This is a genomic window from Parasphingomonas halimpatiens (genome assembly GCF_036663795.1).
Classification (GTDB): Bacteria; Pseudomonadota; Alphaproteobacteria; order Sphingomonadales; family Sphingomonadaceae; genus Sphingomonas.
The window spans coordinates 1-57282 of sequence record NZ_JAXOJP010000014.1 but is presented as its reverse complement, the minus strand read 5'-3'; the positions used below and the strand labels follow the sequence as shown (position 1 = coordinate 57282).

Annotated in this window: 52 protein-coding genes and 1 pseudogene (1 of these 53 only partly in view); 27 read left to right on the top strand and 26 right to left on the bottom strand. The window is 67.2% G+C overall.

Annotated features, from left to right (window positions below; genetic code table 11):
- The 4 genes in view from U1839_RS14960 to U1839_RS14945 are tightly spaced (at most 30 nt apart) and all read right to left on the bottom strand, a layout consistent with a single transcriptional unit that may run on beyond the window.
- Positions 1 to 1624: the beginning of a chromosome segregation SMC family protein gene (locus U1839_RS14960; RefSeq protein ID WP_332804407.1), read on the bottom strand. 1775 nt of this gene lie to the left of the window's left edge; the window shows 1624 of its 3399 coding nt (coding positions 1-1624); its start codon is at positions 1622 to 1624; the stop codon falls past the left edge of the window.
- A 30-nt stretch (positions 1625 to 1654) separates the two neighbouring features.
- Positions 1655 to 2404 carry a DsbA family protein gene (locus U1839_RS14955; protein ID WP_332804406.1) on the bottom strand — a complete coding sequence of 250 codons (750 nt, stop codon included), beginning with the start codon at positions 2402 to 2404 and terminating at the stop codon, positions 1655 to 1657.
- Positions 2405 to 2433: 29 nt separating this feature from the next.
- On the bottom strand, positions 2434 to 3183 hold the full coding sequence (locus U1839_RS14950; protein ID WP_332804405.1) for a thioredoxin domain-containing protein: 750 nt from the start codon (positions 3181 to 3183) through the stop codon (positions 2434 to 2436).
- Entirely contained in the window at positions 3183 to 3722 is a 540-nt protein-coding gene (locus tag U1839_RS14945; RefSeq protein WP_332804468.1) for a DUF721 domain-containing protein, read from the bottom strand. Before U1839_RS14945 ends, U1839_RS14950 begins: the two co-directional genes overlap by 1 nt.
- Positions 3723 to 3736: 14 nt before the next feature.
- Between U1839_RS14945 and U1839_RS14940 the strand changes: the two genes are divergently transcribed.
- From U1839_RS14940 to nudC, 3 genes are read left to right on the top strand one after another with little or no spacing between them, the layout of a single operon-like run.
- Positions 3737 to 4774 carry an A/G-specific adenine glycosylase gene (locus U1839_RS14940; protein WP_332804404.1) on the top strand — a complete coding sequence of 346 codons (1038 nt, stop codon included), beginning with the start codon at positions 3737 to 3739 and terminating at the stop codon, positions 4772 to 4774.
- Positions 4774 to 6165 (top strand): serine hydrolase domain-containing protein, encoded by a 1392-nt coding sequence (locus U1839_RS14935; RefSeq protein ID WP_332804467.1) that lies wholly within the window; start codon positions 4774 to 4776, stop codon positions 6163 to 6165. Before U1839_RS14940 ends, U1839_RS14935 begins: the two co-directional genes overlap by 1 nt.
- Before the next feature lie 11 nt (positions 6166 to 6176).
- On the top strand, positions 6177 to 7061 hold the full coding sequence (gene nudC / locus U1839_RS14930) for an NAD(+) diphosphatase (protein ID WP_332804466.1): 885 nt from the start codon (positions 6177 to 6179) through the stop codon (positions 7059 to 7061).
- 51 nt (positions 7062 to 7112) lie between these two features.
- Here the strand turns inward: nudC and U1839_RS14925 are convergent, their stop codons facing one another.
- The 3 genes from U1839_RS14925 to U1839_RS14915 are packed head-to-tail and all read right to left on the bottom strand — an operon-like array spanning position 7113 to position 9695.
- Positions 7113 to 7376, bottom strand: a complete 264-nt coding sequence (locus U1839_RS14925) for a hypothetical protein (RefSeq protein WP_332804403.1) — start codon at positions 7374 to 7376, stop codon at positions 7113 to 7115.
- Positions 7376 to 8761 (bottom strand): RNB domain-containing ribonuclease, encoded by a 1386-nt coding sequence (locus U1839_RS14920; protein ID WP_332804402.1) that lies wholly within the window; start codon positions 8759 to 8761, stop codon positions 7376 to 7378. Before U1839_RS14920 ends, U1839_RS14925 begins: the two co-directional genes overlap by 1 nt.
- A 43-nt stretch (positions 8762 to 8804) precedes the next feature.
- A complete protein-coding gene (locus U1839_RS14915; RefSeq protein WP_332804401.1) occupies positions 8805 to 9695 on the bottom strand; it encodes a prephenate dehydratase in 891 nt (296 codons plus the stop codon).
- Positions 9696 to 9853: 158 nt separating this feature from the next.
- Here U1839_RS14915 and U1839_RS14910 point away from each other — a divergent pair, with 158 nt between their 5' ends.
- Positions 9854 to 10510 (top strand): c-type cytochrome, encoded by a 657-nt coding sequence (locus U1839_RS14910; protein WP_332804400.1) that lies wholly within the window; start codon positions 9854 to 9856, stop codon positions 10508 to 10510.
- A 338-nt stretch (positions 10511 to 10848) separates the two neighbouring features.
- On the opposite strand, the gene U1839_RS14905 is transcribed toward U1839_RS14910, so the two are convergent.
- The gene (locus tag U1839_RS14905; protein ID WP_332804399.1) at positions 10849 to 12081 is read right to left on the bottom strand and encodes a methyl-accepting chemotaxis protein; all 1233 of its coding nucleotides are present in this window, start codon (positions 12079 to 12081) and stop codon (positions 10849 to 10851) included.
- A gap of 273 nt (positions 12082 to 12354) precedes the next feature.
- Between U1839_RS14905 and U1839_RS14900 the strand changes: the two genes are divergently transcribed.
- Positions 12355 to 13254: an IS1595 family transposase gene (locus tag U1839_RS14900; protein WP_332804398.1), complete on the top strand. Its 900-nt coding sequence runs from the start codon at positions 12355 to 12357 to the stop codon at positions 13252 to 13254.
- A 694-nt stretch (positions 13255 to 13948) separates the two neighbouring features.
- Here the strand turns inward: U1839_RS14900 and U1839_RS14895 are convergent.
- The 3 genes from U1839_RS14895 to U1839_RS14885 all read right to left on the bottom strand — a co-directional run bounded on the left by U1839_RS14895 (position 13949) and on the right by U1839_RS14885 (position 16794).
- Positions 13949 to 14497, bottom strand: coding sequence for a hypothetical protein (locus tag U1839_RS14895; protein ID WP_332804397.1), 549 nt, complete (start codon positions 14495 to 14497; stop codon positions 13949 to 13951).
- A 649-nt stretch (positions 14498 to 15146) separates the two neighbouring features.
- Complete coding sequence (locus U1839_RS14890) at positions 15147 to 16031, bottom strand: LOG family protein (protein WP_332804396.1); 885 nt, start codon at positions 16029 to 16031, stop codon at positions 15147 to 15149.
- A 106-nt stretch (positions 16032 to 16137) separates the two neighbouring features.
- Positions 16138 to 16794: an extensin-like domain-containing protein gene (locus U1839_RS14885; RefSeq protein ID WP_332804395.1), complete on the bottom strand. Its 657-nt coding sequence runs from the start codon at positions 16792 to 16794 to the stop codon at positions 16138 to 16140.
- A gap of 129 nt (positions 16795 to 16923) precedes the next feature.
- Between U1839_RS14885 and U1839_RS14880 the strand changes: the two genes are divergently transcribed.
- Positions 16924 to 17445, top strand: a complete 522-nt coding sequence (locus U1839_RS14880) for a TetR/AcrR family transcriptional regulator (protein ID WP_332804394.1) — start codon at positions 16924 to 16926, stop codon at positions 17443 to 17445.
- A 275-nt stretch (positions 17446 to 17720) separates the two neighbouring features.
- Here the strand turns inward: U1839_RS14880 and U1839_RS14875 are convergent, their stop codons facing one another.
- A complete protein-coding gene (locus U1839_RS14875; RefSeq protein ID WP_332804393.1) occupies positions 17721 to 18137 on the bottom strand; it encodes a hypothetical protein in 417 nt (138 codons plus the stop codon).
- Positions 18138 to 18306: 169 nt separating this feature from the next.
- Here U1839_RS14875 and U1839_RS14870 point away from each other — a divergent pair, with 169 nt between their 5' ends.
- The 5 genes and pseudogenes from U1839_RS14870 (at position 18307) to U1839_RS14850 (ending at position 23979) form a co-directional block, all read left to right on the top strand.
- A complete protein-coding gene (locus tag U1839_RS14870) occupies positions 18307 to 19440 on the top strand; it encodes a phosphoserine transaminase (RefSeq protein WP_332804392.1) in 1134 nt (377 codons plus the stop codon).
- Between the two features lie 109 nt (positions 19441 to 19549).
- Positions 19550 to 21127: a phosphoglycerate dehydrogenase gene (gene serA / locus U1839_RS14865; protein ID WP_332804391.1), complete on the top strand. Its 1578-nt coding sequence runs from the start codon at positions 19550 to 19552 to the stop codon at positions 21125 to 21127.
- Between the two features lie 51 nt (positions 21128 to 21178).
- Positions 21179 to 21580: pseudogene (locus U1839_RS14860) on the top strand (endonuclease domain-containing protein).
- Positions 21577 to 22680: an ATP phosphoribosyltransferase regulatory subunit gene (locus U1839_RS14855; protein ID WP_332804390.1), complete on the top strand. Its 1104-nt coding sequence runs from the start codon at positions 21577 to 21579 to the stop codon at positions 22678 to 22680. Before U1839_RS14860 ends, U1839_RS14855 begins: the two are co-directional and overlap by 4 nt.
- A 9-nt stretch (positions 22681 to 22689) precedes the next feature.
- Positions 22690 to 23979, top strand: a complete 1290-nt coding sequence (locus U1839_RS14850) for an adenylosuccinate synthase (protein ID WP_332804389.1) — start codon at positions 22690 to 22692, stop codon at positions 23977 to 23979.
- A gap of 39 nt (positions 23980 to 24018) precedes the next feature.
- Here the strand turns inward: U1839_RS14850 and U1839_RS14845 are convergent, their stop codons facing one another.
- From U1839_RS14845 to U1839_RS14830, 4 genes are all read right to left on the bottom strand, one after another.
- Positions 24019 to 24321: a hypothetical protein gene (locus U1839_RS14845; protein WP_332804388.1), complete on the bottom strand. Its 303-nt coding sequence runs from the start codon at positions 24319 to 24321 to the stop codon at positions 24019 to 24021.
- Between the two features lie 152 nt (positions 24322 to 24473).
- Positions 24474 to 25541, bottom strand: coding sequence for a chorismate synthase (aroC, locus tag U1839_RS14840; protein WP_332804387.1), 1068 nt, complete (start codon positions 25539 to 25541; stop codon positions 24474 to 24476).
- A 66-nt stretch (positions 25542 to 25607) separates the two neighbouring features.
- A complete protein-coding gene (locus U1839_RS14835; RefSeq protein ID WP_332804386.1) occupies positions 25608 to 26978 on the bottom strand; it encodes a ComEC/Rec2 family competence protein in 1371 nt (456 codons plus the stop codon).
- Between the two features lie 5 nt (positions 26979 to 26983).
- Positions 26984 to 30556 carry a S8 family serine peptidase gene (locus U1839_RS14830; protein ID WP_332804385.1) on the bottom strand — a complete coding sequence of 1191 codons (3573 nt, stop codon included), beginning with the start codon at positions 30554 to 30556 and terminating at the stop codon, positions 26984 to 26986.
- A gap of 381 nt (positions 30557 to 30937) precedes the next feature.
- On the opposite strand from U1839_RS14830, the gene U1839_RS14825 reads away from it, so the two are divergent.
- The 10 genes from U1839_RS14825 (at position 30938) to U1839_RS14785 (ending at position 37143) form a co-directional block, all read left to right on the top strand.
- Entirely contained in the window at positions 30938 to 32086 is a 1149-nt protein-coding gene (locus U1839_RS14825; protein WP_332804384.1) for a hypothetical protein, read from the top strand.
- 30 nt (positions 32087 to 32116) lie between these two features.
- Positions 32117 to 32626, top strand: a complete 510-nt coding sequence (locus U1839_RS14820) for a cytidylyltransferase domain-containing protein (protein WP_332804383.1) — start codon at positions 32117 to 32119, stop codon at positions 32624 to 32626.
- Positions 32623 to 32865 (top strand): hypothetical protein, encoded by a 243-nt coding sequence (locus U1839_RS14815; protein ID WP_332804382.1) that lies wholly within the window; start codon positions 32623 to 32625, stop codon positions 32863 to 32865. Before U1839_RS14820 ends, U1839_RS14815 begins: the two co-directional genes overlap by 4 nt.
- Positions 32837 to 33511, top strand: a complete 675-nt coding sequence (locus tag U1839_RS14810) for an HAD family hydrolase (RefSeq protein ID WP_332804381.1) — start codon at positions 32837 to 32839, stop codon at positions 33509 to 33511. Before U1839_RS14815 ends, U1839_RS14810 begins: the two co-directional genes overlap by 29 nt.
- Positions 33512 to 33634: 123 nt before the next feature.
- Positions 33635 to 33727: a thioredoxin domain-containing protein gene (locus tag U1839_RS26895; RefSeq protein WP_503653549.1), complete on the top strand. Its 93-nt coding sequence runs from the start codon at positions 33635 to 33637 to the stop codon at positions 33725 to 33727.
- Positions 33728 to 33751: 24 nt separating this feature from the next.
- Complete coding sequence (locus U1839_RS14805; RefSeq protein WP_332804465.1) at positions 33752 to 34261, top strand: glutathione S-transferase family protein; 510 nt, start codon at positions 33752 to 33754, stop codon at positions 34259 to 34261.
- Between the two features lie 184 nt (positions 34262 to 34445).
- Positions 34446 to 34943, top strand: coding sequence for a periplasmic heavy metal sensor (locus tag U1839_RS14800; RefSeq protein ID WP_332804380.1), 498 nt, complete (start codon positions 34446 to 34448; stop codon positions 34941 to 34943).
- Positions 34940 to 35257 carry a UrcA family protein gene (locus tag U1839_RS14795; RefSeq protein ID WP_332804379.1) on the top strand — a complete coding sequence of 106 codons (318 nt, stop codon included), beginning with the start codon at positions 34940 to 34942 and terminating at the stop codon, positions 35255 to 35257. The genes U1839_RS14800 and U1839_RS14795 overlap by 4 nt, the downstream gene beginning before the upstream one ends.
- A 109-nt stretch (positions 35258 to 35366) precedes the next feature.
- On the top strand, positions 35367 to 36122 hold the full coding sequence (locus U1839_RS14790; RefSeq protein WP_332804378.1) for a winged helix-turn-helix domain-containing protein: 756 nt from the start codon (positions 35367 to 35369) through the stop codon (positions 36120 to 36122).
- 55 nt (positions 36123 to 36177) lie between these two features.
- Positions 36178 to 37143 (top strand): sensor histidine kinase, encoded by a 966-nt coding sequence (locus tag U1839_RS14785; protein WP_332804377.1) that lies wholly within the window; start codon positions 36178 to 36180, stop codon positions 37141 to 37143.
- A 74-nt stretch (positions 37144 to 37217) separates the two neighbouring features.
- Here U1839_RS14785 and fabI read toward each other — a convergent pair whose 3' ends face one another.
- The 3 genes from fabI to U1839_RS14770 are packed head-to-tail and all read right to left on the bottom strand — an operon-like array spanning position 37218 to position 39952.
- Complete coding sequence (gene fabI / locus U1839_RS14780; protein ID WP_332804376.1) at positions 37218 to 38021, bottom strand: enoyl-ACP reductase FabI; 804 nt, start codon at positions 38019 to 38021, stop codon at positions 37218 to 37220.
- A complete protein-coding gene (locus tag U1839_RS14775) occupies positions 38018 to 38974 on the bottom strand; it encodes a YihY/virulence factor BrkB family protein (protein WP_332804375.1) in 957 nt (318 codons plus the stop codon). Before U1839_RS14775 ends, fabI begins: the two co-directional genes overlap by 4 nt.
- 6 nt (positions 38975 to 38980) lie before the next feature.
- Positions 38981 to 39952, bottom strand: a complete 972-nt coding sequence (locus U1839_RS14770) for a DnaJ C-terminal domain-containing protein (protein ID WP_332804374.1) — start codon at positions 39950 to 39952, stop codon at positions 38981 to 38983.
- A 158-nt stretch (positions 39953 to 40110) separates the two neighbouring features.
- On the opposite strand from U1839_RS14770, the gene U1839_RS14765 reads away from it, so the two are divergent.
- On the top strand, positions 40111 to 42597 hold the full coding sequence (locus U1839_RS14765; protein WP_332804373.1) for a zinc-dependent metalloprotease: 2487 nt from the start codon (positions 40111 to 40113) through the stop codon (positions 42595 to 42597).
- 67 nt (positions 42598 to 42664) lie between these two features.
- Here U1839_RS14765 and U1839_RS14760 read toward each other — a convergent pair whose 3' ends face one another.
- The 6 genes from U1839_RS14760 to U1839_RS14735 form a co-directional block, all read right to left on the bottom strand.
- Positions 42665 to 43639 carry an NAD(P)H-dependent flavin oxidoreductase gene (locus U1839_RS14760; protein ID WP_332804372.1) on the bottom strand — a complete coding sequence of 325 codons (975 nt, stop codon included), beginning with the start codon at positions 43637 to 43639 and terminating at the stop codon, positions 42665 to 42667.
- A 55-nt stretch (positions 43640 to 43694) separates the two neighbouring features.
- Positions 43695 to 44585, bottom strand: a complete 891-nt coding sequence (locus tag U1839_RS14755; RefSeq protein WP_332804371.1) for a transglutaminase family protein — start codon at positions 44583 to 44585, stop codon at positions 43695 to 43697.
- A 10-nt stretch (positions 44586 to 44595) separates the two neighbouring features.
- Entirely contained in the window at positions 44596 to 47076 is a 2481-nt protein-coding gene (locus U1839_RS14750; RefSeq protein WP_332804464.1) for a circularly permuted type 2 ATP-grasp protein, read from the bottom strand.
- Between the two features lie 101 nt (positions 47077 to 47177).
- Positions 47178 to 49610, bottom strand: coding sequence for a DNA ligase D (ligD, locus tag U1839_RS14745; protein WP_332804370.1), 2433 nt, complete (start codon positions 49608 to 49610; stop codon positions 47178 to 47180).
- Positions 49611 to 49733: 123 nt separating this feature from the next.
- Positions 49734 to 50603: a non-homologous end joining protein Ku gene (gene ku, locus U1839_RS14740; protein WP_332804369.1), complete on the bottom strand. Its 870-nt coding sequence runs from the start codon at positions 50601 to 50603 to the stop codon at positions 49734 to 49736.
- A 68-nt stretch (positions 50604 to 50671) separates the two neighbouring features.
- Positions 50672 to 52753 (bottom strand): DUF3857 domain-containing protein, encoded by a 2082-nt coding sequence (locus U1839_RS14735; protein ID WP_332804368.1) that lies wholly within the window; start codon positions 52751 to 52753, stop codon positions 50672 to 50674.
- 199 nt (positions 52754 to 52952) lie between these two features.
- On the opposite strand from U1839_RS14735, the gene pdxH reads away from it, so the two are divergent.
- Genes pdxH through U1839_RS14720 form a run of 3 tightly spaced genes read left to right on the top strand, consistent with a single transcriptional unit; the run spans position 52953 to position 55281 of the window.
- Complete coding sequence (gene pdxH / locus U1839_RS14730) at positions 52953 to 53531, top strand: pyridoxamine 5'-phosphate oxidase (RefSeq protein WP_332804367.1); 579 nt, start codon at positions 52953 to 52955, stop codon at positions 53529 to 53531.
- Positions 53528 to 54472, top strand: a complete 945-nt coding sequence (locus U1839_RS14725; protein ID WP_332804366.1) for a cation diffusion facilitator family transporter — start codon at positions 53528 to 53530, stop codon at positions 54470 to 54472. Before pdxH ends, U1839_RS14725 begins: the two co-directional genes overlap by 4 nt.
- Positions 54469 to 55281 carry a PhzF family phenazine biosynthesis protein gene (locus U1839_RS14720; RefSeq protein ID WP_332804365.1) on the top strand — a complete coding sequence of 271 codons (813 nt, stop codon included), beginning with the start codon at positions 54469 to 54471 and terminating at the stop codon, positions 55279 to 55281. The genes U1839_RS14725 and U1839_RS14720 overlap by 4 nt, the downstream gene beginning before the upstream one ends.
- A gap of 3 nt (positions 55282 to 55284) precedes the next feature.
- Here the strand turns inward: U1839_RS14720 and mnmA are convergent, their stop codons facing one another.
- Positions 55285 to 56397 (bottom strand): tRNA 2-thiouridine(34) synthase MnmA, encoded by a 1113-nt coding sequence (gene mnmA, locus U1839_RS14715; RefSeq protein ID WP_332804463.1) that lies wholly within the window; start codon positions 56395 to 56397, stop codon positions 55285 to 55287.
- A gap of 144 nt (positions 56398 to 56541) precedes the next feature.
- Between mnmA and U1839_RS14710 the strand changes: the two genes are divergently transcribed.
- Together U1839_RS14710 and sciP are read left to right on the top strand one after the other, a co-directional pair.
- A complete protein-coding gene (locus U1839_RS14710; protein WP_332804364.1) occupies positions 56542 to 56766 on the top strand; it encodes a hypothetical protein in 225 nt (74 codons plus the stop codon).
- 100 nt (positions 56767 to 56866) lie between these two features.
- On the top strand, positions 56867 to 57166 hold the full coding sequence (gene sciP, locus U1839_RS14705) for a CtrA inhibitor SciP (protein ID WP_281126806.1): 300 nt from the start codon (positions 56867 to 56869) through the stop codon (positions 57164 to 57166).
- The last annotated feature ends 116 nt before the right edge of the window (positions 57167 to 57282 follow it).

The window sequence follows — 57282 nt, the reverse complement described above, 5'->3', positions numbered from 1 at the left end:
CCGGCAGCGGTGCGGCGCCGCCCCAGAAACGCTCGCCGCTGCGATCGAGTCCGGCTTCGAGATCGTCGCCCAGCGCGGCGGCGAGCGCGCGCTCGTAACCGGGATCGGGGCGCAGCTGATCGAGCAGGCGATCCTTGCCGTCGCGGCGTGTCGCCTTGGTCAGCGCGGCGGCCTCGCTGTCGAGCGCGGTCAGTTCGGCATGCGCGGCGGCGCGCGCCGCCTGGGCGCGGTCGCGTGAGGCGATCGCCTCACGCTCGCCGGCATCGGCACGCGCCAACGCGGTGCGCGCACCCTCGGCATGGCGCAGCGCCTGGGCGCGCGCTTCCTCGGCGCGACGACGTTCGGCGACGAGCGGTGCGGGGTCGCCCAGCGCTGCGGCTTCGGCGGTGACGCGGGCCAGATCGCGCGCCGCCCGCTCATGCCGCGCCCGCGCCGCGCCGAGCGCGGCATCGGCGACACGGACATCGGCCGCCTCGCCAGCCTGGCGGCTCAGCGCCTGGGCAAGCGCGACCTCGGCATCGCGCCCGAGCCGCTCCGCCTCGGCCAGCGCGGCGTCGCGTTGCGGCAATTGCGCCGCCGCTTCCGCGACGCGCCGTTCGAGCATCGTCGCTTCATCGGCGAGCCGCGTGGTCGCCTCGGCGGCGTCGCTGGCGAGCGAACCTTCGCGCACGCGGTCGTCGGCGAGGCGCGTGCGATTATCGGCAAGCTCGGTGATGCGTCGTTCGATCGCGGCATGTTCGGCGCGCAAGCCGGCGAGGCGGTGGCCGGCCTCGCTCGCCCGGTCGCGCGCGGCCTGTGCCGCGGCGCGTGCTTCGGCGAGCGTCTCGGTCGCCTGCGTCTGATAAGCGGCGGCGGCGCGCTGCGCCTCGGCGGCAGCGGCGACGCGCGCTTCGCATCCAGCCGCCTCGACCTTGGCCGCATCGGCGGCGGCGGCGGCATCGCGCCAGCGCGCAAAGATCATGCGCGCCTCGGCGACGCGGATCTGGTCGGAGAGCAAGCGATAACGCTCGGCCTGGCGCGCCTGGCGGCGCAGCGCGGCGGCGCGCGCATCCTGATCGGCAATCAGCTCGTCGAGCCGCTGGAGATTGGCCTCGGTCGCACGCAGCTTCTGCTCGGCGTCCTTGCGGCGCACGTGGAGACCGGCGATGCCGGCGGCCTCTTCGAGCATCGCGCGACGCTCGATCGGCTTGGCGGCGATCACCGCGCCGATGCGGCCCTGGCTGACCAGGGCGGGCGAATGCGCGCCGGTCGCGGCATCGGCGAACAGCAGGCCGACATCCTTGGCGCGAACGTCACGCCCGTCGATGCGATAGGCGGAGCCCGCGCCACGCTCGATCCGCCGCACGACCTCGCTTTCCTGGCCGGCAATCTCGGCGAGGATCGAGACCTCGGCGAAATCGCGCGACGGGCGCGTCGACGTGCCGGCGAAGATCACATCGTCCATGCCGGCGCCGCGCAGCGACTTGGCGCTGTTTTCACCCATCGTCCAGCGCAGCGCCTCGAGCAGGTTGGACTTGCCGCAGCCATTCGGACCGACGATCCCCGTCAGACCCGGCTCGATCCTGAGATCGGCCGGATCGACGAAGCTCTTGAACCCCGAAAGCCTGAGGCGCTTGATCTGCAACCGCGCTGTCTCCCCCCGAGCGGCCGCGCCTTACAGCGCGCCCGCTGCCTTGAGCGCAGGCTGAAGCGCGTCCCAATTGGAGGCGTCAGTAACGACGTTACCGTTGACGATGAAAGTCGGCGTGCCTCCGACCTTGTACTTATCTTCCGCCGCTTCCTTGCGCGTGGCGATCAGCTCATACCCCTTGGGATCGGACAGGCAGGCGCGCGCCTTTGCTTCGGGTACGCCGCGCTGCTTGACGAAGTCGACATAGCCCATCGTTTCCGCGAAGGTCGTACCGATCTGCACGGGGGTCGGGTTGGGAATCGCCTGCGCCGCCTTGCCGGCGGCCTCTTCCTTGGCGAGCAACTGCTCCTGCGCGGCGAACATCTGATCGAGCATCGGGAAAAACGCGCTCGGCGCGACGCAGTGGCCGAGCAGGGTGGGGCCGAGATCGGGCGCGCCGTGGACGGGATAGTCGCGGAATTCGTAGCTGAGCTTGCCGGCGGCGATCGGCCCAGCGCGCAGCGCCGGCACGCCTTCCTGCGCGAACCTGCCGCACACCGGGCACAGCCGCGAACCATATTCGATCAGCTTGACCGCGGCATTGGGATTGCCCTGGACATAACCGCCTTCCGGCGTGGTGGTGACGGTGTCGAGCCAGCTGGTGCCGGCCGGCGGCTTGACCGCAGCGACCGGCGCGGCGGCGGTCGCGTCGTTGCCCGATCCGGTCGAGCCGCCCGATCCGCAGGCTGCGAGCAGCAAAGCCGGCAGCGCGGCGAGAACGAGAGCGAATTTCATGGCACTATTACTCCTGGTGAATGACGTGATCAGGCGCCGGCGGCCTTGAGCAACGGCTCGAGCGCGGCCCAGTCGTTGACTCCGTCGGCAACCTTGCCGTTGACGATGAAGGTCGGCGTACCCCTGACATTATACAGGCGGTTGGCATCGTCGTAGCGCTTGGCAAGCGCCGCGAAGCCGGGCTTGGCGGCAAGGCAGGCGCGGGTCCGCACCGGCGCCATGCCGCGCTTTGCCATGAAGTCGATCAGGCCGAGCTGTTCGGCAAAGAAGGTCGCGAGGCGCGGCGGTGGTGCCTTGTCGATGCCCTGCTGCTGCGCCGCCTTCAATGCCGCTTCCTCATGCGCGAGGATTTTCGGTTGCGATGCCATCATGTCGTCGAGCAGCGGGAAATAGTTCGCGGTGCTGACGCAGTGTCCGATCAGGATTGCCGGGATGTCGAGCGCACCGTGCACCGGATAATCGCGGAATTCATAGCTCACCTTGCCGCTGGCGACATATTTGGCGCGCAGCGTGGTCAGCGATTCGGCGTGGAAGTGCGCGCAATAGGGGCACAGCCGCGAGCCATATTCGATCAGCTTGACCTTGGCGGCGGGGTTGCCCATCCGCACCCCGCCCTCGGGCGTGGCTTCGAAGGTGTTGACCCAGTTGATCGGGCCGCGCGGTGCGGCCGGCGCGGCGCGGTGGACCGGGCGATGCGGCGCCGGCTTGGTCGCGGCGAACAGGGGTGCGGCGAACGGGGGTGCGCCGATCAGCGCCAATGCCAGCAAAATCAGTCGCATCATTCCTCCGTCTGTCCCACGGCCGGGGCGCCACGCGTCGCGGCGACCCCTGCGGCCAAGGCCTCCAGTACCGCTTTCAGCTCGGGGTCCGCAATCGTCCGCAAGCTCGCGCCGAGTTCGACCGGGACGGGCTTGAGCGAGGGCGGCGGCGCGCGCTTTTCCGGTGCGCGCACGTCGCCCTGGCGGAAGCTCAGCTTCGCCACCGCGTCGTAACCGAAAAAGCGATTGACCCGCTCGACGATCTCGGGCGCGATATGCTGCATCATCGGGGCATGCGCGCCGCGCACCACCAAGTTGAGCGTGCCGCCACTGCGCTGGCCGTGCGGGAAACGGATCGATTCGGGTGCCGAGACACCGGCATAGCGCGCGCCGACGATCTCCGCCCAGCGGCTCACCACCGCGCTCTGCACGAAGCCGAAGCGGCGAAACGCGGCGCGGCCGATATCGGGCACGAGCTCGGACACGGCGCGTGCGCTGCCGCCGCGCGGCCGTTCAGTCGGGGGTGCGGGTACGCCGCGCTTGCTCATCCCGCCGTCCATGCCATAGCGACGGCGTGCCCGCCAAGCGCTCATCCACCGTCGCCGCCCGCCTACTCGCCTGGTATGACGCCAATGCGCGCGTCCTGCCGTGGCGCAGCGCGCCGGGCAGCAACGCGCCCGACCCCTATCGCGTGTGGCTGTCGGAGATCATGCTCCAGCAGACCACCGTCGCGACGGTGCGGCCGCGCTTCGAAGCCTTTATCGCGCGCTGGCCGACGGTCGAGTCGCTGGCGGCGGCAAGCGATGCCGAGCTGATGGCGGCCTGGGCGGGGCTCGGTTATTATGCCCGCGCCCGCAACCTGATCACCTGCGCCCGCGCCGTCGTCGCCGAACATGGCGGCCATTTCCCCGACAGCGAGGCCGGGCTGCGCGCGCTGCCCGGGATCGGCGACTATACCGCCGCGGCGATCGCGGCGATCGCCTTCGGCCGGCGCGCGGTGGCGGTCGATGCCAATGTTGCGCGGGTGGTGGCGCGGCTCGATGCGATCGACGCGCCGCTGCCCGGATCGATGCCGATCATCCGCCGCGCCGCCGACGCAATGACCCCCGATACACGCGCCGGCGACTTCGCCCAGGCGATGATGGATCTCGGCTCGGGCATCTGCACCAGCCGCAACCCGCGCTGCCTGTTGTGTCCGCTGATCGCGACGTGCGCGGCGCAGGCCGGGGGCGACCCGGCGCGCTACCCGGTCAAGGTGGCCAAGGCGGCGCGCCCGCACAAATATGGCACGGTCTTCTGGACCGAGGCCGACGGTGCGGTGCTGCTGGTGCGGCGCCCCGACAAGGGGCTGCTCGGCGGGATGCGCGCCTTGCCGACCGGCCCTTGGGCCGATGCGCCGCCCGGCATGGCCGGCGCACCCGACGGCACCGGCTGGCGCCTGATCCATGGCACGGTATCGCACGGTTTCACGCACTTCACGCTCGATCTCGCGCTTGCGGTCGGCACGGCGGTGTCGCATGCCGCAGGAGAATGGTGGCCGGTCGCCGACATCGAGTCGGCGGGGCTGCCGACGGTGTTTGCCAAGGCGGCGAAGGCAATCAGGAGAGCATGATGCGGTTGATGCGACGAGTCGTGACGGGAAGTGCGGTCATTGCCCTGGTGCTCGGTGCCAGCGCCTGGGCGGGGCAGGCCGTCCAGCAACCGGCGCCCGCGTCGACGCCGACGGCGACCCCTTTCCCCGACACGCAGGCGCTGTTCACCGGCTATGTCCGCAACAACAAGATGCCGGGCATCGTCGGTGCCTTTGCGGTCGGCGACCAGCCGACAGTGTTCGTCAGCGCCGGCAAGATCGCCGATGGCGCCGACGCTGCGCCGGCCGGCCCAGATAGCCTGTGGCGGGTCTATTCGATGACCAAGCCGATCACCGCGATGGCGGCAATGATCCTGATCGAGCGCGGCAAGATGAAGCTCGACGAGCCGGTCAGCGACTTCATCCCCGGCTTCGCGCACATGACCGTACTGACCGACCCGGACCATTCGCTGGCAAGCAAGCCAGCGGTGCATCCCGTCACGATTCGCAACCTGCTGACCCACACCGCCGGTCTCGGCTACACCATCATCACCAAGGGGCCGCTGCTCGCCGAATATAAGCGGCTCGGCATCGACCCGGCGCAGGTCAACCAGCAGCTCGAGGGGCCGGCCCGCGCGATCCGCCCCAAGACCTTGCAGGAGTTCGCCGCGCGCGTCGCGACGCTGCCGCTGATCGCCGAGCCGGGCACCAAATGGAGCTATTCGATCGGCCTCGACGTGATGGGCGCGGTGATCGAGAAGGCGAGCGGCATGCCGTTCGACACCTTCCTCCAGCAGAACATCTTCGATCCGCTCAAGATGACATCGAGTTACTGGACCGTGCCGAAATCAGAGGTCGGCCGCTTCGCCACCAACTATATCTACACCCGCGAAGCGATGGCTGCGATCGGCAAGCCGGCCGACCCGGCGACGATCCCGGAGAATGCGCGGATCGCGCTCGATGCCCCGGCAACCTCGATCTGGCTCACGCCGCCGAGTTTCCCTTATGGCGGCGCGGGCCTCGTGACGTCGGCGCGCGACTATGATCGCTTCCTCCATGCGCTGGAAAACTACGGCACGCTCGACGGCGTCCGCGTTCTCAAGCCCGAAACCGCGCGGCTGATGATGTCCAACCTCCTGCCCAACGGGCTGACCTTCGGCGGCGTCAGCGCGACCACCGGCGGGCCGAGTGCCGGGCCGAAGATGGGCTTCGGTGCCGGCGGCTCGGTCTATCTCGAGGACGCGCCGGGCGGCGGCGGCAAGGGCACCTATGGCTGGGGCGGCGCCGCCGGCACGGTCGCCTTTGTCGATCCGACCCGCCATATCCGCGGCACGATCATGGTCAATTTCTTCCCCGGCGAGCGCTGGGGTCTGCGCGCCCAGGCGGTGCCGGCGTTGTTCGCCGATGCCGCACGGATCTCGCGCGCGCAGTGACCATCCCAGCCATGGTCGCGCCGGGCCTGACCGGCGGTACGCTCGATCGCGCGGACCAGCTGCGCCACGACGCCGAGGGGCTCGCCGCCGCGACGGCCGATTGGCGCGCGCGGCTGCTCAAGCTCGATGGCCTGCAACCCGAAGTTAGCGACGACGGCCGGCTCGGCTGGACCACGCTCGCCGATGCGCCCGACGACGCAATGCTGATCCTGCTTGGGCTCGACGAGCAGCGTCGCCCGCATTTCGCCGCCTATATCCCGGGCATCCGCGCCGCCGAGGCGACGCCGATGCGCTCCCCGGCGATGATCCACGCGCTGGCGACCTTGCTCCCGTCCGAGGCGGCGACCTATGCCGCCGCGCGCAGCATCATCGACTGGCATTCACGGCATCAATTCTGCGCCAATTGCGGGACACAGACCCAGGCCTATCGCGCCGGCTGGGCGCGGCGCTGCGGCCATTGTGGCGCGGAACATTTCCCGCGCGTCGACCCTGTGGTGATCATGATCGCCGAACATGACGGTCGCGCGCTGCTCGGGCGCGGCAAGGGCTGGCCGGCGGGGCGCTATTCGGCGCTGGCCGGCTTTCTCGAACCCGGCGAATCGATCGAGGAAGCGGTCGCGCGCGAGATTTTCGAGGAGGCCGGGGTGCGCGTCGGCGCGGTGCGTTATATTGCCAGCCAGCCCTGGCCCTTCCCCTCTTCGCTGATGATGGCGTGTGTCGGCACCGCCGAGGACGATACGCTGACCGTCGATCACAACGAGCTGGAGGATGCGATCTGGGTCGAGCGCGACGTTGTCCGCGCGGTGCTGGCGGGCGAACCCGGCCCGTTCCTGCCGCCGCCGCCCTATGCGATCGCCTATACGCTGCTGCGCGAATGGGCCGGCGCCGAGAGCTGAACGACTCTACCTAATCCCGTGGGGAGTGATTCAGGCAGATGTCACCCCGCGCTATTCCGGATCGTCACCTTCCGCCGCGAGATCCATGAAATTGCGCGCGGCTTCGCGGTCCTGCGAGTCCTTGAAGGCGATATCGAGATCGGGCGCGACGCCGAGCATGTGCATCAGCGCCCATAAGGCGAAGCGCCGGTTGCGATCCTTGGCGAGGCCGAAATCGACCAGCATATGCTCGGTGCCGGCGGCGAGCGCGGCCTCGGGCAGTGAGGCGATGTCGCTGGTGCCGAAATAGCGGCGCAGCTGATCGTCGAGATCCATCAGGATGCCAATGCGAAGCTGATCGCGCGGCGCGACGGGTCGGCCGCGGTCAGCGTGACGTTGAGCCGATCGCCCGGCGCGACGCCCGGCGCCGCGACCCGCGCCACCACCGGCGCGTCGCACAGCTGGATGCGCGCGCCGCGCTCGTCGAGATCGGTGACGACCGCCGCGAAGACCTGCCCGACCGAACCCTTCAGCATCACCGCCTCGGCCAGATCGATCACGCCGCGGCTGATCTGCCCGTCGAGCGCATCGGCCCGCGCCATGACCTCGGGCAGGCGCGCGAACGCCGCGCCGACGACCTCGGGCACCGCCTGACCATTGGCGACCGCCAGCGCGGCGCGCACGACATAACGATCGGCCAGCCGGCGCAGCGGCGCGGTGGCATGGGCATAGGTCGCCGCCATCGCCGCATGCCACGGCACGACGCCCTCACGATAGGGGACGTAGGACGCCCCCTGCCCGGCGCGGCGGATCGCCAGCATCAGCGCTGCCTGTTTCGGGACACGCCCGTCGAGGTTGCGCGAGAATTGCTCGAGCGTCTCGTTGTCGGGCCAGATCATGCCATAGGCGCGCGCCGTGTGACGCAGCCGCTGCACCGCGCGCGCATCGGGCAGCGCCATCACCCGAAATAGCCCGGTATGGTGCGCCTGCAACGCATCGGCGACCGCGAGATTGGTCGCCAGCGACATGGCTGCGTTGCGCTGTTCCGACACGAGCAGCGCGCGGAACTGCAATTCATAATGGCCGTCGCCAGTCGCGACGACCTCTTGTTGCGGTGGATCGACGCGCGCGGCGCCGCGCCGATCCTCGGCGGCCTGGATGCGGTCGGCAAGCTCGACGAAATCGGCCGGCAGGTCGCTGTCGCGCACGCTGTCATAAGCGAGCTTGGCGCGGCTGCGGATGATTGCGCGCTCGGCGCCATCGAGCTTCACGCCGCCGTCGGGCGCAACGCGCACGGTGAAGATCACCGCCGGGCGCGGGCCGCTCGGCAGCAGGCTCGCCCCGCCATCGCTCAGCACCGCCGGATAGAGCCCGGCCTTGCCGTCGGGCAGATATTGCGTCGTGCCGCGCCGCCACGCCTCGACGTCGATCGCATCGCCGTCATCGACGAACCAGGTGACGTCGGCGATGGCATAGCGCAGCAGCAGATCGCTGCCGGCGCGTTCGATCGCAAAGGCCTGGTCGAGATCGGTCGAGGTGGCGGGATCGAGCGTCACGAACGGCACCCCGGTGCGATCGACATGCGCGGTGGGCACGCGCTTTGCTGCCGCCTCGGCGGCGGCGAGCACCGCAGGCGGAAACGACGCGGGCACCTGATATTGGGTGCGGATCGCCACCAGTCCGTCGGACAGCGCGTTGCTCGGATCGATGAGGGCCTTCATCGCCGTCGTGCTACAGCAATCCGCGCCGACGCGAAACGCAGGATCAACCCCGCTTGCGCGCCTGGCGGTAAGTGCCGAGCAGGCGCACCCATTTGGCGTGGAAGCCCAGTTCCTCGAGCGCGCGGTCGAGCCCCGGGTCGCCCGGGCGCCCTTCGACATCGGCGAAGAATTCGGTCGCGGCGAAGCTGCCGCCGCGCTGATAGCTTTCCAGCTTGGTCATGTTGACGCCGTTGGTCGCGAAACCGCCCATCGCCTTGTACAGCGCGGCGGGCACGTTCTTCACCTCGAAGATCAGCGTCGTCATCCACGCGCCGTCGCCGATCGGCGGATGCCCGGCACGCGCCAGCACGACGAAGCGCGTGGTGTTGTGGTCGGCATCGGCGATGCCCTCACCCAAAATGACGAGGCCATAGATTTCGGCGGCTGCGCGCGGCGCGAGCGCGGCGATGCTCGGGTCCTGTCGCTCGGCGACCACAGCGGCGGCGCCGGCGGTATCGGGATAGGCGAGCGGCTGGATGCCGTGCTCGCGCAGCCACAGCCGGCACTGGCCGAGCGCCTGCGGATGGCTCATCGCCTCCTTCACACCCGACAGCGGGCCGAGCCCCATCAGCGCATAATGGATCGGCAGAAAATGCTCGCCGGTGATCATCAGGCCCGACTCGGGCAGCAGGAAATGGATGTCGGCGACGCGGCCGTGGAGCGAATTCTCGATCGGAATCATCGCGCAATCGGCGCGGCCGTCGCGCACCGCCTCGATCGCATCGGCAAAGTCGAAGCACGGCAAAGGCAGGCAATCGGGGAAGGCCTGCAGCGCGGCGATATGCGAATTGGCGCCCGGCGCGCCCTGAAACGCGACGGCGCGTTCCGGTGCGGCCGCGGCCCGTTCGATCATCTGCGCCACGATCGGGCGCGCCGGCGCGGCGAAACTCTCCATGGGCGGCGCGCTTAGGGTCCAAACTCGATCACTGCAATGGCCGTGATCGCCCGGAGCGGGCCGATGGCCGGACCTGCCGCAGCGCACAAGCGCAGCTTGCGATGCAGCGTGAGCGTGCCTAAAGGGACGCGACTTTCCGGCAAGGGCAAATAGGCATCATGGACAATCGGACGAACACGATCGCTGGCTGGGTTTTGGCGGCAATGGGCACGGCGCTGGCGCTGACGATCCTGGGCGGCAAGGTGATTCACTCCGAAAAGCCCGAAAAGCCCGGCTATCCGCTCGAAGGCGGCACCGAAGCGGTCGAGGCCGGCGGCGCCCCCGAGGTGCCGATCGCCACGCTGCTCGCCAAGGCCGATCCCGCCAAGGGCGCCGAAGTGTTCAAGCAGTGCGCTGCCTGCCACAGCGTGACGCAGGGCGGCGCCAACGGCATCGGCCCGAATCTCTACGCCACCGTCGGCGAGGCGATCGCCCAGGGCAAGGCCGGCTATGCCTTTTCCGACGCGCTCAAGGCGCACACCGGCAAATGGGATTTCGACACGCTCAATGCGTGGCTGACCAGCCCGCGCAAGTTCGCCAACGGCACCAAGATGACCTTTGCCGGCCTGGCCAAGGCCGAGGATCGCGCCAATGTGATGGCCTATCTCAACACGATGGGCTCCAATATGCCGATGCCGGCAGCGCCCGCCGAGGCCGCACCGGCTACCGCCGCGCCGGCGACGGGTAACGTTACTGCCCCTGAGGCAGGCAATACCGCGGCGCCGGCAGCGGCAAATGCGACGTCACCCGCCGCTGCCGAACCCGCGAAGAAGTAGAATTCCGACCTGTCGGTGGCGGGCGAATCAAAAGGGCCCGGCGCTCGCCGGGCCCTTTTTTGTTGGTGCCGCGGCCCGCACCAATTCGATCGGCAACCGCTTGGCCGGGCCGTCGTGGTAGAAGCTGTTCACCACGTCCCAGCCTTGCTGAACCGTCTCGACGGAGCGGGAGACGCAGAGGTCGCGGCGCGACAGCGTCCACTTCGCCCGGGAACCGGCGAAAAGGGCGAAGCATGTAAGATGGCTGGGGGCTGATCGCACCGAAAAGCGCGCTTCGAGACGAGGCCCGCTACCACATGGCGACTCGCCAGGCCTTGGACGACTGCTGGTTCAGCCCGTCAGAAGGCGTTCCAATCAGCATGCCCGGCGCCGGCGCCGCCTGCGCTCTGGAGCGCCGCTGCGGGATGCGCCTCGATCGGGGAACGATAAGTGGGCGCCGGCTTCTTCACCGCCTGGCGCTGGACCGGCTGCGGTTGTGCGACCCGCTGAGCCGGCGCGCGCCGCACCTCCGTTTCCGCGACCTTGAACATCGCGGCTTGATCGGAGAGCGAGGTGACCTCGGCGGTCAGGTTGCGGGCGGCAGCGGAGGTTTGCTCGACCATCGCAGCATTTTGCTGGGTCGACTGGTCCATCGCGCCGATCGCGGCACTGATCTGGGTGATCGCCGAGGATTGTGCGCTGGCGTCGTCGGCCATCGTGGCGAGCAGCTTGTGGACCTCATCGACATCGCTCGAGATGTTGGCGAGCGCTCCGTCGACCTTCTGCACCGCCTGGACGGCGGTGACGATATCGGTCTGCGTCAGGGTCAGCTGGTCGCGGGCGCGCTTGGCTTCTTCCTCGGCGCGCATCGCAAGCGCCGATACAAGGTCCGCGACCACGGCAAAGCCGCGTCCGGCGTCGCCGGCACGGCCCGCCTCGACCGCGGCGTTCATCGCCAGCGCGCGGGTCTGGAACGCGATCTTGTCGAGCCCCTCGATCACGCTGTCGATGCCCTTGGCGCTATCGGACACCCGGCCCATCGCCTGCACCGCTTCCTCGGCGGTGGCGCGGCCACCATTGACGGTGGCGATCGCCTGATCGGCACGGGCCACGGTCTGTGTCGATGATTGCGAGGTCGCCTTGAGGCGGCCATCGATCTGCACCAGCGCGGCACTGGTTTCCTCGAGGCTGGCGGCATTGCCCTCGGTGCGGCGCGCGAGATCTTCCGACGCATGGGCGATTTCGCTTGATCCGGTACGGATCCCTTCCGCGCTATCGCTCACGCCGCTGATCAGCGCGCGCAGACTCGATAGCGCCGCGTTGAAACTGGTTTTCAGTTCGGCATATTCGGGCGGAAAGTCAGCGACGACTTCTTTCGTCAGGTCGCCGTCTGCCAACTGGCTCAAATTCGTCGAAAGAATGGCGACGATTCTCGCAGGTACCTCAGCTTGCTCGGCCTGGGTCACCGCAGCATCGCGGAAGGTGAACATCGCCTTGGTGAGGCGGCCCACGCAATCGCGAAAGTCGGTATAGGCGATGGGGCTGTGGAGATCGCCGGCGGCAAGGCCTTCCATGCGAACGACGGTTGCCACATAGGGAATGGCAATCGCTTCGCGGAACAAAGAGCTCAAATAAGCGGCCAAGAGCGTGCCAACAATGCCGATTGCGATGACGTACAGATTGCCCCCGCTCCCGATAGCCCCCGCAACGGCTATGAGTACGACAAGCAATGTCAGCGCCGCATAGCTTACGATGAGCTTTTGCCGTATAGGAGCAACTGCACTAAACCAATTCATCGCGTTACTCCAATAATTTTTGGCGATTATCCCCTTGACCCACGTTCGGCATTGGTCTAGTCAGAATGCATGAGCAAGTCGCCTTCCGCATCGCCCGCCCTTTCGGTCCGTGAGTTCTTCGCGCGCTTCCCGAATGAGGAAGCCTGCCTGACCCACATCATGAACGTGCGCTTTGGCGGCCTGACAATGGATTGTGAGGCATGCGGCGCAGAAGGCACGTTCCACAAGCTGCGCGATCGTCGCGTCTATGCGTGCCCGCATTGCCTGTTCCAGATCGCACCGACCGCGAACACGATCCTGCACGACACCCGCACGCCGCTGGTTAGCTGGTTCTACGCCATGTACCTGTTCGCCACCACGCGCCACGGCGTGAGCGGCAAGGAACTCCAGCGCCAGCTCGGCGTCACCTACAAGACCGGCTACCGGATCGGCATGCAAATCCGCAAGCTGATGGGCGCCGCGGATTTCGACGGCCTGCTCGCCGGCCATATCCAAGCTGACGAGGCCTATGTGGGCGGTCGTCGCTCTGGCGGGAAGCGTGGCCGTGGCGCACCGGGCAAGACCATCGTCATGGGCATGATCGAGGAAGGCGGCAACATTGTCACCCAGATCATCCCGGACGTGAAGAGGCCGACCCTTCGCGCGGTCGTGAATGCCAATGTCGAGAAGGGTTCGGTCGTCTCGACCGACGAGCTGATGAGCTACGGCTTACTCACCGGCGACGGTTACATTCACGGCGCTGTAAAGCACGCTGCGAAGGAATGGACCCACTACGACTACAAGCAGGGCGTGACGCACTCCACGAACAGCGTGGAAGGCTTCTGGCGCCTGTTCAAGGCCTCGGTCCGGTCAACGCATATCCAGATCAGCGGTAAGCACATGCAGCGCTATCTGGACGAGTTCACTTTCCGGGCGAACCACCGGCAGCGCGTGAACGCGATGTTTGATCTGATGGTGGGGGCGCTGTAACAACGCGCCTCACTATCGCGTCAAATCGCGCCGGATCGGCAGGACCAACCCCACGCGCCTCGGCTTGCGAGATAAAATCGTCTAATCGACCCTGCGCTAATGCCGCGCTTAGCGTGAGGCTATCCGCCACCGCCTATGCCGCGCCCCGATCAAGGCGAAGCCGGTTGCTTAGCAGGGGGAGAAGGTCGTTATCCTCGTCCACGCGCAACATCCGCAGGTCGCGGACCGCACGCCCAAACCATGCGTAGCGGCGATCAAGGTCCTGCACGGCCAGCACGCAGCGCACCGCGTCTGAGTCAGCGTCCCCAAAATAGACGCTCCCCTGGACGCGAGCGAACCCGTACTCTGCCATCACGGCCTTGATTTGCGCGTAGCATGTGCCCCGCCAATTCTGGCCACACATCGATTCAGCGGTCTTGCTGTCGAGATCGAACGATATTGCGTACACTCTTTTTGCCCTCTTTTGGACCGCGGGAAGCGGCACAGCGCGCTTTGGATTTAGCGACACAACAGACATGGGGAACCCTTTCGGAAAGAGCGACGGTTGCCCTTTCCTATAGACGGTTCCTTCACGATTTGCTAGCAGAAGGCCGTGACCAGAGAGTAATCTCCGGCCACGGCGTCCACTAGCTCCTTAACAAGAGCAATGGGTAGCTAAGGGGTTGCCGCCCCCGCCACCCTGCGGAATGATTGGTCATTCCTGTGGTCTCCTATCTTGCGCGTGCAGCGCGGTGTCTGCCCCGCCCAGTATGTCCTCGAAAGGATCACTGGGCGGGGCATTCTCGTTTTGAGCGTTCGCGCTTGCCGCGAACTTGCTCCTAAAATCGTCCGTGAGATTGTACGTGCCGTTTTCGACACGGATGAAACCGAGGCTAACGTAAATCTCCATCTGGCGTCGCGCGTCTGCGGCACGCATCTCGCGGCCCTCCAGATCGCGCACAACGCTCACAATATCAGACGGTGCAAAGTCCCCGCCCATCTCGTCTAGGCGCCACAAGACAGCGCGCCAGCGCATCGAGATGGACCCGGGCTGGCGGCCCTTAGATGCGGTCTCTGACGGGGCAGACTCGGGCAGAACTCTGCGGCGCGTCACGTTGACGATGACGGGGGCACGAGGAGCCTTGCCGACCAGATCGGCCATCATTTCCATACCGCGAAGCTCGGCGCGCTCAACGGCCAGCGCAGTTTCCATACCCGCAATGCGGGCGCGCTTGTCTGCGAGAATGGTGCTGATATCGGTCATGATGGTCGCGGTATAATTCATACGGCGTTGGAATGCGACTCATTTTCCGCACTACAGCCAAATTCCTATCCCTCACCCGCCACGGCGTGAAGATAAGGGTATGCAGATATCTTTATGTCAGGCCAGCCGCCGAACGTGTGTGAAGGGGATAGTCGCCTAATTTTTTGCGTTTTTTAAGATGCAGATAAATAAAGAAAATATTCTAAAGTATTTAAATTACTATGAATTTCCCACATAGTAGTAATTATGCAAATAAATTCACTCTGCTCTTGAAAGATTCACTCATCTTTGTGTTCCGCTGGCCGGTCATCGGGCATGAACGACAGATGCCTAATCTCTTCGGGAGACATGGCGGATATGCTGGAGAATGAGGGGTGATCGCCAATCCAGGTGCCGCCCGTTCCCGGCGGCACTGGTCGCCGGGGCTACCTATCCCCACTATAGGTGGATATTTGCTCGCCGAGCGCCTGCCTGCCCCCAGCTCCAAAAAAAGGCTGGCGAATCGGCGCGTTGGTGACTTTGGCCGTGCGGGAATAGGTGGTCGCGACGTGTCGAATACCCGCCGAACCACGACCAGGAATCCATCCGCGACAGCCCCAGCCCTAAAACGGGGCTGACGTGTAGCGGCCCGCTTCAGTGCAATTTGCTATTACTCGATCGGCAGGCCCGCCACCGGGCTGTCGCGGTAGAAGTTCTTGACCACGTCCCAGCCCTCCTGCGCCGTCTCGACGAAGGTAAAGATGCTCAGGTCGCGGCGCGACACGACGCCTTCCTCGACCAGCGCATCGAAATTGATCACGCGGTTCCAGAATTCGCGGCCGAAGAGCAGCACCGGGATCGGCTTGATCTTGCCGGTCTGGATCAGCGTCAGCAGCTCGAACAGTTCGTCGAACGTGCCGAAGCCGCCGGGGAACGCCGCCAGCGCGCGGGCGTGCAGCAGGAAGTGCATCTTGCGCAGCGCGAAATAGTGGAACTGGAAGCTCAATGACGGCGTGACATAGGGGTTGGGTGCCTGTTCGTGCGGCAGCACGATGTTGAGGCCGATCGTCTCGTAACCCGCCTCGGCGGCGCCGCGATTTGCCGCCTCCATGATCGACGGGCCACCGCCCGAGCAGACGACGAAGTGACGCTTGCCCTCTTCGTCGCGCGGAAAGGCGCTGGCGAGCTGGGCGAGCTCATAGGCGACGTCATAATATTTCGACTTGGCGACGAGTCGCTCGGCGATGGCGCGCGACTCGTCGTCCTGCGCCAGTTCGAGCAGCGCACGGGCCTTTTCGGGCTCCGGAATCCGCGCCGAGCCATACATCACGAAGGTCGAGGCGATGTTCGCGGCATCGAGCAGCAATTGCGGCTTGAGCAGTTCGAGCTGGAAGCGAACCGGGCGCAGATCCTCGCGCAACAGGAAATCCATGTCCTGAAAGGCGAGGCGATAGGCCGGGTTTTCGGTCTGTGGGGTATGGACGCCGGTCTTGGCGGCTTCGGCATCCTGGCGGGCGCGCGGGAAGACCCGCGACGGAACATGGGTATCACTCATTGGCGGGGCTGGTAGCGGAAAGCGGCGCGCGCTCCAAGTCGCCGTCGGGGGAGCGGGCTGCTACCGTCTCTGAAATGCGCTCCACCGCGCATTTCCCAACCACCGCTCAGCGGCAGAAGCGCTTGTGGTCATCCTCGAGGTGCAGGTGATTGTAGTGCGCGGCGTTGTAATCGGGGCTAAGCACCGTACCGAAGCGCTTGCACGCCGATGTGTGGATCGCCGCGAAAAAGGCGCGGATGCGCGGATCGGCCGAGCGCCAGCCCTGCTCGACGGTGATCCTGCGCCCGTCCTGCAGCACGAAGCCCGACACATCGACGGCGTTGGCGACGGCATGGCCCGAGAGCTTTTCGGGTCCGCCGGCACCGATCACGTTGCGGCAGGCATAGCTGCCCATGCTCTCGACGCGCACCAGCTCACTGCCGAGGATCTGATAGGCCGCCGGCACCACGGCATGCCGCGTCCAGCCGGTAAAGGCGTCGGCCAGTTCGCAGCGCATCGCCTTGAGGTTGGTGACGGGGATGCCGATGTCGATTAGCTGCACCGCGCCGATTACGCGGCAGCCGCCGCCATAATCGCGGTCGACCATCGGGCTGAAACGAACATTCTCGCGCGACAGATCGGTGAAGCAGGCCTGCGTCTCGCGGCTGGTGGGCAAGTTGAGGGTGAGCGGACGCGAGCCTGCCGGGCGGGGCGGCGGCGCATGATCGTCATGCCCGCCGCACCCCGCGAGCAACAGCACCGCCAGGATAAGCCCGCGCTTCATGCCGCCAGACTAGCGAAATCTTGGTTAACAATCCTCTATTGTGCGCACCACTCGTCGCGGCAAAACTTCCCCCGGACCCGATATCCGTGCCACTATGCGTCGCAGCATGACGAACGAGAAGCTGACCCATTGATCGATGCCCCCGACCGCCGCGATGCGATCCTCGACCGGCTGGCCGATCACGTCCTCGCCGAGGGACTGGCGGGTGCGAGCCTGCGGCCGTTGGCGCGCGCGGTCGGCACCAGCGACCGCATGCTGCTCTATTATTTCAAGGACAAGGCCGAGATCATCACCGCGGTGATCGAGCGCGTGTCGGCGCGGCTGGCGCTGCTGCTCGCCACGCGGCGCGCGGCGCGACCGCTGCCGCTCGACGAACTGCGCCGCGAACTGCTCGCCATCCTCTTCGACGACGCGCTTTGGCCCTATATGCGGCTGTGGCTCGAAATCGCCAGCATGGCGGCGCGCGATCCCTTTTATCGCCAGGTCGGCGAAAGCATCGCGCGCGGCTTTCTCGCCTGGGGCGCGGCGCAACTCGATTCGGCGCCCCCCGAACAGCGCAACATCGATGCCGCGACCTTGCTGGTCATGACCGAAGGCGCGGTGCTGCTGCGCAGCGTCGGGCTGGAGGATGTCGCGCGCGCGGCGTTTTGAGCGAGCGGTTGTTGGATCGTGGCGGCTCGGGAGCGGTGAACGCGTCATTCGCGTACTCTCACCTATTGCGTTGCGTTTCTCCTTACTTCCCCGGCGAAGGCCGGGGCCCAGTTGGGATGGCCGAAATGATGAGCGGCACCGCCCGTCGCAACGTCCCCCACCTGGGCCCCGGCCTTCGCCGGGGAAGCTGGAAAAAGAATGCGGCTACGTGCTTCGCGGTTCGGATTTCACGCAGTCCGCTTTAGCGAAAATCGCCCGTCGCTCGCATCCGCGCTCTACCCTTCCCGCCGCGCTCGCCCCATCCACACCGCCAGCGAAAGCGCGACACCGACACCCCACAGCAACGTCACCGCCGCAGCGAGCGGGTGAGTCCCGTAAAAAGCCGGGACGACCGCCAGCGCGGTGCCGTCGAGCAGCGAGGCGCTCGCCGTCACCATCGCGACCGCCAGCAAGGTCTGCTCGCGCCGCAGCCGCACGATGCGGCGCGCGGCCGTAATCAGCGGCACCGTCCCCGGCACCAGCAGCGCGTAGAACAGCGCCGGTCCCATGCCGGCGAAACCGCCGACCGAATCGACCGCGCGAAACAGGAGGATCACCAGGATCCACAGCACCGCACCGATCGCAACGAGGCCAAGCCATTGCGCCGGTGCGAGCGCGTCGGTGGTCGGGGAAGCGGATGGCGGAAGCGGCATGATCGAGTCTCCGTAGCAGTCGCTACACATCCTCTAAACGCATGTAGCGATCGCTACAAGAGCCGTTCGGTAGTGCTACGCAGCTTGACACCCCGCCCAGCATCGTTAGGGGCGGCGCCGGGCCACGCGGTCCCAACGCCGCGCGTGCTCTCTGTAAGGAGAGACTACATTGACTGATCTTGTTGCCCGCCCCGGGGCCAAACCGGCGCGTCCGTATTTTTCTTCCGGCCCTTGTGCGAAACCGCCCGGCTGGTCCCCCGAAAAGCTCGACACTGCCGTGCTCGGCCGCTCGCATCGCTCGAAGCTGGGCAAGGTGCGGCTGCAATATGCCATCGACCTGATGCGCGAGATGCTCGCGCTGCCCGACACGCACCGCATCGGCATCGTCCCCGGTTCCGACACCGGCGCGTTCGAGATGGCGATGTGGACGATGCTGGGCGCGAAGCCGGTGACGACGCTCGCCTGGGAGAGCTTCGGCGAAGGCTGGGTCACCGATGCGGTCAAGCAGCTCAAGATCGAACCGACCGTCATCCGCGCCGATTATGGCGCGCTGCCCGACCTGGCGCAGGTCGACTGGTCGAACGACGTGCTGTTCACCTGGAACGGCACCACCTCCGGTGTGCGCGTGCCGAATGGCGACTGGATTGCTGACGACCGCGAAGGCCTGAGCTTCGCCGACGCGACCAGCGCGGTGTTCGCCTATGACATTGCCTGGGACAAGATCGATGTCGCGACCTTCTCGTGGCAGAAGGTGCTCGGCGGCGAAGGCGCACACGGCGTTATTATCCTCGGGCCCCGGGCGGTCGAGCGGCTCGAAAGCTATACCCCGGCCTGGCCACTGCCCAAGGTCTTCCGGCTCGTCTCCAAGGGCAATCTGACCGAGGGCGTGTTCAAGGGCGAGACGATCAACACCCCGTCGATGCTCGCCGTCGAGGACGCGATCTTCGCGCTCGAATGGGCGAAGTCGGTCGGCGGCGCCACGGGGCTGATCGCGCGCAGCGACGCCAATGCCGCCGCGCTCGACGCGATCGTCGCCGAACGTTCGTGGCTTGGCCATCTCGCCGCCGATCCGGCCAGCCGCTCGAAGACCAGCGTCTGCCTGACGGTCGAGGGTGCCGACGAGGCGCTGATCAAGAAGATGGCATCGCTGCTCGAGGCCGAACACGCCGCCTATGACGTGGCCGGCTATCGCGACGCCCCGCCGGGTTTGCGCATCTGGTGCGGCGCGACCGTCGATACGGCCGACGTTGTCGCGCTCGGCCCGTGGCTCGACTGGGCCTACGCGACCGCAAAGGCGGCATAGCTGATCCGTGCTCCTGCGAAAGCAGGAGCCCAGGGGCCACAAGCGCCCCGCTCCACAATCCTGGGCTCCTGCGTGCGCAGGAGCACCGCCTTCTTCAAAGGTATTCGATATGCCCAAAGTCCTCATCAGCGACAAAATGGATCCCAAGGCCGCGCAGATCTTCCGCGAGCGCGGCGTCGAGGTCGACGAGATCACCGGCAAGACCCCCGAAGAACTGATCGCGATGATCGGCCAGTATGACGGCCTCGCGATCCGCTCCTCGACCAAGGTGACCAAGGCGATCCTCGATGCGGCGACCAATTTGAAGGTCGTCGGCCGCGCCGGCATCGGCGTCGACAATGTCGACATCCCCGCCGCCAGCGCCAAGGGCGTCGTCGTCATGAACACCCCGTTCGGCAACTCGATCACCACCGCCGAACATGCCATCGCACTGATGTTCGCGCTCGCCCGCCAGCTGCCCGAGGCCGATGCCTCGACCCAGGCCGGCAAGTGGGAAAAGAACCGCTTCATGGGTGTCGAGCTGACCAGCAAGACGCTCGGCCTGATCGGTGCGGGCAATATCGGCTCGATCGTCGCCGACCGCGCGCACGGGCTCAAGATGAAGGTTGTCGCCTATGACCCCTTCCTCACCCCCGAGCGCGCGATCGAGATGGGCGTCGAGAAGGTCACGCTCGACGAACTGCTCGCCCGCGCCGACTTCATCACGCTGCACACCCCGCTGACCGACCAGACGCGCAACATCCTGTCGGCCGAGAATCTCGCCAGGACCAAGAAGGGCGTGCGCATCATCAACTGCGCGCGCGGCGGGCTGATCGACGAAGTCGCGCTCAAGGCCGGGCTCGATTCGGGCCACATCGCCGGCGCCGCGCTCGACGTGTTCGTCGAGGAACCGGCCAAGGCATCGCCGCTGTTCGGCACGCCGAACTTCGTCTCGACGCCGCATCTCGGCGCCTCGACCTCGGAAGCGCAGGTCAATGTCGCGATCCAGGTTGCCGAGCAGATGGCCGATTTCCTGATGACCGGCGGCGTGACCAACGCGCTCAACGTGCCGAGCCTGTCGGCCGAGGAAGCGCCCAAGCTCAAGCCGTACATGGCGCTGGCCGAAAAGCTCGGCTCGCTGGTCGGCCAGCTCGCCCATGGCGCGCTGTCGGGCATCGCGATCGAGGTCGAGGGCGCCGCCGCCTCGCTCAACCAGAAGCCGATCACCAGCGCGGTGCTGGCCGGGTTGATGCGGGCCCATTCCGACACGGTGAACATGGTCAACGCGCCGTTCCTCGCCAAGGAGCGCGGCATCGACGTGCGCGAGGTGCGGCGCGACCGCGAGGGCGATTACCACACGCTGGTCCGCGTCACGGTCAAGACAGATGCTGGCGACCGCTCGGTCGCGGGCACGCTGTTCGGCGACGCCGCGCCGCGCCTCGTCGAACTGTTCGGCATCAAGGTCGAGGCCGATCTGGTCGGCCACATGCTCTACGTCGTCAACGAAGACGCACCCGGCTTTATCGGCCGGCTCGGCTCGCTGCTCGGCGAGGCCGGCGTCAACATCGGCACCTTCCACCTCGGCCGCCGCTCGGCCGGCGGCGAGGCGGTGCTGCTGCTGTCGCTCGACGAGCCGGTGACCGCGGAGCTGATCGCCAAGGTTCGCGCGCTGACCGGCGTGAAAACGGCGATGGGCCTGACGTTCTAGCTAATCTTCTCCCTCTCCCCGCTTGCGGGGAGAGGGCAGGGGAGAGGGGCCGTGCCGCAAGATAAGGACGAGTTGCTAAAGCGCGCCAAGGCAATGCGCAGCGAGCCAACACCAGCCGAGGCGCGTCTCTGGTACTACCTCCGCGCAAAGCGATTCGAGGGCGTGAAGTTCGTTCGACAGGACACGAGTGACAGTGCCATCGTCGATTTCGTCGCCCGCTCGCGAAAAATCATAATCGAGGTTGACGGCGACACGCACGGCAGCGACGAGGCCATCGCAAAAGACGCGCAGCGAACCGCGCGGTTGTAACGGCAGGGATATCACGTGATCCGGTTCAGTAATGCCGAGGTGATGGGGAATATGGAGGCCGTGCTTGGCGCCATCAGCGACGCGCTCGCGGCGGCCCCTCGTCCCGGCCCTCTCCCCACCGGGGAGAGGGAGAAAGAAGTATGACCCACGCCCTCCTCCCCAACGGTTTTCAGGACCGGTTGCCGCCGCAGGCCGACGTCGCCGCGCGGATGGAGGCGGCGATGCTCGGTGCGGCGCATGGCTATGGCTATGAACGCGCCGCCCCCGCGCTCGCCGAATTCGAGGATGGACTCGCCGCACGGCTCAAGGCCGGCGGCGCGCGCGACGCGGTGCGTTTCGTCGATCCGGTCAGCCAGCGCACGCTCGCCATCCGGCCCGACATCACCGCGCAGATCGGCCGCATCGCCGCGACGCGCATGGGCCACCACCCGCGCCCGATCAGGCTGTCCTATGCCGGCACCGTGCTCAAGCTGCGTGCCTCGCAGCTCTCCCCGGCGCGCGAGCTGCGCCAGATGGGCTGCGAGCTGATCGGCCTCGATACGGTCGCTGCCGCGCGCGAGATCGTCGGCGTCGCGGTCGATGCGCTGGTCGCCGCCGGCGTTACCGGCATCTCGATCGATTTCACCCTGCCCGACCTCGTCGCAACGCTCGCCGCCGGGCCGCTGCCGGTCGATGCGGCGAAGGTCGCGCTGCTCAACGACCGGCTCGACGCCAAGGACGCCGGCGCCGTCGCCGACATCGCCCCGGCCTATCTGCCGCTGATCGAGGCGGCCGGACCGTTCGCCGCGGCACACGACCGGCTGTGCCGCTTCGACGTCGGCGGCGCGCTGACCTCGCGGCTCGACGGGCTATGGGCGCTCGCCCAAGGCCTGTCGGGCGTATCGCTGACGCTCGACCCGACCGAGCGCCACGGCTTCGAATATCAGACCTGGCTCGGCTTCTCGCTGTTCGCCGAGGGCGCACGCGGCGAGATCGGGCGCGGCGGCAGCTACACCATCGTCCATGAGGACGGCAGCGAGGAGGCCGCGGTCGGCTTTTCGCTCTATCTCGACCCGATCCTCGCCGCCGGGCTGGTCGAGACCGAGCGCCGCCGGCTGTTCATCCCGTTCGGCAGCGACCCTGCCGAGGCGGCACGGATGCGCGCGGCCGGCTGGGTCACCGTTGCCGCGCTCGAAGCGGGCGACACGCCCGAGGCGCAGCTGTGCACACATATGTTGATCGATGGCGCGGCAAAGGCGCTCTAAGGAAATCCAATGGCCAATGTAGCGGTAATCGGCGCCCAATGGGGCGATGAGGGCAAGGGCAAGATCGTCGACTGGCTCGCCGAGCGCGCCGACATCGTCGTGCGTTTCCAAGGCGGCCACAATGCCGGCCATACTTTGGTCGTCGGCGAGGCGGTCTACAAGCTGTCGCTGCTTCCCTCGGGTATCGTGCGCGGCACGCCATCGGTGATCGGCAATGGCGTGGTGCTCGACCCCTGGGCGCTCAAGGCCGAGGTCGAGAAGCTGCGCGGCCAGGGCGTGACGATCACCCCCGACACGCTGATGATCGCCGACAATTGCGCGTTGATCCTCCCCTTCCACCGCGACCTCGACGCGCTGCGCGAGGATGCCTCGGGCGCCGGCAAGATCGGCACGACGCGGCGCGGGATCGGCCCGGCCTATGAAGACAAGGTTGGCCGGCGCGCGATCCGCGTCTGCGATCTCGCCCATCTCGACGCGCTCGACGCCCAGCTCGACCGGCTGACCGCGCATCACGACGCGCTGCGCGCCGGCTTTGGCGAGCCGCCGATCGATCGTGCTGCGCTGGTCGCCGAACTGCGCGCCATCGCCGGCTTCGTGCTGGCCTTCGCCACGCCGGTGTGGCGGATGCTCAACGACGCGCGCGCGCGCGGCAAGCGGATCCTGTTCGAGGGCGCGCAGGGCGTGCTGCTCGATGTCGACCATGGCACCTACCCGTTCGTCACCTCGTCCAACACCGTCTCGGGCACCGCTGCAGCGGGCTCGGGGCTCGGGCCGAGCGCGGTCGGCTTCGTGCTGGGAATCGCCAAGGCCTATACCACGCGCGTCGGCTCCGGGCCGTTCCCGACCGAACTCGACGATGCGATCGGCGAGGGGCTCGGCGCGCGCGGGCATGAATTCGGCACCGTGACGGGGCGCAAGCGGCGCTGCGGCTGGTTCGATGCGGTGCTGGTGCGGCAGTCAGCGGCGGTCGGTGGCATCACCGGGATCGCACTGACCAAGATCGACGTGCTCGACGGGATGGACGAGGTGCGGATCTGCACCGGCTATCGCCTGCGCGGCGAAACGATCGATTATTTCCCGTCGCATGCCGCCGATCAGGAAGCGGTCGAGCCGGTTTACGAGACGATGCCCGGCTGGTCCGAATCGACTGCCGGCGCGCGCAGCTGGGCCGATCTACCGGCCCAGGCGATCAAATATATCCGCCGGATCGAGGAATTGATCCGCTGCCCGGTGGCGCTGGTCTCGACCAGCCCGCAGCGCGACGACACGATCCTCGTCCGCGACCCCTTCGCCGACTGACGCCCGAGGGGAAGGCGTCAGCCGGCGCGGGCACCGCCGTTATTGCGGGGTGGCGGCGTGTTTCTTGCTCTTCTTTTTCTTGCCCGGCGTGGTCGCGTCGGCATCGCTCGATGTCGCGGCGCTGACCGTTGCGTCCGGGGTTGGCTGCGCGTCCGGAGCCGGGTTGGTCGGCGCGGTGCCGGGCGTCTCGCTCGGCGTCATCGAGGGTTCGGACGGCGGGACCGGCGTGGTCTGCATCGGCGTGGCGCCGGGTGCCGGCGTCGTAGTCTGGGCATCGGCCGCGCCTGACAGGCCCAGCGCGATCGCGCCGAGGCTGGCGACGATGGTCGTTGTGGTCTTCACGAATAGTCTCCCACACACCCGGCACCATCGCCGGGGCTTCGGGAGTGCAAACGTCGCAGACGCAAAGACGGCACCACCGCTTGTCGCGCCTTTACAACGGGTTCCGGACGAGGCGAGCGCAATCGGCGACGTGCCGTCCGGCCCCTTTTCGTTCAGCCGATTTGCGCGCGATGCAGCAATGCCTGGTCGGCGAGGACGAGAGCAACCATCGCCTCGACCACCGGCGCGCCCCTGATGCCGACGCACGGATCATGGCGACCTTTGGTCATGATCTCGGTCGCCTCGCCGCCACGCGTGATCGTCTCGACCGGCGTCAGGATCGAACTGGTCGGCTTGAACGCGACGCGGACGCGGATCGGCTGCCCCGTCGCGATGCCGCCCGCGATGCCGCCGGCATGGTTGGCGAGGAATTCGGGGCCGTTCGCGCCGGGGCGCATCGCATCGGCATTGTCTTCGCCGCGCAGCCGCGCCGCCTCGAAACCATCGCCGATTTCGACGCCCTTGACCGCATTGATGCTCATGCAGGCGCTGGCCAGTTCCGCATCGAGCTTGGCGTAGAGCGGCGCCCCCCACCCGGCCGGGACGCCGGTCGCCTCGCACGCGATCACTGCGCCGAGCGACGAGCCGGCCTTGCGCGCGCCATCGACCAACGCCTCCCAGCGCGCGGCGGCTTCGGCGTCGGGGCAGAAGAAGGGGTTGGCGTCGATCTGCTCGGGATCGAAATTGGCCGGGTCGATCGCATCGCCGCCGATCGCCTCGACCCATGCCCGCACCCGCACCTGCGGAATCACCAGCCGCGCGACCGCCCCCGCCGCGACGCGCGAGGCGGTCTCGCGCGCCGAGGAGCGCCCGCCGCCGCGGTAGTCGCGAAAGCCGTATTTTGCGTCATAGGCATAGTCGGCATGGCCCGGGCGGTAAGCCTGCGCGACCTCGCTGTAATCCTTTGATCTTTGGTCGACATTCTCGATCATCAGGCTGATCGGCGTGCCGGTCGTTTTCCCTTCAAAGACCCCTGACAAAATGCGCACCTCGTCCGGCTCCTGGCGCTGCGTGGTGAAGCGCGAGGTGCCCGGGCGGCGCTTGTCGAGGAAGGGCTGGATATCCGCCTCGCTGAGCGCCAGTCCCGGCGGGCAGCCATCGACCACCGCCCCGATCGCGGGACCGTGCGACTCACCCCAGGTGGTGAAACGAAAGACATGGCCGAAGCTGTTGAGGCTCATCCCCGCTCTCTTCCCGCCGGACGGGCATTTGTCCAGACGGGGGCGCGCGGTGGGCGGCGAATTATGTCAGACGAACACCTCGTAGAATAGCGGGTCGCTGGTCAGCCGGTCGGGCGCGCCGGTCCAGTCCTGGTCGGAACGAAGGACGCCCCGTTTCGCCTTGCTGCCCAACGCCTTGAGCAGATCGGGGAAGGGGATGTTGTTGCCCCATTTGCGGTCGAACGCGGCCTTGGCATCGACCGGCACGAGCGCAAAGTCGAGAACGTCCATCTTTTCGACCCCCTCGGCCCGCAAGCTGGCGTTGAGGCTGGCGTGATGGCCGACCTTGTAGATCGTCGAACGGGCGATGAGGTCCGGGCCCGTCACCTTGCGGCTCCCGACCTTCCATTTGAGCTTGAGCCACGACATCCAGTTGCCGACCTGCGCGTCGGCAGCGAACAACAGCACCTCGCCGCCGTCGAGCTCGATCGCCAAAGCGAGGCTCGAATTGTTCACCGCGCGATCGAGCAGCAGCGCGAAGCTGGTCGTGTCGTTGAGCCATTCGCTGTCGATGCGCCGCCACGCGCTGTCAGCCGCGGCATAATGCGTCTGGAAGAAGGGCATGGTCTGCGCCTCGTCCCACGGAATGGCGACATTGGCGGTGAACGGATTGCCGCTGCCGTCGCCGGCCAACGCATCGCCCATCCCGAACAGGCCGTTGAGCGCGGTCATCGAATAGGTTTCGGGCGCCCGCGCGGTCGGGTCCATCTGGCGCAACTCGGCCTCGTCGCGCGGCGGGCCGAGCACATAGATACGCGCATTGGCGCCGGGAATTTCGAACGGCGGCTCGCCCGGCGTGCAGTAATGCGGCGTGGCGACCTTGCGCCGCGCCGCCTCGACCGCGTCGCGCGTGGTGCCGCCGCCGCTGCCCTTGGCCGCGCCGAGAAAGCCGAGCAGCGACGCCGCCTGATCGGCATCGCGGGTCGCGCCGAAGGCGGTCAGCTTGGCGACCGCGCTGCGCAACTGGGTCTCCGCATTCTGCATCACCGAGCTCAGCTTGCGCGCGAGATCGTCGCTCGCGTCCTCGGTCCAGCCCATCCACACCTGCTTGACGGCGATCTTCGGGAAATCGACCGCCGCCTGGTTGAAGCCCGAGACATGGTCCCAGTGCGGATGCGTGACGACGAGCATGTCGAGCGGCGCGCCATCCAGCGTCGTGACGATATGCGCCATGACCTCGCGCATCTTGTCGTTCGCGCCAGGCATTCCGAGCACCAGCCCGCAATCGATCATGATGCGGAACGGCGCCATGCCGTCGCGCGGCAGGGTGATGAGCAGGCAATCGCCGAGCCCCTGACGATACATCCGCACCGCGGCGCGGTGCGTCGGGGCAGCGGGGGGCACGGGGACGGCCTGATCTGCGGCGGCCGACTTGGCGGGCTTGGGGCGTTTTGCCATGGCGGTTACTCGAAAAAGTGGCTGTGCAGGGCGGCGAAGGGCTCTCGCGCCGACTCGGCGTCGTCGAAATAGGTCGCGCGCAACCCCATCCCGGCCCGGCCAGCAAAGTTGGTCTGGCTGGCAAAGCGCCATTGGTTATCGATCCGCTTGCGGATCACGCGTGTCACCTTCTGATCGGGCGTGGTGCGGTCGACGATCAGCGTGCAGCCGCCGCGGAACAGCGCCAGCCCGCCATTGGGAACGGCGGGTCGCCAGCTTTGGGTGATCTCGATGATCAGGTCGGTGCGGATCGTCGCGTCAGGCCCGACGCGCCGCAGCGTGCGCACCGAATGCACCTCGGGACCGCGGATGTTGCCGGCAATGGCATTGCCGTCGGCGTCGACCAGACTCAACGGCCCCGCCGCGCGACGCACCCCGAACAGCGCCAGTGTCTCGTCGGCGGCATTGCCGACCAGCCATTTGTGGAAGATCGCGGCGTTGGCGTTCGAACCCCTGAAGGTCGCCTCGCGCGGCGTGCTCATCGGCCAGTCGAGATGCATGCTGTCGATCACCGACTTGAGCGAGATGACCTCGTCGGGCGGCTCCCAGGCGAGCGAGTCGGGCGAGACGCTGCGGATCTCGGGCGGTGCGATGCCGCGCGCCTTGAACGCCGAAACGATCGCGACGCGGTAACCGCGCGCATCGTCGGGCACGAGTTCGAGATCGGCAGTGATGACCGCGCGTAAATACTCGCCGAAGGTAATGTCGATCGGCGGGCAATAATCGAGCGCGCGGATCGCGATGTCGAGGAAGCGCCCGGCGATGCGGCATGCCGCGACGGTCAGCGCGTCGACGAGGCTCGGCGCGAGATCGCCCGGCGCGACCAGGCCGGATCCTCCCGTCGCCAGCCGCATGATCTCGGCCGCCTTGGCCTTGTAGATGCGCAGGAACGCTTCGAACACGGCGGCGACGAGCACCGCGCCGCGATCATGCGCCTCGGTAGCGTCGGCATAATCGTCGGGGTGCGGCGGGCGTGGGTGCCACGCACCCGTCGCGTCGACCGTGCCGATATAGTCGCGCAGCGCGCCGCGCTGGCCGATCGCCTGGCCGAACTGGACGGCGAGCTGGCCGAGGCGGTTTTCCTTGAACAGGTCGCCGCCGGTCTGTGCGATCACCGGCCGTACAGCATCGACCAGGGTGAAATGCTGAAACATTGCGACGATGTCGGCAAAGGCCTCGTGGAAGGCGAGTACGTCGGGATTGGTCGGCTCGACGAAGCGGCGATGCAACCCATCGAGCAGGGCATGCGCGGTCTCGTGCGCGATCACGTCATGCGACAGCGCCGCGAACACTGCGGGCGGCGCCATGCCCGGCCGATCGGCATCGCCCTGCGCGGTAAAATAGCCGAGCAGCAGCGCCTTTTTGTCCGGGCTGTAATAGGCGTTCGCGGCGCGCATCGCGTGCGGATAGATGCGCAGCCGCGGCACATATTCGCGCCGCAGATCATGGCTCGCGGGGTCGTGATAGGGCGACCATAGCGCGCGGCGCCCCAGCGCGCGTTCGAAATGCTCGATCGTGCGTGACGCCACGGCATAGGCCATTTGCTGGTGAAAGCGCGGATCGGTCTCGCTCGGCGCGAGGCCGTCGGTGCTGAGCAGATAACGATCGTCGAGGTCGACCGGCGCATAGGCCGCACCGCTCGCCGGATCGACGTCGATCACCTCGAGATATTCGCCGATCGGCCCGGGCGCGAGATCTTCCCACGGCATGTCGACCGTGGTGACGCTCTGCTGATAGGTATCGAGCCCCGTGCCGAGCGTCGGATCGGCGGCGAACACGCGCAACCGCCGCCGCAGCGGCACGGGCACCGACGGTGCCTTGGCGCGCGCCAGTTGCGCAGCACTGTGATGCGACGTCGCAGCCGGCGGCGTGCTGCCGCCCACAGAGCCGTCCGGACTGGCGGGCTCGGCACCGGCCAGCGCGGCGCGCAGCGCACGCGACGCGCGCGGATCGGCGGCAAGCGCGGCGGCGAGCGCGGCGTGGCGCGCCGGGTCAGGCGACGGATCGTCAGGATCGGGCAGGATCTGCTCGATCGCGGCGGACTGCGAAAGCTGCAAGGCTTCGAGTTCGAGCATCGCCTGTTGCTGTCGATCGGGTGCGGCAACCCCGACGCCGAGCAGCACGCGCAGAAAGGCGAAGTCGGCCTTGTCGACCGGCTGCTTGACCAGCGCCGTCGCGGCAGCGGGCTTCACGCCGACCATCTTCGCGGCATCGACGCTGCCCCGGCCGCACCGCACCGGATCGGCGGCGCGCGCCGAACCGAACAGCGCGGCGCGGACCGCCTCGACCAGCATCCACTGCTCGGCATATCGCGTTTCCTTACGGTGCGCCGCGAGCCAGATCGCCGCCGCCGCGGCGACCTGCGGGGTCGCCGCCGACGTACCGCAACCGTCATGATCGACGATCTTCTCGCAGCCCAGCCGCGCCCAGGGCAGGTTAGGCGTCGATGCGGCGACGGCGGTGGCCATCTTGCGCGACGGGCCGTAATTGCCCGCCATCAGTCGCGGTGCGAGATCGGCATAGGGCGTGCCATTGGCCATGATGCCGCACGCCGCGACGACGCGGTTGAAGCGCGCCGGGAAGACGATGTTGCGGGTCGGCAGATTGGCGAAATTGTTGCCCGCCGCCGTCACGACGAAGATGCCCGCCTCATAGAGCGCGTTGACTCCCTCGGCCCAGGCCTGTGACGCGAGACCGCCCATGCTCATCGTAACGACGTCGATGCGGTCGGGCGTATCCGCGAGGCTGAGGACATAATCGAGCGCGCGTGCCACCGCGCTGTTGGAAAACAGCACGACGCGGTTGGCGACGCGGATCGGCACGACCTCGACGAACGGCGCGGCACCGACGGTGCGGCCGGGATCAGCCGGATCGCGCCCGGCGAGAACGCTCATCGTGCCGGTGCCGTGCCCGCGATTGGTCAGCGGGCCATGGACCTCGTCGGTGGCATCATGCTCGTCTTCGCCGGCGACGAAATTGCGCTGCAGGTCGCGGCGCAGGACGGCAGGCAATGCGGCGTGCGCCGGATCATAGCCGGTATCGAGATGCGCGACGCGGATCGTGCTGCGCTTGGCCGGCGGGATCGCGTCCAGCGCCGCGATGGCGGCGTCGAAGCCGCCATGGGCGGGGTCGCGATACCACAGATCGTCCGGTTCGCGGGGAAAGCGCTGATCCTGCGGGGCGGCCGTGTCGCAGCTGGCGGCAAGCGCCATCGCTTCGGGCGGGCGATCGACATCGGTCGGCCATCTTGTGGTAAAGTCTGGCTCGGCAAAGACGACGCCCGGGCCGCCGGCGACGCCGAGGCCGTGTCGCAGCATCGCGTGGCACGCCTCCCAGGTCGAAGCGACATCACCCTCGACCTCGACCTGATACCATTGCGCTGCCGCATCGGCGAGGCCGAGCCCGGCCTGGTGGCCGCGCAGGTGCGGCATGATCGGTTTCGCGGCGAAGGTGGCTGTCTTGGCCCCCATCGCAAGCCGCCCGGTCGCCCCGATTTCCTGTGCCTTGACGAGCAGCGATACACCCGACCGGATTGCCATCCTGCTTCTCCCCTGCGTCGCGTCTGACCGTCAATGCGGCAACCCAATTCGCTATCGGTCGCGCCGCCCGATCGGCATCCGTCACAACAAAACCCGAAACATTTTCTTGTACGAAACTATGCCCGGAACGATCCCCGTCTGCGACGTCCCCGGATTCGAACGCGAACAGTATACATCCAGCGCGACGCAATCCAATGGCGATCGGATCAACTGTGATATAATTCGCCGAATTACTGCCGTTAGAGCGGCAATATCCGGATCGCTGAAACGGCGCGGCCCGACAATTCCGGTTATCTCGATCTTAACCATGATGGGTCGATACCCGCCTGACGACGGCTCCGGGGGGATTTGCCGATCATCGCCGTCGTGGATCGGGAGTCGATGCGCGTCCTTTTCTATCTGCCGGTCGTGACGCCGTGGTGGTTCGACAACATCGTCGCACCGCTGATCCGCGCCGCGGCGCGCGACGCACGGGTCAGCGTGCTGGTGCCGCCGCGGTGGCGCGGCACGGGAATCGGTCCCTCCCAGTTGGCCGGCTGCTCCGACCTCGAGACGGTAGACTGGTACATCCTCGACGGTGACGACCATCCGGCCCTGCGCGTTTCGGCGGCGGGCCAGGACGATCTGTTCGCGCTGGTCGATCAACTCGATGCCGACATCACCTTGTGCCGCAGCGCCGATCTCGACAGCGTGGTCCGCTTTCCCGGGCAAGTGCGCTTCATCATGGAAGGCGCAGCGCCGCCCTTCGCCACCGCCCCGACCAGCGTCTGGCTGTCCGATACGCTGTTCGACCATGCGATGATGTCGCCGCTCGAACCTGCGCTGCGCGCGCGGCTCGATGCCGTGTTCCGGCCGCGCTGGGACGCGGCGCAGGCGCGCTTCGCCCATAGCGATCGCGATGCCTTCCTCGATGCGACGGACCTGCCGCGCGACAAGCGGCTGATCGCGCTGCCGCTCGAATATGAGCATCCCGAAATGTTCTTCGGGCAGCACAATGTCTTCGCCGACAATGTCGCGCTGGTGCAGCACCTCGCTGGCCAGCTCGATGACGACAGCGTGCTCGCCGTCACCAACCATCCGCTCAACGAGCTACATTGCGACAATGGCGCGCTGGGCGCGACGATCGCGGCACAGGGCGGCAAGGCCCGGCTTGTCCGCGCGACTGGCGCGCCGGGCGATGCGACGATGCAACTCGCGCGGCATTGCGACGGCATGGTGGTCGGCAATTCGAAGAGCTTTGCCGGCTGCGCCTTTTTCGGCACGCCGATGCTGCGCCTGTCGCGCTTCCGCACCGGCAACTGGATGCACGCCTATGACGCGTTTGCGCCGTTCGCCGCCGCGCTGCGCGACGGCACCTCACGCGGCGCCGACCCGGCCGATGCGCTGAACTGGTTTGCACTGCATCTGCTCGACCGTGCGTTCGACCCGGCCGACCCCGAACTGGACGCCGCCGCCATCGCCGCGCGCATCCAGCGTCCGGTCGCGCCGGCGCGATGGACCGCCGGGCACGACGGCAGGGCCGCGGCATGAGCCTTCACCCATTTTCGGGAGCCATGAGCCATGTATGATCTCGCCATCGTCGTGCCGGTGCGGCGCGGCAGTTCGCGCATCGCCAACAAGTCGATGCTGCCGTTCGGCGACGAGGACTCGCTGATCGCGTGGAAGCTCAGCCAGCTGGTCAAGGTGATCGACTCCGCACGGATCTATCTCAGCTCGGAGGATGACGAATTCCTCGCGATCGGCGATCGCTTCGGCGTGTCGCGGCACAAGCGACCGATGCGGCTGGCGCGCGACCATGTCGCGCCGTTCCGCGACGTCATCACCGGCATCGTCCGCGACATCCCGCATGCGCATATCGCCTGGTGCACCGTGGTGTGCCCGCTGATGGCGCCGCAGGAATATCTCGACTGCTTCCGCGCCTATCATGACGAAGTGATCTGCGGTGCGCATGACTCGCTGGTCGGCGTGAACCTGATCAAGGAATATTTCTGGGCGGAAGGGCGCTCGCTCAACTACCAGGCGACGCGCGATCACACGATTTCGCAGGAGCTGCCCGACTGGTTCAAGTGACCAACAGCATCTATATGTGCGCCAAGCGCGAGATATTGCGGCGCGAATATTTCCTCGGCGACACGCCGGTGATGGCGCAGCTGTCCAAACGGGCCGGGGTCGATATCGACTATATCGACGACTATCTCTTCGCCCGCGCGCTGCACACGGTCTATGAACAGGACGATCTCGACGCGATCGACCCCGCCACGCTGATCGACTGGAGCCACGATGCCCACCCGCTTCCCATCGCCATATGACGCGATCTTCTTCGATTTCGACGGGGTGATCGCCGACTCGGTCGATGCCAAGATCGTGGCATTCGGCGAACTGTACCGGGAATTCGGCCCCGCGGTGCGCGCGGCGGTGATGGCCTATCAACGCGCCGTCCCCGGCGAGACGCGCTTCGACAAGATCCCCAAATTCCATCGCGAACTGCTCGGCATCGAACTGACCCAGGCGGAAATCATCTCCTGGTGCGACCGGCTGTCGGACATCGTACTCGACGAGGTGGTGGCGAGCGCGCTGCTGCCGGACGTGCCCGAAGTGCTGGCGCGGCTCAAGGCGCAGGGCGTGCCGGCGCATATCGTCTCGGGCACGCCGCATGACGAGCTGCAGATCATCGTCGACCGCAAGGGGCTGCGCGGCTTCTTCGCCTCGGCGCGCGGCGCGCCGCAGAAGAAGCATGTCATCGTCGAGGATATCCTTGCCGCGCACGGGCTGGCGCGCGAGCGCTGTCTGTTCGTCGGCGATGCGATGACCGATCATGACTGCGCCAGGGTTTGCGCGATGGACTTTCTCGGTCGCGCCCCTGCCGGGCAGAGCCCGTTTCCGGCGGGAACGCGCGTGGTGGAGCGGCTCGGCGAGGCGTTCCTTACGACGTCGGGGTTGCGGCGCGCGGCATAACGTCGTCTCGCGCTTGGCCGAACCTCTGCCACGGCAGCGCCGGGATTGGCGGCGCGGACCTCGATCGATTGACAAAGCCGGGCTTCATTCCAGAATTCGCCGTCTCCGCCATGGGAGCGCGCGATGATTCTGATCGGCCAATATGATTCTCCCTTCGTCCGTCGGGTCGGCATCGCGCTCGCGCTCTACGACATGGCTTACGAGCATTACCCATGATCGACCTTCGCGGATGGCGCGCGGATCGCGGCCTATAATCCGCTGCGCCGCGTGCCGACGCTGGTGCTCGACGATGCCACCGCGCTAGTCGACAGCAACGCGATCCTCGACCATCTCGATGAACAGGTCGGCCCGGCGCGCGCGCTTTTTCCAGCGGCCGGGCCGGCGCGGCGCGCGGCGCTGCGGATCGCCGCGCTCGCGGCAGGCCTCGCTGAGAAGGCGGTCAGTCTGGTCTATGAGCGTGTCCTTCATACAGAGCCTTCGGCGCTATGGAGCGAGCGCTGCCGCACGCAGATCGCCGAGGTCGTCCGCCTGCTGGAAGCCGAGCGCGCGGCGCGCGCGACGCCCTATTGGCAGGGCGAAGCGATCGGCCATGCCGACATTATGCTGGCCTGCGCGCTGCGTTTCGCGCGCGAGGCGCATCCCGGCCTGATCGACGATGCGACCATCCCGGCGCTGATGGCGCACTGTGCGCGCTGCGAGGCGTTGCCGGCGTTCGTCACGGTGCGGCAGGTGTTCGTTCCACCGGCGTGAGGGTGCGTGGCGGAGGCACACGAGCATAGGCCCGAACCGTTCCCGCCTGACCGATCAAACTCGGGGCCTGGTCGCCCCAACTTTGCACAACTTTACGTGACGCACATCGCCGAGCAACGCCGCCGCCCGAAAGGAGCGTGGCGACGATCCGATCGTCGCCATTCCCAGATGAAAGGCTCGAGAAATGAATACACTTTCGCAACGGCGCTGGATGCTAGCAGGCATTGTGGCCATTACGGTCGGCACGGCGGGACTGGCCGGTGCTGGCCCCGCCCTCAGCCTTGTGGCCGGACATCAGATGCCGGGTCATGGTCATGCGGCGATGGATCCGGCCGCGGTCGACGCCCATGTCGACCAGATGTTCAGCACGGTCCTGCCCGACGCCACCGTCGAGCAGAAGAGCCGGCTGAAGGTCCTCGCCCGGGCCGTCCATGAAGACCTCCGCGTAACTCATGCGCAGTTCGGGGAGACCCATCAGCGCCTCCATGCATTGCTGCTCCAGCCGAGCATCGACCGGGCGGCGCTCGAAAGCTTGCGGGTCGCCCAGATCCGCGAGATCGACGCGACCTCCAAACGCGTGGTCACGGCGCTTGCCGATGCGGCCGAGATACTCAGCCCGGCGCAGCGGGCTCGGCTGGCGGCGCACCTCCAGGCGCATGACAAAGCGGAAACGGTTCGATGAACCGATATCTTCTGTCGATCGCCCTCGGGGCCATTGCGGCAGGGTCCGCCAATGCCGCGCCCTTGACCGGCGATGGTGGCCCCGCGCCCTCGCAACGCGTGACCTACGCCGACCTCGACCTCGATCGCCAGGCCGGGATCACGACGCTCCGTTCTCGCATCAGCGCGGCCGCCCACCAGCTGTGTGAAACCAGCAATGTCGCGCCGCTTGCCGAGAAGGTGCGCGAAATGCGCTGCTACCGTACGGCCATCGCCGATGCCTATCAGCAGGTGCATCGCCGCGCGGGCGAGGGAACACGCGCCGCGTCGCTATAGCGGCAACCCTCGGCGCCACTGGCTGACGCCGCGATCGTAGCGCTTCGCCGAAGCGCCGCTGAACGCTCTGCAACCGACATACAGGCTTCGCGACGCACGCGAAGCCTGTATGATCCGCCTGATGCCCTCCTCGCCCGAGATCAACGCCATGGCCAAGCGCATCCTGATGATCGAGGACGACCAGCGCCTTGCGACGATGGTCGCAACCTATCTCGGCCAGAACGGCTATGTCGTGACGCATAGCGCCACCGGCGAGGGCGGCATTGCCGCCCTGCGCGACCAGACCGATGGCAGCTTTGCCGCAGTGCTGCTCGATTTGATGTTGCCCGACAGCGATGGGCTCGACCTTTGTCGGCAAATCCGCGCGCTGCCGAGCCCGACCGATTCAGTGCCGATCGTGATGCTCACGGCCAAGGGTGACCCGTTCGATCGCGTGATAGGGCTCGAAATCGGCGCCGACGACTATCTTCCCAAGCCGTTCGAACCGCGCGAATTGCTCGCGCGGTTGCGCGCCGTGCTGCGGCGGCCACGACTGGTCGAGGCGGCCGGCACGGCGACGCTCCGCTTCGGCCGCCTCGAGATCGATCGCGACGCGCGCGCGGTGCTGATCGATCGTCGCGTCTGCATGCTCACCGCCTATCAGTTCGATCTGCTCGCGCTGTTGGCGGAACGCGCCGGGCGGGTCCTGTCGCGTGACCAATTGATCGACGCGTTGAAGGGCGGGACGCACGAGCCGTTCGACCGGTCGATCGACGTCCACATCGCGCGCCTGCGCGCGATGATCGAGGACAACCCGAAAGATCCGAAGCGTATCCTGACGGTGCGCGGTTCGGGCTATGTGTTCGTGCGGGTGCAGGATGGCTGAGTATCCTCCCAGCGGTTCCGTCGTCAGGCGTTCTGGCCTCGGGCAGCGCCTCTATGTGCGCATTTATCTTGCGCTGCTGACCAGCCTGGTGGTCGCGGCAGTGCTGTTCGGCCTCGCGCACCGAGGGTATGGCACGGTGCCGGTCACCATGCCCGGCGCCCGCGCCCATGTCAGCATGCTGGGCCTGCTCATGGTCATCGCGCTGGTCGTCGCACTGGCCTCCTATCCGGTGATACGACGGCTGACGCGCGGCCTCGAACGGCTCGAGGCGAGCGTCGCGGCGTGGGGCGCTGGCGACTTGTCTGCCCGGGTAGCGGTCGAGGGCCGGGACGAGGTCGCGCGACTGGCGATCAGCTTCAACGAAGCTGCCGCCCGCGTCGAAGCGTTGATGCGCGCGCAGAAAACCCTGCTGGCGAACGCCTCGCACGAACTGCGCTCGCCGCTCGCGCGAATCCGCATGGCGATCGAGTTGCTGGAGGATAGCGCACCGGCGGCGCTTCGCACCGAACTGGCGCGCAATATCGCTGAGCTGGATCAGTTGATCGGCGAGGTGCTGCTCGCCAGTCGCCTCGACATGGCGGGCGCGCGCGAGCGACCGTTTGTGGAGGTCGATCTTGCGGCACTGGTTGCCGAGGAATGTTCGCGCATGGCAGTGGATTGCGCGGTCGAAGCGGTCAGCATTCCGGGAGATCCCGCGTTGATTCGGCGGATGATCCGCAACCTGCTTGAAAACGCCCTGCGCCATGGCGGCAATACGCCGACCAGCGCGACGTTGACGCTATCCACGGGAAGCGCACAACTTGACGTAATCGATGGCGGGAGCGGCGTACCGGAGGTCGATCGGGAGGCGATCTTCACGCCCTTCTACCGCGTGCGCGGCGCCAGCGAAGCCGATGGCGGCCACGGACTCGGCCTGAGCCTCGTGCGTCAGATCGCCCGCCGGCATGGCGGCGACGTTTGCTGCCTGGAGGGTCCTGGCGGCGGCGCGGCTTTTCGCGTCACATTTCCGAGACCCGTCTGAACGCATCGCCCAGCACCTGCCGGGGATCGCTGGATTGCAGGCTTGCCGCTATCCCCAAGCGAAGGGGCGAGGCATCAGACCAGCGCGATATCCGGCGCGTCCTCGGCCTTCATGCCGATGACGTTGTAGCCGGCGTCGACATGATGCGTCTCGCCGGTGACGCCACTCGCCAGGTCGCTGAGCAGATAGAGGCCAGCGCCGCCGACATCCTCGATCGTCACGTTGCGCTTGAGCGGCGCGTTGAGCTCGTTCCATTTGAGGATCAGGCGGAAGTCGCCGATGCCCGAGGCGGCGAGCGTCTTGATCGGGCCGGCCGAGATGGCGTTGACGCGGATATTGTCGCGGCCGAGATCGACCGCGAGATATTGCACGCTGGTTTCCAGCGCGGCCTTGGCGACGCCCATGACGTTATAGTGCGGGATGACCTTTTCGGCGCCGTAATAGCTCAGCGTCAGCAGCGAGCCGCCATCGGGCATCAGCGCCGCCGCGCGCTTGCACACCGCGACGAACGAATAGACCGAGATGTTCATCGTCATCAGGAAGTTGTCGAGGCTGGTGTCGACATAACCGCCGCGCAGCTCGTTCTTGTCGGAAAAGCCGATCGCGTGGACGACGAAGTCGATCGTCGGCCACTCAGTAGCGAGCTTGGCGAAGGTCGCATCGAGCGCGGTCATGTCGGATACGTCGCAATCGAACAGGCGCGCGACGCCGAGTTGCTCGGCGAGCGGACGGACGCGCTTTTCCATTGCCTCGCCCTGATAGCTGAACGCCAGTTCCGCACCCGCCTCGGACAGCTTCTTCGCAATCCCCCACGCCAAGGAACGATCATTGGCGAGCCCCATGATAAGCCCGCGTTTTCCTGCCATCAAACCCGTCACGCCGTCGTCCCTTGCAGCTTGTTGGCCCCCTCTACCCTGTCCGGGTCGGCTTCCGCCAGTGCCGCGTTGAGTTCGGCGCCGATCGTCAGCCCGAGGCCGACGATATAGAAAAACAGCAAGGCGACGATCACCCCGGCGAGCGAGCCATAGGTCAGGTCGTAGCGCCCGACACGCGCGAGGATCACCGGCAGCAGCGCGGTCGCGCTGACCCACCACACGGCCGTGAACAGCGCGCCGGGCCATTTGCGGCAGCGGCTGTAGCGATATTTGGACGGCGTCACCGAGTAGAACAGCGCATAGAGCGCGCCGAACATCACCACGCCCGGCACCAGCCGCGACAACCCGATCCAGCCCGCCAGGTCGGACGCCCAGGGCAGCATGCGGTAAATGAATTCCTGCACGCCGAGCAGTACACCCTGAAGCAGCAGCGAGGCGAGCGAGAGAATCACCGACAGGACGATCACCAGCATCGAGCCGAGCCGGTAATGCCAGAACGGCCGACTGAAGGTCACGCCGTACGCGCGGCGGAAGATGTCGCGCAGGGTCTCGACGAAACTGCCGACGGTCCACAGTCCGATCAGCGCGCCCAGCCATAGCAGCCCGCCGGTCCGCGCGGCGAGCACGTCGGCGATCGGCTTGCGCAGCAGGTCGGCGACATCGGGCGGCAGCGCGTGGAGAAAGCCGCTGACCGCCTCGGCCACGTCGGCGCGCTGCCCGAACAGCGAGGCGATCGCCGCGGCGAGGATGAAGAACGGAAAGACCGTCAGCAGCGCGAGATAGGCGAGGTTGCCGGCATAGATGAAGCCGTTGCTGAACACGCCGACGAGGACGCGGCGGGTGACCGCCCAGGCGATGCTGGCCGGGGCCATCCAGCCGGTCGGGTGCGCCGGCACCGCCGCCTGCTCGGGATGCTTCGCCCGTTCCTCGGGGGATTGCGGCGAGGCGTCCTGCATCGGCGGCTAAACCCCGAGATTGCCGCGCGGGTTCCCCTTGTCACGCCCGGCCCAGCCCTGCACGAACTCGGTCAGCGCCGCGTCATCGGCCGGCAGGTCGACCATCAGCGTGACGAGCTGATCGCCGCGACCACCGTCCTTGCCGCCGTCTTTCTTGTGGAACCCGCGACCGCGCAACCGCAGGACCTTGCCCGAACTGGTGCCCTTGGGCACGGTCAGCATCACCGCGCCCTCGACCGTCGGCACCTTGACGCTGGCGCCAAGCACCGCCTCGGCGAGGCTGATCGGCAGATCGAGCCGCACATCGTCTCCATCGCGGGTGAAGAAGCGGTGCGGCTGGATGTTGATCGTGACGATGCCGTCGCCGGCGCCGCCCGGCCCGACCTGTCCCTTACCGGCGAGCCGCATCTGCGTGCCGTTTTCGAGATTGGCGGGGAGCTTGAGGTCGATCGGCTTGCCGTCGGCGAGCGTGACGCGCTGCGGCTTCAAGGTTGCCGCCTCGACGAACGGCACGTTGAGGCGATAAGCAACATTGGCGCCCTTGGGCTGCGGCTGACGCCGCCCGAAGCCGCCAAAGCCGCTGGCAAAACCGCCACCCTTGCCGCCGCCCGAGAACAACCCCTCGAACACGTCGCCCAAATCGGGCGCGCCCTCGAAATCGAAACCGCCCGGGCCACCGGCGGGGTTGGGCCGGAAACCGGCGGTGCCGCCGCCAAAGCCGCCGGGCCCGCCGCCGAAGCCGAAGGGCGAGGCCGGGTTGCCGTCTCCGTCCATCTCGCCGCGGTCGAAGCGCGCGCGCTTGTCCTTGTCGGTCAGCAGATCATAGGCGTTGGTGACCTGGCTGAAACGCTCGGTCGCCTTGGGATTGTCCTTGTTCTTGTCGGGATGGAGTTCCTTGGCGAGCTTGCGGTACGCCTTCTTGATCTCCGCCTCGCTCGCGGTGCGTGCCACGCCCAAGGTCTGATACGGATCGGCCATTCTTGCCCCGGTTGATGAGTCTTGCCGCTATGTGGGGGATCGAAGAGGTGAGTGCAAACCTTCTGCGCAATGTCTTTCGCAATCGCCCAGCCCGGCGTGCGGCGGTTGAAGTTGCGGCCAACGCGATTAAACCGGATGCGATGGTTGGGGGACACACGATGCAGCAGATGTTTTCGCGGATGGCGCTGGTGCTCGCGCTGGCCATAGCGCCAGCCGCCGTCGCCGGGGTGCCGGGCCGGACGCATGCACTCGCCACCGCGCCGCTCGCGCCCGTAACACTGCTCCCCGTCCAGGCCGATCCCAGGGACAGCAAGATCCTGCTGACGCTGCCGCCGGCGGGCGCGGACGGCGTAGCGGCACGCTTCCTCTATACCGTCGCGTTGCGCACCGGGCTCGGCTCCGCACCGACGTTCCTCGATCGCGGGCGGATCGGCGCGACGCGGATCATCGCCTTTCGCCGCATCGGCAAGAAGCTCGCAATCCAGTTCGAAAACCCGCGCTTCCGCGCGCATGGGGCAGCGGCTGCCGACCCTGTCGGCAGCGTCGACTTCGCCACCTCCACGGTATGGCTCGGCGATATCGGCGAGACCCGCGCCGACGGCACGATGGTGATCGACGTCGCCGGCTTTCTCGCGTCGGACACACTCGGTATCGCCAGCTCGCTCGACCAGAGCGGCGACAATTTCGGCACCGGCGATGCGCAGGGACAAGGCAAAGGCTTCAAGCTCGCCGAAAAATTGAGCGCCGCCGATCCCGGCTCGCTCAAGGCCTTTCCCGACAATATCGAAGTCGATGCGGTGCAGACCTATGTCTCGGAGCAGCCCGGCGCGGAGGTCGAAAATATCGCGCCCGACGCCCATCAGATCAGCTTCACGGTGCATCACAGCTTAGTGCGCTTGCCCGGCCCCGGCTTCGTGCCGCGCGCCTTCGACCAGCGCATCGGCGGCTTTTCGACGCAAACACTGGCGTTCGGCGCGCCGCTCGGCGAGGATGTGGTGCGCGATTACGCCAATCGCTTCCGGCTCGACAAGCTAGACCCGACGGCGGCGCGATCGCGGGTGCGCAAGCCGATCGTCTTCTATGTCGACAACCGCGCGCCCGAACCGATCCGCTCGGCATTGGTCGATGGCGTTGGCTGGTGGGCCAAGGCATTCGAGGCGGCCGGCTATATCGACGCCTTCCAGGTCAAGGTGCTGCCCGACGATGTCGACCCGCTCGACGTGCGCTACAACATCGTCAATTGGGACGATCGCGCGACGCGCGGCTGGTCCTATGGGCAGGAGATCGTCGATCCGCGCACCGGAGAGATCGTCAAGGGCATGGTCGTGCTCGGGTCGCGGCGTGCGCGGCAAGACATCCAGATTTTCCAGGCGCTGGTCGGGGCCGACCAGCTCAACACGGGCACCGCCAACGACCCGGTCCGCGTCGCGCTCGCCCGGCTGCGCCAGCTTGCCGCGCATGAAGTTGGCCATTCGCTCGGCTTCGCGCATAATTTCGCCGCCAGCACGCAGGATCGCGCATCGGTGATGGACTATCCCGCGCCGCACATCGGCCTGGTCGGCGGCAAGCCGGACCTGTCGGATGCCTATGGCGTCGGGCTCGGCGTATGGGACATGGCAACGACCGACTGGTTGTACGGTGAGCCGGTATCGCGCGCCGATCGCCAGGCTGCGGCCGATGCCAAGGCGCGCGCGGTGGTCGCCGCCGGCATGCGCTATGTCGAGGACGACAATGCCCGATCGCCCGACACCGCGCAGCCATGGGGCGGCCTGTGGGACGACGGCGCCGATCCGACCAGCGAGCTTCGGCGCATGCTCGACGTTCGCGCCGCCGTGATCGCGCGGTTCGGGCTGGGTGCGCTCGCCCCCGGTGAACCGGTCGCCAACCTCCGCCGCCGCTTCGTGCCATTGTGGCTGTTGCACCGCTACGAGGTCGTCGCCACTGCAAAGGCGATCGGCGGCGCGGAATTCAGCTATGCCGTCAATGGCGATGGCCATGAAGCGGCGCCGCCGGTGTCGCCCGCCGATCAGCGCGCCGCGCTCGAGGCGATATTGCAGACACTCTCACCGACCGCATTGCGCGTGCCCGACCGGCTCGTTCCGCTGCTGTCGGCCGCCGCCAATGGCAGCGACAACAGGCAGTTCGACATCGAGATATTCGCCAGCCATGCCAGCCCGATCTTCGACCCGCTGATTGCGGCCGACGCCGCCGTGGAAATCAGCCTCAACGCGTTGCTCTCGCCACCGCGGCTTGCCCGCGTCGCGGCGCAGCATGACGTCGATCCGAAGGCGCTCGGCGTGGAAGAGGTGCTCGATGCCGTCATCGCGCGCACCGTCCCGGCGCGCAGCGATGCACTGACCCGGCGCATCGCGGAGCGCACCATCGTCAAGCTTGCGCAGGTCGCGGCGAACAAGACGACGACAACCGATGTCGCCGCACTGATTGACGCGCGGTTACAGCGGCTCGGCACGACGCTGGCGCGGCGTGGCGGCGACGGAACGGATCGCGACTGGGCGGAAAGCCTGTCGCGGCGCCTGCTCGATCCGCGCCAGCGCAGCGCGATGGCCACCGACCTGCCGCGCATGACGCCGATCCCGCCGGCCGATCCGATCGGCGGCGAGGGTGAGTGGATGGACTTGCCATAACGGCGATCGATCCCCGCCGGCCCAGCTTCGGATGGCCGCATCTGGACGGGCTTGGCAGTGCAGCCCGTTAAGCCAGCATTCCCGCCAGCCGCTGGCGGATGATCGTCTCGGCCTCGGCCATGATCCGGTCGATCAGTTCGCGGCAGGTCGGGATGTCATGGATCAGCCCGGCGACCATGCCGCAGCTCCACGCGCCGGCATCCATGTCGCCCTCCTTCATGATGCGCGGATAGACCCCGGCGACTTCCTCGATGATGTCGGCGAATTTCAGATCGGCGCCGAGCGCGCGTTCCTTTTCGATCAGCCGCTCGACTGCGGCGTTGTTGAGCACGCGCTCGGTGTTGCGCAGCGAGCGCATCACCAGCCTCGTGTCGAGTTCCGACGCGGCGACCAGCGCCTGCTTGACCTTGTCATGGACCGGCGCCTCCTGCGTGGCGATGAAACGCGTGCCCATGTTGATGCCCTCCGCCCCGAGCGCCAGCGCAGCGACGAGGCTGCGGCCGTCGGCCATGCCGCCGCTCGCGACGAACGGGATGTCGAGCTCTTCGGCGGCGCGCGGCAGCAGGATGAAATTGGGCACATCGTCCTCGCCGGGGTGCCCGCCGCATTCGAAGCCGTCGACCGACACCGCGTCGCACCCGATCGACTGCGCCTTGAGGCTGTGGCGGACCGAGGTGCATTTGTGGATCACCTTGATCCCGGCATCCTTGAGGTAGGGCAGCACGGCGACGGGGTTGTTGCCCGCCGTCTCGACCGCCTTGACGCCGCCCTCGATGATCGCGCGGACATAGCCGGGATAGTCGGGCGTATTGACGATCGGCAGGAAGGTGAGGTTCACGCCAAACGGTTTGTCAGTCATGTCACGGCAACGCGCGATTTCGTTGGCGAGATCGGCCGGGGTGCGCTGCGTCAGCCCGGTGATGATGCCGAGCCCGCCGGCATTCGACACCGCCGCCGCCAGCTCGGCGAAACCGACGTAATGCATGCCGCCCTGGATGATCGGATGTTCGATACCGAACATTTCGGTGATGCGCGTCTTCACGGCTTTCCTCCCCTGCCTCTCGTCGCACCATTATCGGGCCGATCGTTATCCCCGGTTATGCCGCGACTTCCTCGAGCGGTGCAACATCGACCGACACCGTCATCTTCTGCCCGCCGGCACCGAGCAGCACGCCGTCGATCGGCGCGATCTCGCCATAGTCGCGGCCGATCGCCATGATGATATGGTCGCCCGCCATCCAGATGCCATTGGTCGGATCGACGCCGACCCAGCCGCGCACCGCGCCGCACCACAGCAACACCCAGGCATGCGTCGCATCGGCGCCGACGAGACGCGGCTGACCGGGCGGGGGAATGGTGCGGATATAGCCCGAGGCATAGGCGGCGGGCAGGCCGGTGGCGCGCAGGCCGGTAATCATGATCTGCGCGAAATCCTGGCACACCCCGCCACGCTTGACGAACGCCTCGTGCGGCGGCGTGTCGACCAGGGTCGCCTCGGCGTCGAAGGTGAATTCGGCCTGGATGCGCCGCGCCAGCGCGATCGCCGCGTCGAGGCAGGGGCGGTTGGGGTCGAGTTCCTGCGCGCACCACGCCGCGATCTCGCGGTCGAGCGGGATCAACGGCGAGGGGAACAGGTAATTGGCCGGCCCGGCGGGGGACGGATCGCGGCTGGCGCGCGCGGCGGCGGCGATCTCGGCGAGCGTCGGATCGTCGGGCGATGGCACCGGCACGAGCCGGTCGACGACGAGCCGCGAGACGCTCTCGATCGTCAGCTGGCGCACCGGCTCCTCGATTACCAGCCGGGTGACGTTGGCAAGCCCTGCCTCGGCGCGCGCCGGATAGGTACGGCCCGACGGCGCGATCGTCAGGCGATAGCGTTCGAGCGTCTGGCCCGACCAGATGATCGGCTTGAGCCGCAAATTGCAGCGCGCGAACTTGACCGCGCCGCCATAGTCGAACCGGGTGACGTGGCGGATGTCGTAGATCACGGCAGGATGCTCATGCCAGCGTAAGCCCGCCGGCGCGCAACGGTTCCGCGCCCTGCAGAAAATAGCGTCGCGCGATCGCGTCGGACAGCGCATAGAGCTTGCGCTCGATCTCGCCGAGCAATGTCTCGTCGAGCGCCGCCGCGCTGGTCGCGCTGAGCAACGCAGTGAGCGCGGCGGCCTGCGCCTGTTGCGGCTCGTCCATGCCGTCGTCGCCGAGCACGGGCAGCGCGGCGAGATGCTCGCGGATGCGCTCGACCTGGAAGGCGACCGAGCGCGGATTGCCGGGATCGAGCGCCAGCAGGTCGACGACGGGGACGCGCGCAATGCCGGTGAGGTAGCGCTGACGGTAGCTGATCTGGCTGTCGGCGAGATCGAGCAGGGTCGACAGGTCGTCACCGCTGGCCTGGGGCATGCCGAAGCTGCGCAGCTTGCGCGCCATCGTCGCGGCGCGCTCGACGCGGCGGCCCATGTCCATGAAGCGCCACGCCGCAGTGCGGCCCATATGCTCGGCCGAGAGCCCCGACAGCGCGGCATAGCGGCGCTGCAGCGTGCCGGTACGATCGAGCAGCCCGCCGCGCGTCGGGAAAGGCGCATCGAGCAGATGGACCATGTCGGCGGCGAGCCGATCACGCGAGCCCTGGCCAATGCCGCGCGCCAGCCGGTTGATCGCGCGTACACTTTGGCCGCCCTCGCCCTCCAGCGCGGTGCGCGCAAAGGCGGCGAGGTCGGCGCGGCGCAGCGAAGGCGGGTGCGGCGCGGCGCCGGCCGCGACGATCAGCCCGACGAGCCGCCCGACCGTGTCGAGCGCGAGCGCGGCGCCGGCGTCGACATCGATCGAGTTGCCGAGCATCACGCGGATCACACCGAGTTGCGCCTCGCCGCGCTCGAGATAACGACCGAGCCAGAAGAAATTATCGGCCACGCGGCTCGGCAGCGTGCCGGGGTTGCGGCGCACATGAAGCGTGTCGGGCGGCGGCAGCAACGAGACCTGATCGACCGACGCGCCGCCATGCACCGCGACGTCGGCGGACCAGTTTCCCTCGCCGATCAACGCGGCGCGGACATCGGCATGCTCGCCGATCCGCGCGAGGCCGCCGGGCAGCACCGTCCAGCCGCCATCGGCGCCGCGCGCCGCGAACACGCGCAGCGTGAAGGGCCGCGCGACGAGCTGGTCCTCGACCACCACCGGCATGGTCGACAGGCGGACGATCTCCTGCCCGACATAATCCTGCGGCCGGCGTTCCAGATCGGCAAACAGCGCCGCGCGCGCAGCGCCGGTGATCTCGGATCCGTGAATCGGCGCATTGTCGGCGAGGCCGAGCGGTGCGACGCCGAAGGCCGGGCCGATCAGCATCTGGTCGAAATCCTCGACGACATGCGCGCGTTCGCCATCGCCGCCGCACCACCAGGTGGCAATGTTGGGCAGGAGCAGGTCGGTGCCGAGCAGGCGCGTTGCGAGACGTGGCAGAAAGGCACCGAACGCCGGCGATTCGAGCACGCCGACGCCGGGCATGTTGGCAATGACGACATCGCCGGCGGCGACCGAGTCGATCAACCCCGGCACGCCGATGCTCGAATGCGAATCGAGCGCCAGCGGATCGAGCAGTCGCGGATCGAGCCGGTTCCACAACGCATCGATGCGTTTCAGCCCGCCGATCGTGCGGACATAGAGCTTGTCCTCGAGCGCGGCGAGATCGTCGCCCTCGACCAATAGCAGGCCGAGATAGCGCGCGAGATGCGCCTGTTCGGGATAGCTCGGGTTGAGCCGGCCGGGGGTGAGCAGGCCGATGCGCGGATCGCTGCGACGACAGGCGGCGGCGAGCCCGGCGCGGAAGGCGGCGAAGAACGGCGCGTGGCGATCGATGTTGAGCCGCCCCTGCAGGCTGCCGAGCCCGCGCGAAATGGCGAGGCGGTTCTCCAGCGCATAGCCGGCGCCGGCCGGGGCGCGCAGGTGATCGGCAAGCACGCGCCATTCACCGCTCGGGCCGCGCCCGAGGTCGACCGCGATGAAATGCAGATGATGCCCACCGGGCGGGACCAACCCGCCAAGCGGCCGCAGATAGAAGGGACTGCCGCCGAGCAGCGCGGCGGGGATATGCCCGCGCTCGACCAGCGTGGCGTCGCCGTAGAGATCGGCGAGGATGGTTTCGAGCAGGTCGGCGCGCTGGCGGATGCCGGCGGCGATGCCGGCCCATTCCTCGACATCGATCAGCAGCGGGACGGGCGACAGCGGCCAGGGACGCTCCTCATTCTCGCCGATGATGCGAAAGCCCGTGCCGATATCCGCGGCGTGGCGCTGCACGCGCTCACGCGCATTGCCGAGATCGTCCCCGGCGATTGCCGCGATCTCCTCGAACACCGCCGCCCAAGCCGCGTCGTCACGGCCGGCGCATAATACGTCGCCACGCTGCTCGCGCGTGCAATAGTCGGCGATCCAGCGCGCGGCGTTGGTCGCGGGATCGAGCAGGGAGGGCGCGGCGACAGCTGCCATATCGGTGATCATTCTCTCCCCTTGGGGCGAACGACTCGACCACAATCCCTTCGCGGGTGCAACAAGGTAATGGCCCTTATCCTTCCCCGCAGGCGCCGGTTCTAGAGGTCGGGCAGCATCTGATCCGCCACGCCCCAGCCCTGCAACGCCCGCGCATTGGCATGTTCGACCAGCTTGGCGAGATCGCGCACGCCCCAAGGATGCGCACTGTCGAGCGCGCGCAATTCGCTCCACGACACCGGCACGGCGACGGGCGCGCCGGCACGCGCACGGGCAGAATAAGGCATGATCGCGGTCGCGCCGCGCTGGTTGCGCAGCCAGTCTATGAAGATGCGCCCCTTGCGCTGCGCCTTGGACATCGTCGCGACGAAGCGCTCGGGCGCGGCCTGCGCCAGTGCGCGCGCGAAGCGGTCGGCGAAATCCTTGACCGCTGGCCATTCGGCATCCGGGGTCAGCGGCACGACAACATGGACGCCCTTGCCGCCCGACAGCAGTGCGAAGCTGGCGAGGCCGATCTCCGCAAGGTGATCGCGGAGATCCTCCGCCGCCTTCTTCACCACGTCGAAATCGAGTTCGGTATCGGGGTCGAGATCGAACACCAGTCGATCGGGCTTTTCCAGCGCCGCGACGGTCGAGCCCCAGCCATGGAATTCGATCGAGCCCATCTGCACGCAGGCGACGAGGCCGTCGGCATCGTCGACATAGAGATATTGTTCGGTCGAGCCGTCCTTCTCGCGGATCGGGACGTGGTGGACATGGTCGCCGAACGTCCCGGCATCATGCTTTTGGAAGAAGCACGCCTTGCCGCGCCCCTGCGGACAGCGCACCAGGCTGATCGGGCGATCACCGGCCCAGGGCAGCATCAGCGGCGCGATCGCTGCGTAATAGTCGGCGAGTTCCCCCTTGGTGACGTCGCTGTCGGGAAATACCGGCCGATCGCGATTGCTGACCTGCACCTTTACCGCCGGGGCGCCGGGCACCGGCTCGGGCCGTTCGGCGACCACCTCGCTGGCCGGCTTGTCGCCGCGCAGGCCGAGAAAGCTCGCATGGCGCAGCACGCCGTCTGGCGTCGTCTCGGCGAAGGCGACCTCGGCGACCAGCGTCGGCGTAACCCAATGCGCACCGCGCACCGCCGCCCGGGGAGCGTCGACGGTCGGCGTCTTGCGCTCGATCCGGCGCAGCCTGGCGAGCAGGTCGTCCATCGTGTCGCTGTCGAAACCGGTGCCGACCTTGCCGGCATAGACCAGGCCGTCGGGGCCGTTCAGCCCGAGCAGCAGCGAGCGAATGCCGCGCGTCTTGTCGCTCGGCGTCCAGCCGATGATGACGAATTCCTGCCGCAGCGTGCACTTGATCTTGAGCCACGCCTTGGTCCGCCGCCCACGATAGGGTGCATCGGCGAGCTTGGACACGACGCCCTCATAACCCTCGCGGCACATGGTTTCGAACAGCGCCTCGCCCTGCCCGACGACATGTTCGGAAAATTGCAGATGCGCGTCGGCACCGACGACCAGCGGTCGCAGCCGCTCCTTGCGGGCGATATTGGGCAGATCGGCGAGATCCTCGCCGTTCAGCGACAACAGGTCGAAGGCGAACAGCGTCATCTCGCCGTTCGAGGAGATCGCGTCCTTGAGCGTCGAAAAGTCCGGCTTGCCGTCCTTGAACGCGACGATCTCGCCATCGATCAACGCGCTGTCGACGGGCAATTTCGCCGCCGCGGCGGCAATGCCGGGGAATTTGTCGGTCCAGTCAAGGCCCGAGCGTGTGAAGACCTTCGCCTTGCCGCCGGCGACCGCGATCTCGGCACGGTAGCCGTCATATTTCACCTCATGCAGCCAGGCGGTGCCGGGCGGGACGTGATCGACCAGGGTGCAGAGTTGCGGGTCGCGAAAGGCAACACTGGCTTTCGTCTTTGCGGTGGCCTTCGTTTTGGCCGGTATTTTCTTGTTGGCCATTTTGGCCTTTTTGCCCTCGGCGATCTCGACCATCGTCCGCCCGGTCGTCACACTGGTCAGCGCGGTCTCGACCAGCGCGTCGGTGCCGCCCGCCCCGGCATCGTCGATCTTGCGCAGCAGCCAGTTCTCGCCCTTCTCCTTGCCGCGCGGCTTGAGCCGGATCAGCAGCCACTCGCCCTTCATGCGCTGGCCATCGAGCACGAAATGCAGATGGCCCTGCTCCAGGTCCTTCGCGCTCTTGCCCTTGATCGGCGCCCAGGTTCCTTGGTCCCACAGCATCACCGTGCCGCCGCCATATTCGCCGGCCGGGATCGTGCCCTCGAAATCGGCATAGGACAGCGGATGGTCCTCGGTGCGCACCGCGAGGCGCTTCTCGTTCGGGTCGAGGCTTGGGCCGCGCGTTACCGCCCAGCTCTTTAGCACGCCGTCGACCTCGAGCCGGAAGTCCCAGTGCAGCCGCGAGGCGTCGTGCTTCTGGACGAGAAAGCGGTTGCCGTGACCGGGCGCGAGCGTGCCGGCCGGCTCGGCGGTGCGGGTGAAGTCGCGCTTGGCGTTGTAGCGCGCGAGCGGATCGGCCTTCATTCTCCCCTCCCTGGACAAGGGAGGGGTCGGGGGTGGGTGCGTATGAGGCGAGCGCAGCGCCCGCCCCATACGCACCCACCCCCAGCCCCTCCCTTCAAGGGAGGGGAGTGAAAACGGCGCAGCTCAAGCACGCTTTTTCGCCGGTGCGCGCTTGGCCGGCGCCTTCTTTTCCGACGCCGCCTTTTTGTCAGGGGTCGTGGCGGAACCACCCATCGACTTCTTCAGCGCCGCCATCAGGTCGACGACGTTGGAGGCGCCTTTGCCCGACGGCTTGTCGCTGTCGTCCTCGATGATCTTGCGTCCCTTGGCCTTGCGCTTGCGCTCGACCAGATTCTTCAGCGCATCGACATAACGATCGTGGAATTCCTGCGGGTCGAACGCCGAGGTCTTTTTCGCGATCAGCGCCTCGGCGAGATCGAGCAGTTCCTCGTCGGGCTTATCGTCGGGAATGTCGCGGAAATACCCCTGCGCCTTGTTGACCTCATCGGCATAACGCAGTGTTTCCAGCACCATGCCGCGCCCGCACGGCTTGAGGCTGACGACATATTCGCGCCCGCGCATCGCCAACTGGCCGAGCCCGACCTTTTTGGTGCGGCGGAGCGCCTCGCGCAGGACGATGAACGCCTCCTCGGCGAGATCGTCGGCGGGCACGACGAAATAGGGCTTCTCATAATAGAGCACGTCGATTTCGCTCGCATCGACGAACTGGGTCAGTTCGAGTGTCTTCTTCGATTCGAGCTTCACCGCGTCGATCTCGTCCTGCTCGAGCAGCACGAAATTGCCCTTCTCATATTCGAAGCCCTTCATGATCTCGTCGGTGTCGACCGGGCCGAGCCCGGTGACGACCTTCTCGTAATGGATCGGCTTGCCGCTCGGCTCATGGATCTGCTTGAAGCTGACCTGCGCGCCCGATTTGGTCGCGCTGTAGATCTCGACCGGAATCGACACCAAGGCGAGCCTGATCTGCCCCTGCCAATAGGCGCGCGCTGCCATGTTCCCGCATCTCCCTTGTTACGAAGCCGACTCAATCCCTGGGCGGCGGAGTCGTTCCGTCGGTCGGATCAGCGTGGCGCCGGCGTTCCCCACGGCCCCGGTACGCGGCGCGCGCGGGGGCGGCGGCGGGAGCGGGCAAGCCAGCCGCCGAGAAATCCCAGCGCCGCCGTAAGGCTGGCGAAGCCGAGGCTGTCGCGCCGCTGCTCCGCGGTCGCCGGGCGATCGACGGTATCGACCAGCCAGTCGCTGTTCTGCTGCACCGTATCGATCTGGCGGGCGATCGCCGGCGCATGCTTCCCATCGATGAAGGGTGCCTTGGCGACCAGCGCAAAGTCGAGCACCAGCTTGTCGCCATCGTGATGCGACGAAGCGTCGAAATCGAAACCGGGGCCGTGGCTGGATTCGAGACCCGACAGCGACGGCCGGAAATCGGCGACATCGAGGATCATCCTATGGGTCCGGTTGATCGAGAAGGTCATCGCGACGGGCGCGGCGCGCGCCGGCCCGCCGGGTCGGGTGAAGAGGTCACGGATCGTGCCGACGGCGAGTTCGAGCGTGCGGGTGGTGCGCGCATAATCATCCGCGTCGGCCGGCAGCATGAAGCGCTGGTGCACGATCACGCGGTTCGCCTCGCGATCATCGGCAACCCCGACCGAACCACTGCTCACCAGACCGGGATAGAGGTTGCGATAGAAATCGAGCTTGTCCAGTTCGGTCCTGGCCAAACCCTTTTTCGCCAGGCTGGCACGCTCGATATCGGCCTCGTCGCTGGCATAGACGGTGTCGACATCGAGCGTCATCCCGCTCGCGTCGAGCCGATAGCGCTCGGTTGTGGCCATCGTCGGGGATGCCGGCACGGGGTTGGTGATCGCAACGAGCCGGTCCTGTCCGCGCCGGATCGGCAGGGCGAAACCATAGGGCAAGGGCGCCAGCGTATCGAGCTGCCCGCCCTGATGATCCATCGTCGCATCGAGCCAGTAGTTCCGCCCGCCGATCGTCGCCAGCGTGATGACATGATCGAAGGCGTTGGCGGCCGGCAGGATGCGATCGAGCGCCTGGCCCTGGTCGCTGTCGGTAAGCGCCGGCCAGGCCGTAACGCCCAGTCGTCGCAGCACGGCGACCAGCAACAGCGTCTTGTCCTTGCAGTCACCGAAGCCGTTGCGGATGGTGACCGCCGGCGCGCGCGGCACGAACGAGCCCGCCCCGATCGACAGGCTGGTATAGCGGATCGAATCCTGAACGAGGCGAAGCGCCGCGATCGTCCGGCGCTTCAGATCGGGCGTCGCGGCGGCGATCGCATCGACCCGCCGGGCGAAGTCGGCGGGCAGCCGCAGGTCCTGCGAATAAAAGGGCTGCGACCAGCGATCGATCGTACCCCAATCGGCCATCATCGACAGGCTGACGCGTGCCCATGGGTTCCACCATTTCGGCGATCCGGTAGCGTCCGTCACCGGATCGGGGTCCATCACGCGCCATTCGCGCACGACGACGTTGCCGACACGGCGCACGGACGGTGCCGGGGCATGCTCGAACGAACGGGCGACGAGCGGGCGACCCGCGGGCATGCTCAAGCGGTAGCGGGTCAGCCCGGTCGGCACCGACCAGCCAAGGCTGGCCGTGTCGAAGAAATTGCGAGGCCATGCGCCTGCGACGTCCTGCCAGCTCCATGCGACATCCACCACGTCGCCGACGCGCACGTCCTCGAGGCGGATCAGGGCGGTGCGCTCACCGGTGATGATGCCGTTGTCGAGCTCGTTTTCCTGGCGCAGCAGGTCGATGGCCGCCCGGGCGGTCTGGTCGATCATGCGGCCGTCGCGCCACAGTGCGATCCGGTGGACGATCAGTCGCTGGATCGCGGGGTCGAAGGAGATCTTGCTTTGCGCCGCGCCTTCCAGCCCCTGGCGATCGACGACCTTGATTGCCTGGCGACGAAAGGTCGTCGCGAAATCACCCGTCGCATCGATCTGGGTATCTTCCAGCAGATCATAGCTGCCGTCCTCGACGGCGCGCAGCCGCGCAGGGTTGGCGGCAGGAATCTGCGCCCATTCGATCCCCGCGGGCGCCGGCGCGCGAAGCAGTGGCACATTCTCGGCCGCCGGTGCGTCCGACGCGCACAATGCGAGCAGCGCGAGCGGGGCAAGCACGGTCATCGCTCGTCGAATGATCGATCGCACACACCGCCCCTGTTCGCCGTCCCCGGGAACCATGCCGTGGACGGTCGCGCGAGGCCAGCGCTATCGTGCGAATACAGTATGATGGCGCCGACCATCTCGTCAGGCATCGCCGCAACGCGACGCGACTGAAGCTCGTTGCTCGACTTGGCGGCCGCCGCACCATATGTCGCACGCCATGGCCGACGATCCCCACGCACTGTTCGACACCTGGTATGCCGAGGCGCGCCAGAGCGAAATCAACGACTCGAACGCGATGGCGCTCGCCACCGCTGACGCCGCAGGACGGCCGACGGTGCGCATGGTGCTGCTCAAGGGGCATGATCGGCGCGGCTTCGTGTTCTACACCAACCGCGAAAGCCGCAAGGCGGCCGCGCTTGCCGACAATGCCAGTGCCGCCTTGCTGTTCCACTGGAAGTCGCTGCGCCGCCAGGTGCGGATCGAAGGTCCGGTGACGCTGGTAAACGACGAGGAAAGCGACACTTATTTCGCCTCGCGCGGGCGCGATTCGCAGCTCGGCGCCTGGGCGTCGGACCAATCGCGCCCGCTCGACGCGCGCGCTACCTTCGAAGCGCGCTTCGCCGAGATCGAAGCGCGCTTCGCCGGGCGGGACGTGCCGCGCCCGCCGCACTGGGGCGGCTATCGCGTCGTGCCAGACCGGATCGAATTCTGGCAAGACCGCGCGCACCGGCTCCATGAGCGCCGCCTGTTCGTTGCCGACGGCGATGGCTGGACGGAAGGATTGCTTTACCCATGACCGAGGAACAGCGCCGCGCCTTCTCCCCCGTGGTGCGCGCCGCGCTCGCCAGCGTGGGAATGGCCGTGTCGCTGCTGGCGCTCAAGGCCTATGCCGCCTGGGCGACCGACTCGGTCGCGATGCTCGCGTCACTGGCCGACACCGCGCTCGATCTGCTCGCGAGTTTGGTGACGTTGTACGGCGTTCGGCTTGCCGCGACTCCGGCCGACCATGACCACCGCTTCGGCCATGGCAAGGCGGAGGCGCTCGCCGCCTTGTTCCAGGTGATGCTGATCACGGCGTCGGCGGCCGGCATCGGCTGGCGCGCGGTCGTCGCGCTGGGCGGATCGGCCGCGACGCAAAAGGGCGAACTGGGCATCGGCGTGTCGGTCGCCGCGATCCTCGCGACGTTGGTGCTGCTAGCCTATCAGCGCCGCGTGATCCGCCAGACCGGCTCGGTCGCGATCCGCGCCGACAATGTCCATTACCAGTCCGACGTGCTGCTCAACGGCTCGGTGATCGCAGCGCTGCTGCTCGACCAGCAGTTCGGCCTGCACGGGGCCGATGCGCTGTTCGGCATCGCCATCGCGCTGTGGCTCGCGTTCGGCGCCTTCCGCGCCTCGTCGGAGGCGATCGACCAGCTGATGGACAAGGAATGGCCCGAGGAAGAGCGCAAACGCTTCCTCGACGCGGCGGCGTGTCATCCCGAGCTGCGCGGCATCCACGACTTCCGCACGCGGCGGTCGGGCGCGCATGATTTCGCGCAGTTCCACATGTACGTCGCGCCCGAGATGACCGTGGCCGAGGCGCACAAGGTGATGGAAACGGTCGAGAACGAACTGCGCATCGCCTTTCCCAAGGCCGAGGTGTTGATCCATCTCGATCCCGATGGCCATATCGACACCGACAATCCGCTGATCGAGGCGGATGTCACCCCCCATTGGTTCGGCAAGCGGCTATGAGAATTCCCTTCGTCCAGATCGACGCCTTTGCCGACGCGCCCTTCACGGGAAACCCGGCGGCGGTGATGCCGCTCGCCGGCTGGCTGGCCGACGATGTGCTGCAGAAGATCGCCGCCGAGAACAATGTCAGCGAAACCGCCTTCCTCGTGCCGATCGCGGCGAGCGACGACGATGGCGGCGAGGGGCGGGACTTCGAACTGCGCTGGTTCACGCCAACGTCGGAAGTGGTGCTGTGCGGCCATGCGACGCTGGCGAGCGGACATTTCGTGCTGTCGTCGGACCCGGCGCGCGACAGCGTCCGCTTCCTGACGCGCAGGGCCGGGACGTTGTCGGTCACGCGTGCCGGCGACGGCTACGAACTGGCGCTGCCGGCATGGGCACCGAGCCCGAAAGCGCTACCCGAGATCGTCGCCGGTCTCAGCCTGTCGTCAGTGGTCGAAACATTGTGGCATCCGCATCGCTACGCCCTGATCTTGCTCGAAAATGCAGCGGCGATCCGCGCGCTCGCGCCCGATTTCCGCAAGCTTGCCGGACAAGGTGACATACTGACGATCGTCACAGCGCCGGGCGAGGATACCGACATCATCAGCCGCGTCTTCGCGCCCGGCGCCGGGATCGACGAGGATCCGGTGACGGGATCGGCACATGCGGTGATGACACCCTATTGGGCAAGGCGGCTCGGTCGCGACAGCTTCACCGCCTATCAGGCGAGTGCGCGCGGCGGATATTTGACGTGCCGGCTCGATGGCGATCGCGTCGTCCTGGGCGGTCGCTGCGTCACGGTGATCGAGGGAACGTTCTTCCTGTAAAGCTCAGGCGGCGTCGGCCATCGCCCAGCGCTCCGTGCCCTCGATCCAGCCGCCGCCGAGCACACGGTCGCCGGCATAGAGCACCGCGGCCTGACCGGGGGCGACGCCATATTCCGGCGCATCGAACAAGATGCTGTCGCCGACACGCCGCGCCGCGACGGGCCTGGCGAGCGAGCGGACCTTGGCGGTCAGCGGGCCGACATGATCGCCGCCGATCCAGTTGATCCCCGACAAATGCGCCGCGCCGACGGCAAGCGCGCTACGCGGGCCGACCACGACGCGGCGTGTCGCCGGTTCGAGCCGGATGACGTAGAGCGGTTCGGGCGTTCCACCGATCTCGAGGCCGCGGCGCTGGCCGACGGTGAAGTGGATCAGCCCGCGATGCACGCCGAGCACGCGGCCAGCCTCATCGACGATCTTGCCGCCGATATCGGCCTCGGGGCGGAGCTTTCTCACCAACGAGGCATAGTCGCCATCAGGGACGAAGCAGATATCCTGGCTGTCGGGCTTGCCCGCGACGCCGAGCCCTAGCTCGACCGCGAGCTCGCGAACGCGCGGCTTGGGCAGGTCGCCGAGCGGGAAACGCAGATAGTCGAGCTGCGCCTGGGTCGTGGCGAACAGGAAATAGCTCTGGTCGCGCGCCGGATCGGCGGCGCGGTGCAATTCGGCGCCGTCGCGGCCGAGCACGCGGCGAACATAGTGCCCGGTCGCCAGCGCATCCGCGCCCAGATCGCGCGCCATGCCGAACAGGTCGGTGAATTTCGGGCCCATATTGCAGCGGATGCACGGGATCGGTGTGCGCCCGGCAACATATTCATCGGCAAAATCGTCGATCACCTGATCGCGAAAGCTGCTTTCATGATCGAACACATAGTGCGCGATGCCAAGCCGATCGCATACCGCGCGGGCATCGCGGATGTCGCGGCCGGCACAGCACGAGCCGGCGCGGCCGACCGCCTCGCCATGATCGTAGAGCTGAAGCGTGATGCCGATCGTCTCCGCGCCCGAGCGCGCGGCGAGCGCCGCGACGACCGAACTGTCGACGCCACCCGACATGGCGACGACGATGCGCTTGCCCGCCAGGGCCTCGCCAAACTGGAAATCGACCGAGTCCATCATCGGCGCGCGCATAGCGGCTGCCGCGTCAGGAGTAAAATTTACCGGCGTTACCAAGCCATTTCAGCGAGCTTTACCGCGCCTTCATCACGTCTCGCTACACCGGGCGCTTGATCGAGTCTCTGACGCTTCGGAAGGGCGCATGTGGATCTGAGTTTTCACCGTTTCGAACCCGACGCGCGGGTCACCGCGCTGCCGCCGGATCTGGCGGTGATGCTGGTCGGGGTGGTGGCGCGCCAGGCGGCGAGCCCGACGGCGATGCACCACGCGCGTCTCACACCCGCCGCCGCGACACCGTGGTTCGCGCCGCCGCACGGCGCTTTCAATCTCGCAATGGCACAACTGCTAACATTGTGGAAACAGGAATGAACCTGCTGTTTACCGCGCCGCTTTAGCCGGCGTTCAAGTCCGCGCCGTATTGGACGTTACAGGAATGAGAGGGGGCCCCCCGCCCCGATCGAGGTTGAGAATGATCGAGAACCAGAAGATTCGCCCCGCAAAAGTGATTGGCCCGCTCGGGGAGCCGCTGACGCTCGATACCTTGCCCCCGCCGGAAACGACGCGCTGGGTGGTCCGCCGCAAGGCCGAGGTCGTCGCTGCGGTCAATGGCGGGCTATTGTCGGTCGACGAGGTATGCGACCGTTACAACCTCACGGTCGAGGAGTTCGCCGGCTGGCAGCGTGCGATCGATCGTTCGGGCATGCCCGGGCTGCGCGTGACGCGGATCCAGCATTATCGCTCGCTGTACGATCGCCAGCAAAAATACTGAGAGCCCGAGCGGAAAGTGGTTGAGCGATATCAGTAGGTTGTGATTCACCGTCGTTGTCGAGACGATAGGAGAAGCAGATGGCCTGGACTGATACCGCCCGCCGGCAACATAGGCGG

Coding starts and splice junctions, on each gene's coding strand:
- U1839_RS14955 (WP_332804406.1), bottom strand. CDS start 2,404: ATGAAATTCGCTCTCGTTCTCGCCGCGCTGCCGGCTTTGCTGCTCGCA.
- U1839_RS14950 (WP_332804405.1), bottom strand. CDS start 3,183: ATGCGACTGATTTTGCTGGCATTGGCGCTGATCGGCGCACCCCCGTTC.
- U1839_RS14945 (WP_332804468.1), bottom strand. CDS start 3,722: ATGGACGGCGGGATGAGCAAGCGCGGCGTACCCGCACCCCCGACTGAA.
- U1839_RS14935 (WP_332804467.1), top strand. CDS start 4,774: ATGCGGTTGATGCGACGAGTCGTGACGGGAAGTGCGGTCATTGCCCTG.
- nudC (WP_332804466.1), top strand. CDS start 6,177: ATGGTCGCGCCGGGCCTGACCGGCGGTACGCTCGATCGCGCGGACCAG.
- U1839_RS14925 (WP_332804403.1), bottom strand. CDS start 7,376: ATGGATCTCGACGATCAGCTGCGCCGCTATTTCGGCACCAGCGACATC.
- U1839_RS14920 (WP_332804402.1), bottom strand. CDS start 8,761: ATGAAGGCCCTCATCGATCCGAGCAACGCGCTGTCCGACGGACTGGTG.
- U1839_RS14915 (WP_332804401.1), bottom strand. CDS start 9,695: ATGGAGAGTTTCGCCGCGCCGGCGCGCCCGATCGTGGCGCAGATGATC.
- U1839_RS14910 (WP_332804400.1), top strand. CDS start 9,854: ATGGACAATCGGACGAACACGATCGCTGGCTGGGTTTTGGCGGCAATG.
- U1839_RS14900 (WP_332804398.1), top strand. CDS start 12,355: ATGAGCAAGTCGCCTTCCGCATCGCCCGCCCTTTCGGTCCGTGAGTTC.
- U1839_RS14895 (WP_332804397.1), bottom strand. CDS start 14,497: ATGACCGATATCAGCACCATTCTCGCAGACAAGCGCGCCCGCATTGCG.
- U1839_RS14890 (WP_332804396.1), bottom strand. CDS start 16,031: ATGAGTGATACCCATGTTCCGTCGCGGGTCTTCCCGCGCGCCCGCCAG.
- U1839_RS14885 (WP_332804395.1), bottom strand. CDS start 16,794: ATGAAGCGCGGGCTTATCCTGGCGGTGCTGTTGCTCGCGGGGTGCGGC.
- U1839_RS14875 (WP_332804393.1), bottom strand. CDS start 18,137: ATGCCGCTTCCGCCATCCGCTTCCCCGACCACCGACGCGCTCGCACCG.
- serA (WP_332804391.1), top strand. CDS start 19,550: ATGCCCAAAGTCCTCATCAGCGACAAAATGGATCCCAAGGCCGCGCAG.
- U1839_RS14855 (WP_332804390.1), top strand. CDS start 21,577: ATGACCCACGCCCTCCTCCCCAACGGTTTTCAGGACCGGTTGCCGCCG.
- U1839_RS14850 (WP_332804389.1), top strand. CDS start 22,690: ATGGCCAATGTAGCGGTAATCGGCGCCCAATGGGGCGATGAGGGCAAG.
- aroC (WP_332804387.1), bottom strand. CDS start 25,541: ATGAGCCTCAACAGCTTCGGCCATGTCTTTCGTTTCACCACCTGGGGT.
- U1839_RS14835 (WP_332804386.1), bottom strand. CDS start 26,978: ATGGCAAAACGCCCCAAGCCCGCCAAGTCGGCCGCCGCAGATCAGGCC.
- U1839_RS14830 (WP_332804385.1), bottom strand. CDS start 30,556: ATGGCAATCCGGTCGGGTGTATCGCTGCTCGTCAAGGCACAGGAAATC.
- U1839_RS14825 (WP_332804384.1), top strand. CDS start 30,938: ATGCGCGTCCTTTTCTATCTGCCGGTCGTGACGCCGTGGTGGTTCGAC.
- U1839_RS14820 (WP_332804383.1), top strand. CDS start 32,117: ATGTATGATCTCGCCATCGTCGTGCCGGTGCGGCGCGGCAGTTCGCGC.
- U1839_RS14810 (WP_332804381.1), top strand. CDS start 32,837: ATGCCCACCCGCTTCCCATCGCCATATGACGCGATCTTCTTCGATTTC.
- U1839_RS26895 (WP_503653549.1), top strand. CDS start 33,635: ATGATTCTGATCGGCCAATATGATTCTCCCTTCGTCCGTCGGGTCGGC.
- U1839_RS14800 (WP_332804380.1), top strand. CDS start 34,446: ATGAATACACTTTCGCAACGGCGCTGGATGCTAGCAGGCATTGTGGCC.
- U1839_RS14795 (WP_332804379.1), top strand. CDS start 34,940: ATGAACCGATATCTTCTGTCGATCGCCCTCGGGGCCATTGCGGCAGGG.
- U1839_RS14790 (WP_332804378.1), top strand. CDS start 35,367: ATGATCCGCCTGATGCCCTCCTCGCCCGAGATCAACGCCATGGCCAAG.
- U1839_RS14775 (WP_332804375.1), bottom strand. CDS start 38,974: ATGCAGGACGCCTCGCCGCAATCCCCCGAGGAACGGGCGAAGCATCCC.
- U1839_RS14770 (WP_332804374.1), bottom strand. CDS start 39,952: ATGGCCGATCCGTATCAGACCTTGGGCGTGGCACGCACCGCGAGCGAG.
- U1839_RS14765 (WP_332804373.1), top strand. CDS start 40,111: ATGCAGCAGATGTTTTCGCGGATGGCGCTGGTGCTCGCGCTGGCCATA.
- U1839_RS14750 (WP_332804464.1), bottom strand. CDS start 47,076: ATGGCAGCTGTCGCCGCGCCCTCCCTGCTCGATCCCGCGACCAACGCC.
- ligD (WP_332804370.1), bottom strand. CDS start 49,610: ATGAAGGCCGATCCGCTCGCGCGCTACAACGCCAAGCGCGACTTCACC.
- ku (WP_332804369.1), bottom strand. CDS start 50,603: ATGGCAGCGCGCGCCTATTGGCAGGGGCAGATCAGGCTCGCCTTGGTG.
- U1839_RS14735 (WP_332804368.1), bottom strand. CDS start 52,753: ATGACCGTGCTTGCCCCGCTCGCGCTGCTCGCATTGTGCGCGTCGGAC.
- pdxH (WP_332804367.1), top strand. CDS start 52,953: ATGGCCGACGATCCCCACGCACTGTTCGACACCTGGTATGCCGAGGCG.
- U1839_RS14725 (WP_332804366.1), top strand. CDS start 53,528: ATGACCGAGGAACAGCGCCGCGCCTTCTCCCCCGTGGTGCGCGCCGCG.
- U1839_RS14720 (WP_332804365.1), top strand. CDS start 54,469: ATGAGAATTCCCTTCGTCCAGATCGACGCCTTTGCCGACGCGCCCTTC.
- mnmA (WP_332804463.1), bottom strand. CDS start 56,397: ATGGACTCGGTCGATTTCCAGTTTGGCGAGGCCCTGGCGGGCAAGCGC.
- sciP (WP_281126806.1), top strand. CDS start 56,867: ATGATCGAGAACCAGAAGATTCGCCCCGCAAAAGTGATTGGCCCGCTC.